Genomic DNA, 57,671 nt, shown 5'->3' on the forward strand with positions numbered 1-57,671 from the left:
AGTCGCAGGCAGGATTTTTGCGAGCACGCGGTCGCAAGTAGCGGATTTCGTGAAGATCGACGGGAGACATTTAGGGACACCCCCTAATATAAATGATGTAAATGCATGCTTGACGTTGTAGAATCACATGAATAGGGTCCGCCTAAAAAACCTGTAGGCTTAATGAAACAATTATGCGTGATCCAAGATTGACCGACATAACTCGATCAAATCCAGAACAAATACATCGGTATGAGTACCGACGGGTGATTGTTTTTTTATTTGTGGCGGCAGTAGCACACTTAATTGCATTACCTTTTATTGGTAAACGCTATTTTGTAATAACATCGATCGATAAAATTAAAAAAGCCCCAGTTAAAGTTGTTTCACTTAATGCTAAAGCCAAAAAAGCATTACGCAAAACTCGCAGGGCAATGGCTGCCAGCAGCAAAGCACAAACTAAGACTAATGTGCCCAAGATTGACGAGAAAACCCCTAAGCCTAAGGATATTGCCGGTCAAATAGTTGATATCCCACCTACTGCTGATGACCATGTACCTGAAAATGCACGCTTTTTATCTGAGCATAATACTCATGTTGAGCGCGAAACACGCAGTCGTTATCAGTCACAACATTACAAAAATGCAATGAATGAGCCAACAACCACGAAACGTGGACAAGCTCAGGGGCCTGAAACAATAAAAGATGCCAAAGCTATTGAAATTAATCTTAACGCGCAAAACACTAATAAAACAAACACAACCAATGACACTCCTGCGCCTGCAGTGGAGATCCCCAAAATTACCCCTCGCGATCGTTTAGCCCTCAAACTTAACTCAGAATTTGGCAAAATCCACAATCGTGATTCAATTTCTGCATCTGAGGGTAATAGTGACAGACTCAAACTCTCGCTAGATCAAGGAAGTAATCAAAAAAATTCTAATAATTCAGAAGTTGCCCTTCAAAAGGGAAAAAAATCTATCGAATTAGTTCCACAAATAGGAGTGTTGGCTAGCCTTTCGGGGGCTCCCGCAAATGATCACCTTGAAGGTGTAGATTTGGGCGAAGGTACTTTTTTAAACTCGCGTGCCTTTAAATATGCTTCATTTTTTAATCGAATTAAACGCGATGTCAGCAACAATTGGCGACCTATGCAAGAGTATCAGCGCCGTGATCCCACTGGTAACATATATGGCTTTCGTTCTCGTGAAACAGTTTTAAATATTACGTTAAAAGCAGATGGTACGCTGAAAGATACAAAGATTTTACAATCTAGCGGTCTTGATTTTCTTGATCGTGAAGCAATTTATGCATTCAAACGCGCTGGGCCATTTCCAAATCCACCTAAGGGTTTAATTCAAAATAATGACGAGATTTCTTTTCCATTTGGTTTTTATATAGATTTTAGCGGTCGTTCACGATCCCCATTTTAAATATATTTCCTTGATATCATTATACAAAATAAAAAATAGCTTAGCAAATATAAATATATTGATAATATTATTGCTGTTTAGCTAATTCGGGCACATAAACCCTTACCAGAATCGCATAAATTAAGAGTATTATGGAACATAAGGCTATAGTTATAGGTACGCCTATATGCGTGGCTAAAGCACCAACCACTAAACCACCAATGGGCATCATACCAAAAAAACTTAACGTATAAATACTCAAAACCCGACCACGTAGTTCATCAGCAACATTCATTTGAATTACTGTATTAGTCATATTCATAAAAATCATTACTGACCAACCGGTTAGCAATAGAAATATTAAAGAGATACTAAGAATATGCGCTGCAGAAAATACCAATTGTGCTATCGGCAGGATAAAAATTACCATGCTTAGATGGCGACCCCGATGCACTTGTCTGCCATATGCAGCAATCATTAATGCGCCTATTAAAGACCCTAAACCACGAGCGGTTAACAACCAGCCATTTGTGCGAGCATCGCCATGTAAGACTTCAGTAGCCCAGGCGGGCATTAAAGTAATTATGGCAAAACCAAAAAAACTTATCGCCATAATGCCTAAAATTAGCGTACGTATCACACGATGCCGCCATACGAATAATAGACCAAGAATAATTTCGCGGCGGGCCGAAGCTGTAGATATAATTTTTATTTTTGATGATAAACGCATGATTGCCAAAGCTACTAACACCGCCACAAACGACAGGCCATTAATGAAAAAGCACCAAGCCGGCCCGAACCAAACGTAAAGCATCCCTGCAATACTTGGCCCTACAGTAGTCCCTATATTAAATATAGTGGAGTTTAATGCAATAGCATTACCAAGATCAACGCGGGGCACAAGTTCTGCAACAAAAGCATGTCGCGCTGGGGCATCAAAAGAATTTGCAATACCAAGGCAAAAAGCTAATACTAAAATATGCCAAGGTTGTACAATTTCGCAGTAAGTTAATGCTGCTAAGATAAAAGCAAGCAACATCATAATTGATTGCGTGGTAAGCAAAAGCAGGCGTTGTGGTATGCGGTCGGCTACTACCCCACCATAAAGATTGAAAAACCAAGCTGGTACGCCGGCAACAAAGGCGACGTAACCAAGATATGCCGGAGAACGTGTAAGTTGATAAATTAAAAAGCCTTGGGCGGTAATTTGCATAAAGGTGCCAAGTATAGAAATTACTTGGCCGATAAACCAATAGCGGTAGTTTTTGTGGTAAAGAGCGGCAAAGGTTGTGCGTAGACTTTGGATGAGTGGCTTAGTCAAAACTCCAAAAGCACACATATACTTTGTTTTCATGATTTTACTTTTATTTGCATAATTTAAACCTTATATCATAAAGATTGCATTTTGTTTATAGGGCTAGTGATTTATGGGCTAGTGATTTAGATCACAAAAAAATAAAATCCTCAGGTATTATAAGATAATACGAGGTGACACATTTTACTCGAGGCGGTGTTTCATAAGTAGTACACATATGGGACCCACGCTTTGATCTGTGGAGGCTAATGCTTGGGCATTGATATAAAAAGCTTCTATGAGCGTTATGGCCCCATGGTATTAAGACGCTGCCGCCGATTGCTCGGTGACGACGAGAAAGCGTGGGATGCCATGCAAGATGTATTTGTACAACTGCTGCGCTCGCAAAATCGACTACATGATACCGCACCTTCGAGCTTGTTATTTCGGATGGCGACTAATATTTGTCTTAATCGTTTACGTTCACAATCTCGCTGTCGCGAAAATCAAAACGATGACATCATTGATGCAATTGCCCAAGCATCAACTGAATCTCAGTCACAAGCACGACTTATGCTTACAAGAATATTTAATTCACAACGTGATGATACTAACACCGCAACCATGGCAATAATGCATTGGGTTGATGGTATGACTTATGAAGAAGTTGCTGGTGAAACCGGTTTATCGGTATCTGGGGTACGCAAACGCTTACGAGTGCTGCGCGAAAAATTGCTAAGTAAAAATATTGAGGTGACGCCATGAATAACACGCATATACGTGATTGGGAGATTGAACGTTATCTGCTGGGTGAATTAAATAATGAGCGTCAAGAATATATACATAATTTGTTAGCTACAGATTGCGAGCTACAAAAACGTCTTGCAGATATAGAAGCTGATAATGTCGCTGTGCTAGCTAAACACCCTGGCACTACTTTTGCCGCTGCTATTAACAATCGCCTGCAACAAAAATCTGAATATTTGCCCAAAACCAAACGTTCAAATTTATCGAAATTGTTATTTTTAGCGCCGGCGCTTGCTGGTGCTGCTGTTATACTTTTTGTTTGGCAACCAATGAATACTGATGAAGTAATAATTCATAATAATACGGTAACTAAGGTTGACCCGGGTAATCGCGTTAAAGGTGCACCACATTTAATTATTCACCGTCAAGAAAATAACGAGCAATTTGAATTGATTAATGGTGATACCGCTAAAGCTGGGGATTTATTGCAACTTGCTTACGTTCCGAGCGATAGTACTTATGGTATGATCATATCTATGGATGGTTCTGGCAATGTAACTTTGCATTTCCCAGAAAATTCTACTGGTAATACCGCTTTAACCAAAGGTGGAGCAGCCTTACCGCACTCTTATGAACTTGATGATGCCCCTCTTTTTGAAAGATTTATTTTTATTACTGCTAAACATCCGATACCTGTTGGAGCAATACTAGCACGTGCTCATGCTTTAGCCCGCAACCCCCAAAAAGCAAGTTCTGCTTCGTTAGAGCTTACTAAAGAATTCAACGAAACATCCTTGCTAATTAGGAAGCTGCCATGAAAACTTTTGCAGCTATCCTAATAAATATAGTCATTGTTCTTTTAGTTAGCCCGAATATTAATGCTAACGAACTTCCTCAGGGATTACGACGCTTTGCTCTGATAGTTGGGGTTAATGATGGCGGCCCCGAAAGATCTTTACTGCGTTATGCTGCTAGCGATGCGAAAACGATAGCACGCGTTCTTAATGAACTTGGTGGCATTACTGAAAAAGATACTACTATCTTGTTAGATATAGATAATGAAACGCTGATAAATACTCTTGAGCAATATGTTTCATATATTAAATCTGCACAACTCCCATCTCAACGTATCGAATTAGTTTTTTATTATTCAGGTCATTCCGATGACCAGGGTTTATTACTGAAAGGCAAACGTGTCGGCTATCGCGAACTTAGACAAGCGCTTAATAAAATACCTGCTGATGTAAGAGTAGCAATAGTAGATTCATGTTCTTCAGGTGCGTTAACTAGGCGTAAAGGTGGTGTTCATCGACCTCCGTTTTTAATAGATGGAACTACTAGCGTCCGTGGTCATGCTATTTTAACTTCAAGCTCAGAACATGAAGCTGCCCAAGAATCTGACCGTATACGTGCCTCATACTTCACTCATTATCTTATTTCTGGTTTACGCGGTGCTGCCGACACTACTGCCGACGGTCGCGTAACTCTCAACGAAGCTTATCAATTCGCCTTTGCTGAAACATTGCATCAAACTGAAAAAACCCAAGCCGGCGCTCAACACCCTGCATACGATATTCAACTGCAAGGCTCGGGTGATTTGGTAATGACCGACTTGCGCACAACAAATGCCAGTCTTAGTATGGCTGCTGAGTTACATGGAAGATTTTATATTCATGATAACAGTCAGCATTTAGCTGCGGAACTTTATAAACCAATCGGCAGAGTGGTTGAACTTGGTCTTGAACCTGGAAAATATTCTGTACGTCTTACTCAACGTGATGCCCTCTATGAAGCAGAGGTCGAATTGCAAGATGGCAAACATTTGCTTTTAAAAAATAATGATCTAAAAAAAGTATCATATGAATTAACCGCCATGCGCGGAAAGAACAACGACATTAACGATTTTGCAGCACCAGAATTTGCCATGCCCGCAGAAAAAAACAAAAATGTAAGTATCGATTCTTTCCCGCGTGTTAATACAAGTTTTTCTTTGATACCAACGATTAGCACCACAGAAACCATGGTGACTAAAAGATTATCTTTGAGTTTGGCAATGAGCGAAAGTGCCTACATTGACGGTGCCGATATTGGCGCCGGTTTTAATCATGTTTTATATGACCTACGCGGTCTGCAAGCTGGATTAGTTAATAAAGTAGATGGTGCGGCAGTAGGCGCACAAGTATCTTATGGTGTTAACTTAGTTAATAAACAAATGTTCGGCCTACAGGGAGCTGCAGCCTTTAATAGCAGCAATGGTGGCTCCTTTGCTCAAATCGCTGGTGGTGGCAATAGTACAACTGCCGCCAGCCGAGGATTACAAACTGCTGGTGTTTTTAATATCGCCAACTCAAGTTTTAAAGGCGCACAAATCAGTGGTGGCTTTAATGTTGTCAAAGAAGACTTTACGGGAGCGCAGATCACCGGTATTTTAAATCAATCTAGTGCTTATATGACTGGCGTGCAAATTGGGTTAATTAATTTAGGGGGTACAAAACTTACTGGTAGCCAAATTGGGTTAATTAATATTAGTGATGACCTTAGTGGCGGTCAAATTGGTTTAGTTAATATTGGCGATAAGGTTAATGGCACGCAGATTGGCTTGGTAAATGTATCGGATAATGCTGATGCGCCAATTGGTTTTATTAATTATGTAAAAGATGTTCCATTGCACTTTGAATTTTGGGGTTCTTCTGATGAACCAACGATGTTTGCGTTACGCTATGGTGGCAAATATATTTATGCCATGTTTGTTACTGGCATCATGCGGCGCAATTTACCACGTATGACCAATGAAGATTGGTCAATAGGTTTTGGTATTGGCGGACATATCCCAATTCAACAAGCCTTTATTGATATTGATATTATGGGTACAAGCCCTGCAAGCAAATTTGGCCATCCTGATGATCATACAACTTTGGGGCATCTGCGTTTAACTGTAGGTTGGCAAATTATGCCGCGTTTAGCGTTATTTGCCGGTCCAATGGCAAATGTATCTATTATAGCAGATGATAAAAGTTTAAATTTGCCAGTTAGAGATCGTTTTCGCTCGTTAGAGAAAGTATGGCATTCTGGCGATACTACGGTGCGTTTATGGCCTGGATTTGTAATTGGGGTGAGAATTTAATATAATTTAATCCTTGGTGAGATTTTAATAAAGAAACACACCTTGGCTATCGATATGAACTTGCATGTATTTATTTAATCGCTGGTAATCTAAAATATCAACGCAACGAACTAGTTCTGATTCTTCAAGCAAATCTTCAAATTCAGCAAGTAAATTTAACGGAACTTTATTGGTAGCTTTAATCGCCAGATCGATATCTGAATTTTCTCGCCCTTGGTTTTTGGCCAATGAACCAAATAATATTAATTTTGCACCTGGAAGTTTTGCAGCAATACTCTTCCAAGCATCGTTAACAATATTTAGTTCTTTACTGCTTAGACCAATATTACTCATTTTAAATTTAGCTCAAAATCGTCTTGTAACTTAATGATAAGTTTTTTCACAAAATACGGGAAACGCACAGCTTCTTGATAAACTTCATCAGCGGTATCTTCATTATAAGTATGTGATGTAAGATTACGACTTGCTAAGAATCTCATCCAGGTGGCAACATCATCGATATACCCAGCTTTATGAGCTGCACGAAATGCCTGTTTTGCACTGCCGGTATCCACTCCACCTAGTTTTAATGCTCTTTGCATAATTTTCCAAGCTAACTCAAACGTATATTCAAATCGCTGAATAACCCCATCACGAATATAGGGCGACAATGGCTGATTGAGAATATCTTCTAAACTAGTCAGTGCTTTTTTTAGCGCTGTTAAATCAAGGTCGTTCATAGTTATTTTGATAGCCTAGAACAAAACATACTACAAGATATCATACATAAATTAAAATAATGAAAGCTGTTGAGCTGCCCGACACCCATCAAACAATAAATATGGCGCAGCAATTTTATAAGAAGCACCAACTGCTGCTAATGCTTGAGTATCACGTAGTTTTGTGGTCGCACGTAACTTAAGTAAGCGGGTTACAGATTTTGGACCAATACCAGGGACACGCAACAATTCGTGACGTTGTGCAGTATTTATTTCTAGCGGAAAAAGCTCAGGGTGTTGTTTGGCCCATAAGGTTTTAGGATCGGTAGTAAGTGAAAGTGCACCACTATCATTAAAAGGTATTTCATCAACCTTAAACCCATAACAACGCAGCATAAAATCTACTTGGTATAATCTATGTTCACGCATAAATGGCACAGGTTGCGCAATAATATTATCGACACCGGCTAGTGGCTGTAAGGCTGAATAATAAACGCGAGATAATTTTAAATCGTCATAAAGATTTGCAACACGCAAGGCAATATCTTGATCGCTTTCACCCGCCGCACCAACAACTAACTGAGTTGTTTGACCAGACCGCGCAAAGCGACCGGCTTTCTCAGCTTTTGCTACTTGTTGCATTATTGCCAGGATTTGGGCGTGATGTTTACCTGGAGCAATTTTTTTTAATTGCGCTTCGTTAGGTGTTTCAAGATTTACTGAAACGCGTGTCGCATAACGCATGGCATATTCAACCTGAGCACTATCACAACCTGGGATAAGCTTAAGATGCATATAACCCCGATACTTATAACGACTACGTAAAATTTCGGCGGTGGCAAGTAAATTATCCATAGTTGCAACCGCACCTTTATGAATTGCCGATGATAGAAACAAACCAAATACTTGGCGAGCTTGGTAAAGCTGCATGAATATTTGTGCCAACTCATCTGGAGCTAGTTTTTCTTGGTACCCCCTGCCCCCGAGACGTTCACTGCAATAGTTACAGGCGCACTCGCATCCTTTAGCTTGCAACACTTTTAACATTGCGGTGCGTTCACCATTAGGCAAGGCTGCTGGATAAATCCATAAACCATCACTACCACGTTTACGTGAGTTAGAAGGACCGCAAGCACATGATAAGTCGTAACGTGCTGCCTCGGTAAGCGAGGCTAAGCGCTGCTCAACTGATGGTAGCACACGGATTGATGGAGGCATGTTGTGACTATACTGTACGGTTGTTCAGGTTGCAAGAGTGCTTTTTAAAAATAACTACGCACTAACCCCTGCCATTATAAAGGCTTCTTGTAGTTCATTATAATCTTGGGTCACTGGAAACTGCGGAAATTCACCAGTTATATTTGCGGGCGGGCGAAAAAAAATGCCAGCATCGGCGCTAAGCATCATCGAAGTATCATTATATGAATCACCAGCAGCAATCACATAGAAATTTAGCTCTTTAAAAGCTCTAACTGCAGCACGTTTTTGATCGGCAAGACGCAAATTGTAACCAGATATTTTATTGTTAGCATCAATTTCAAGGCTGTGGCAAAAAAGCGTTGGATAACTCAGCTGCTTCATTAATGGCGCGGCAAATTGAGCAAAAGTGTCAGACAAAATAACTACCTGACAGCGCTCTCGTAGCCAATTAAGAAATTTTAACGCGCCATCTAAAGGCTTCATGGTGGCAATAACATTTTGAATGTCACGCAACTTGAGGTCATGCTTAGCTAAAATGTTAAGGCGATATTGCATTAACACATTATAATCAGGTTCATCGCGCGTGGTGCGACGAAGTTCGGCAATGCCTGTGCATTCAGCTACATTTATCCAAATCTCGGGAACTAAAACACCTTCTAAGTCTAAGCAGGCTATTACTTGACGGTTCATAATAAAATACTCCTAACGACAAATACTTAGATGATAATCAATTAATATGATTGTTTAATAAATTAACGTACAGCAAGAATAACATATACTTATTCTAGCAAAACTCGCTAGTATGATAATTGCTAATTGTCATATAACCAAACCACAAAAACTATTAAAATTATATGCATTTAGGGACACCCCTTATATTAAGATTGGTAAGTTAACAATGATACTAACATCATTAACTATATGCTATTTTTCGCTTGGCTTAACAAATTTACCTAGTACGTCAAATTCAACATTAATAGATAATCAAGCCGATCCATTTACAGTTTCGCTTTTAATTGATGCACCGTTAATAGGTGGTAGCGCCGCTTTGTTTGCTAGTACTTTATTACTAAATAATTATGGCAATAAAAAGAAAAAGACCGATAGAACAAAAATACTTTTGCCATTTGATAAAATTGCGCTCAATCGTAATAATAAAAGTCATGATATTGCTTCGACTTATTTACAAAACGCTATGATCATAAGTGCTCCGCTTGCTATTGGCATGTGGCAATGGGACTTAAAATTTAAAAGTTTAGTTCCAGCGTTTATAATAACTGAATCGCTAATTGTAAGCTCTGCCATCTGCCATTTTACTAAATCAATGGTGAGACGCCCACGCCCTTATTCATACACGCGTAGTTTTGCTTCTGGTGAAGCAAGTCGCTCATTTTATTCTGCTCACACTACAGTGGCTTTTGCTGCAGTTACATCAACGACAAGTGTGCTTTACCATTTGCAATCACCATATACCTGGCCGGTGCTTTATGCTGGTATCCCGTTAGCAGCTACGGTTGGTATTTTGCGAGTTAGTAGTGGCAAACATTTTCCGAGTGATGTAATAGTTGGGGCGCTTGCCGGGGCATCAATAGGCATATTAGTCCCTTATCTACATCGAAGTAATCGTTCGCTATCATTAATATTTTCACCATCGGGACTAGCTGTCGCTGGTAATTTCTGACAATTGTTGAGCCATGCATAACAACACTGGATTTCTAATTGCTTTAGAAGGTATTGATGGCTCTGGCACCACTACGCAAGCGCGGCTACTAGGCGAATATTTAAAGTTAAGACGAAAAGTTGTTTGTACTGTTGAACCATCAAAAGGTCCAATAGGTATACTTATTCGTCAAGCATTAGTTGATAATAAAAAACTTAGCGATGAATCGCTGGCTTTGTTATTTGCTGCTGATCGCCTAGATCATATTGAACGCGAAATAGAACCGGCGCTAAAAGAGGGAAACATTGTCATCACTGATCGCTATTTACTTTCTTCGCTAGCATACCAGTCGAGTTACTTGCCTATAGACTGGGTATTATCAATAAACTCTCGCGCACGAAAACCCGACGCTTCAATTTTATTGCGTGTAAGTGCCGAAACAGCAGCAAGACGTCGCGAAACACGTGGCGGTCATAAAGAACGCTTTGATGATATTGAGCGCCAAGGTCAAATCGCGCAAGCTTATGAACAAACTTTAAAGCTTGCAAACGTTGGCTTAACGTATGCTATCAATGCTGAGAATGATGTTGAAACTGTGCACAACGAATTAAAACAATTGCTAGATAAAATTTTGCCATAAATTATCAATTTGCAGGTTGGACTTTTTTACTTCGACATATAAAACCACACATAAAACTACATATGGCAAATATGTCAGAGAACAACATTATATTAATAACACATAAAATAACTATATTATAAATAGCTTTGCGACTAATATGTCATAGTGTATTAATCATTTTTTAGGTTGATAAGAATTATCATTACAACTTTGCTGTAATTATTAAGACTTTGTTTTGAATATTATTGGCATATGATATGCTAATATATTACAGCGCAAAGAAATCAACCAAAAAAATCGTTTACCTTTTTGCTAGTGCAGGAGAGGCGAGCATGAATCAGAAATTATTGAGTATATGCATCATTTCCACATTAACTTTTACTGCATGTAAAAAAGATGATGTCAAAGTTGACGATGTCAATACTCGCAGTTCAGCTATAGTTAAAAATACGATAACCACTACTACCAGTGCGCTTAACGCGCTTCAAAACGAGCAAACTATTAAAAGTCTTGAACAAGCTTTTGAACAATTAAATGAAATCTTTGGTGGTTCAACATCAAATATTCAATCACCTCTTTCTTCTAGTTTAAAAACTTTGCAAGCTAAGGCTACATTAGCATCAAAACGTCTTAAAAATATAAAATCAAGCTCTTCGGCTTTAGATGAAGTAAGCTCTGTAGATACCGAAGAAGACATTGCTGCTGATATTAATGATTTTTTACAACAATACATATTTACTGATGATAATCTTGAATCAAGTGATGAAAATAGCGCTACTTTGTTAATCAAAGGCACTAGCATATGTGAGACTGAAGATAGTGAATGTATCTCATCATTTACTGAAGCGCAAATTCGCATTAAAGCTACATTAACTGATAATGATGGAGTTAATTTTGATTTAATGATTGGTTCGTCACGTACTAATCCTATTAGCATAGAAGCCACACCAAAAAGCATTGCCGTACAGCTTGATTTAGCTGCTTTTAAAAATGCCTATCAACAAATAGCGGCTATTACTGGTGATGATGTCTCTGATATGCCTGAAGTTTTGCAAGGCATATTGCGAGCTAAATTAGTGATTAATGGTGAACAAGATATTTCACTTACTGGCTCAATTATTAAGGCTTTGCAATTAAAAACTAATGAAACAGAAGGTGCAACAGGTTTAAGTCTCGCTGCTGCAGATCCATTAATTGCTATGGATCTACAAGGTCTCACTAGTACTATGGAAATAGCTCTCAATGCCGGCAGTGGTAGTTTTTACGCTCCATATTCTTCACTTGATGAAGAATCGACTATTACTGATTCTTTTAGTATCAATTTTGCTGGTGCAAGTTTTAATGTTTCACTGCAACCTGAGACTGATTTAGTTATTACCAATGTTAGCATTGGCAAAGGACCATTAACCCTAACCCTTGGGGCAAAGACTCTATTGTCGCTATTGCTAAATCCGTCTTCTGATTATACTTTTGATGTTGCAATTAAAGCTACTGAAGCAAACGATGCTGTATTAACTTTTACCCCTGAATTAAATGTGATTTTGGACTATGATTTTGTTAATACTCCTTTTGAAGACCCCTATGCAGAAGTAGCAATGGCTGAAACCTATGAAATTGATATTTCAGGTAATGGCAGCGCCACCATACAATCAGTCCCAGAGGACGCCACTGGGTTTGATGGGGGGATAAAAGTAGTTAGTGGTACTTTAAATTTATCGGCAGCATCAGATCAAAGTTCAGTTCAAGTTTCGCAAGGTCAATGTCTTGTATCAGTTGACTCTGAGCCAGAGGCTGGCGCACCATTAACCGCCTATGTTCAAGCAGCAAGCTGCTTTTAAGATATTAAATATAGTTTAACTCTATTTAATTTACACACTTATGGATGAGGGATCTCAGCCACTAACATCTAAGAACCCTCGTCCCTTCGGCTTTGTTCATGGTTGTCGTGATAATGATCGAAGGGTGGTTGTCTCTATGCGTTTTTTTACAAACCTGAATTATCAATAAAGATATAGGTTGGATTTTGTGTATTAATGCTATTAGTTTTGACTAATTCAACAAAATCAGTAGAAGGATATATTGGAGGATTACTGCCTGCTTCAGGTGTTTCAGAACGTAAACGCATCTGTACTTCAATAGCACAAACATTAGCAAAATCATTTGCTGTTGGTGAGGTAATGGCGTCTGCGCGCGTAAATAAATTATCGTTATTGGTATCATCGCATTGCCCATCCCCATTTGCATCTAAATAAAATAAAAATCGTAATGCTGCTATGCTGCCAGCATTAGCACCAATTGATAGATCTGCAGCTGCAAGCACCCTAGTGTCGGCATTGCGTGCAAGTGGTACCTTATTTTGCCCGGCTTGTTCCCAAAAAATGTATGGGTGGGCTACGTCATCAGTGCAATTTACTCCAAAACGTGACACGCGGGCCCTTAATATAACAGGGACATGTGGTACCGAAGTACTTAAAGTAGGCTGGGTTAAATCAATACGTGGAGCTAGACTCGAATAGTTGGTATTACTAATATTGATAGCGGTATTTGCGACAGTACGAGTTGTAGCAACTTGTAACATTCCATAACCATTAGATATAGCACCACTTGAGAAATTTGAATTTTGATAAAAAAACAACCATTCGTTTTGCGCAATAATAATATCGCTAACACTCGCCGGATCTGGATTTGCTGAAGTTAAGGTAAGAGAATTAGCAGCAGTGCTACTTACTATCCATTCACGTAAATAATCTAATGATGCTATCTCAAGCTCAGGTGTGCCAGAGCATTCTGAACCATTAAGGGTAAAACTTCTAATAGCAAATACACGAGGCAATCCTAAACCTGCATGGTTTATCTCTTGACTAATTATACTTAATGCCGCACGACCACCCCGCTGAATATCGGTGCGGTCAAAAGTTCTTCTGCTGGTACGCGTATGACTAATAAGAAATAAAATAATGCCAGAGATAAAAAACATAGTCACCGCTAAACTGATCATCATTTCGATCAATGTCATACCACGAGTATTCGTATTATTTCGCCAAATTTGTTGTTTAAGATGCTTGTTCATGTCTATAAACTCTTGCCGCCTACGACTCGCACGGTACGTACAGTGTTTTTAAAAGATAGATCAGTCCAAGAAACCGTTACCGTAATAAGTTTAAATTCTATACCCGCAGCAGTAGTATCAACATCTTGATCGGCTACAAACCACGAGCGTGCAAACCATCCATCGGCGCTGCCATAATCACCTGTTGCTGCACCAGTTGGAGTATAGGCAGTTCCACCATAGCCTATATTTTTTCCGCCTGGTTCTATATGGTTACCAGCAGTTAAATCAGCATTAGTAAATTGCTTGCCCAGAAGCTCATTTAATTTGCTTTGCGCCAACACGGTTGCTTGGGTCATGCGACCAGCAGTAGCTACACCTTGTGAACCGGAGACTAATAAACGTAACAAACCAAGCGCCCCAAAGGTAAAAACAAACATCGCAACAACAACTTCGATTAAAGTAAAACCTCGTTCATGCTTTACTCTAAGTAGATGTCGCATAATCTTCCCACCTCAATTGCGTCTGAAGATACGAGCATCGCCACTAGCACCAACAAAAACCAGGGCGTCGATACGTGCTGATGTTCCTGATGCATCGTAAATTAACACTGCACCACTGGTGCCATTTAAAACAGTGCCATCTTCGATAAAGTTAATATTTCCAGTATTACCGCCGCCACAAAAACTACACCAACTACTACTTGCAATACCGTTGTAAGGTACGGGGAAATTTGCACCATAACCTGCAGTTGGGCCAAAGCCCACTTCTGTTGCAGATAGTGTTTTGGTTTTTATTAGCGTTTCATAATTTCCGTCACGATCACTATCTTTACGTATATGCCATTGCTGATTAGCGCGATCGACCACAATTTGGTGCGGCAACGTAGTGCTGCGTGCGAAACCTTGCGCCTCGATAAAACCACCATAAAACTCACGCATCGCCGCACCTACTTGAGAACTACGATAATATCCAATTAGATTTGGGGTTGCGATTATAGCAACTATACCAATAATGGCGGCTACCACCATTACTTCAATAAGGGTGAAGCCTATTTCACCTCGACTTTTGTTTCTGCTTTCATTTCGACTTTCATTTCTGTCATTTCGACTGCAGGAAGAAATCTTATATTGAAGTGGTATAAGATCCCTCGTCACTAAAGCTCTTCGGGATGACATTAGTCGCATTACTCCTCGGGATAACATAAAACGCCAATGCGTATTTTTATTTTTAGTGTAACGCATTATGTAACTCACGACTAACATCAAGACGTAAGATTTCAACTACTAGACTTTGACTACCACTATTTACTTGCAGGGTAGTCAAACCAGAATCACTACTACCGGAAATTAAAGTAGTGGTAGCACCGTGGCTTGTTATTACGCTAGTAGTAGCAGGCGCGGCTGGAACACCTTGCCCTAATGAAGCTGATGCATCTGCAACTGTGATCGCATTATCATGATTCCAATCAACGGGTTTACCGGTTAACCAATCAAAAGCATAAAGTTTACCATCGCCTTTGCTTTGCGCGGCAGAACAAACATCGCTGCTACCACCGCCACCACAAACCGCAGTGGGAGCAAATACGGAGTATTCTGCGAATGGTGAAATAGTACCCATGGTTTCAAAGCGTGAAATATTAAATGGGGCCACCACTTTTTCGCCTGCGGGCAACTTGTAATACCACCCTCGTGAACTAGAAGTTGCCCAAGTGTTATTAGCAATATTAATTTCGGTTAAATCACTTTCGGTACATGGTCGAGTTACGCTGCTAGTGCTACAACTTTCTAAAACCATTGAATAGAGACGTTGTTGGTCACTACAAATATAACCATTAATAGTAGTACTTAATAACGGATTAGGTATAAGGTAGTCACGATCACCAGTACCAATAATAATTCGTTCTTTTCCTTGATAACGAGTTAGCGTAGGCGCAAAAAAGAACGGCCACCGCTGGTACTCACTGTTAGCAAGTGTAGTATCACCATTTGATGTAATTAGCGGATTGGTAGTTTTAAAAATTACTTGGGGGGTAAAATTAAACACGCCACTTGATAGCGCTGATGCTGGTGTTGGTATATGCCAGATCTGCCCGCCGTGATCGGCTGCAACTATGCCTGCCATCATCGGCACCCCACCCTCAGTATTGCGCGCATAAAATACTGGGGTTGCGGGGAATGAATACTTCATTGTTGCTGTAGCCGAGCTAACCGCATAAGTAACTTTCCATAATACTGCCCCAGTATAGGCATCGAGCATAAATAGTGCGTTACCTTTTATATCGAGTGGATCATACCCGCCTGAAAGTAGCACTACCCATCGATCAACTGCTTTAGTGGCAGGATTATTATCGTGATCCCAAGCTAGTGGACCTATTGAAGCTGGCGAAGGATAAACATCAAGCCAACTATTGGCCATTAATGCATCTTCACTGCTACTAGGCGCGGGGAATTGCCATAAAAATACAGGATTAGTGGCATCAGTAACATCAAGTGCAACATAGCGTTGACCACCATCGCGATGACCATAAATGGCTACCGTTTTCCATTTAGTTTTGTTACTAGCAATATTTTTATCAGCGGTTGGGTCAATCCAAATATCACGCACCATTACTGAGCCATCAACCATAAATTTATGGTTAGCTAAACCACATGAATGGGTTGCTGGGTTACACATGTCTTTAAGACGGGGAAGCATCTCAGGGCTCACAAAAGCCCATAATTCTTTACCTAATTCTGGATGAGAAGATGTATCTTCAATGTATGCCCCCCCTATCCCGGCATTGGCATCCCAAACTCCAGTTAAAAATGCATGCAGCATACCGTCATTAGCACCTACTAACATAACACGCGATCGTGAAGTATAAGTTGATTGAAAACCTTGATAAGATGCGGTCGCTGCCCAAGCCCCGACATCAGTACTGCCACCAGGACGCTGCAAAGTAGCTGGTATTGAGTGAAAAATATCGCCAAGCTTCCACCAGCCATCAATTGGTTGACCACCATGTTGAATATTGTTGAGATTGCGCTCTTCACTAGTATTGGTATCACCGTCGATATCATATACATCTAACCCACGGAAAAAATTAACCAGCTTTTGCCCATCACTAACTGTCGCCGTGCCTAACTCGGCAAGAAAGCGCGACCCGGTAGTTACATTAGCCTCGGTAAAATCTATTTGCGTGTATGCAGGTGGTAATGAAGTATCAGGCACCGCTGTTTTAATCACTCGATTGGCTGCAGTTACATAACAAGATGAGACATCAAGGTCGCCTTGATCTGAAGGAACCACCCCAAGAGTACCTGCAACATCACCTGCTAAACAAAGCGATGAATCCCATAATGGTTTTGAGCTTAAATAGCCATCGCTATCATAAATCGGTGCGATGGCACCATTTGCATCAAGAATGCAGGTGCTATCACCAGATGGACAAGTGCAAGCATTACCAAGTAATGCAGAATTTGCGACATCACAAAATGTAAAACCGTAAATATGACCTTCCCACAACGAGAATTCGTCACTGGGGCGAAAAACGGCATTGGCAACCGAAGCTTGACCAGATTGATTAGTAGCAGGGACAGACGGTGCGGTAAAACCTACGGTGCGATGTAAAATATCTGAAATAATTTCAGTAAGCGCATCACGTAACTCTGCTACACTCGTTGCCGGCAAACATTTTCCTGAGCCCCCCGTGGCTACATCATCTAATAATCCGTAACATTTAGTTGGGTCAGTTTCATCAGTTATACCGTAACTCACTGCATAGGTTTTAACATCTTGAAGCCCCGAAATATCTGAACGCATGTCTAATTGGGTTAAGGCATAAGCTACATCATCAACTAATGAACCACCATACTGGTACAATCCTCCAACCATACCTTGATTTTTATAATAACCGTCACTCATACCAGTGACTTCGCCATTAACAAAAGGCACTCTACTGCCTGCAGTAGCGTCCCACATGGGAAAACCGTCAGTAATTAATACCACAAAATTCTTAGCTTGTGTGCAAACTGATGAACCATAGTCGCATATCGGGGTGTTTACACCGGTAGTTGTAGTAAAATATTTGCCAACATTATCAAGGGCCATAGCAAGTGGGGTACCCCAATCCAGCGTATAGCCATTATAAAGATAGTTTATCAAATTGCTGTCAGACGGATTAAAACATTGGGTTGCAGGATCACCATCAAAGCAAGCAGTGCCTGTAGTTTGCGAACAAGGGGGTTTCACCGCATATTGAATAGAACCGCTACTACCTGTAGCAGGATAATAAATATTGCCACTGTCATTAAAATCAGAAATACCAATACGAACGTCGCCGCTCATATTATTTATGGTATCGGTAAAAGCTTTAACTAAGGCCACTACCTTAGTTGGATAGAAGTTTAAAAAATCACCTAAGACGTAAGGGTAATCTTTGTTAAGGCCACCGGTAGTAGCACCACTGCCGCCGCTATATGGTATACAATATTTATAAGAATATTTATAATAATAGCAGCCAGAAATCGAGCAACCGGAGCCGCCTGAACACATTGAACATATGTGACTTTTACATATACCGCTAGTACATTCATAGCCATGACTACAGTACCCACCTAAATCTGGCGCTGTCGGTGTGGTCGGTGTTGACGAACACATATTTAACGGATCGCCACTAGCGTTATCTGCTGGCTCCCAAAAATAACCATGCGTACGCATGCTATAAATACAGCGTGATTTTTGATAACAGTTATCAGTAACACTACTACTGCTACAAATAGTGCTAATAACATCGTCAAATTTATCTTGTTCGGTAGTACCGCTACCGGTGGCTTGTACCGTATACTCAAAAGCGACACTATTGTGAGTGTATATGTTCCAAGGTGGAAACATATCATCGGTAGGGCCACTTTTGCGTTCGTCAAAAATCGGATACCTAGTGCCACGATAAGTTGTACCGTCACTGTTATATAAACTGCGATATGGATCAGCAACGCTGTCACCGGTAACATCCGGGCCGCTTAAGCCTTCTAGTACTGAATTTACACTGATCATAGAACTATTAGGCCCGCTAATCAGCGTCATATTTTGATTTTTGCTGCATTGTCGTGTACCTGATAAATCTTCACAAATCAGATCGTACATCGAATTTGAACTATCAAACAAGAAAACAATGTTAGGCGGAGCAGTAGAACTTGTACCAGCACCTGCTTCAAGCAAGTGTAAATCATCAGCAAGCGCAAACTCTACGCCACTAACAAAAAATACGATCGAGGCAATTACAATAACTCGCCAACTAAAAACTTTAAACAATGCAAAAACAAATGCTCGCATCATCGACTCCACCAGCGAAATCTTCTTATTTACGGCGTAGCAATGCCATAACGTAGTACCAGTTGGACTTCACGTTCGCCAAAATTAGGCCCCCTACAAGTCGCAGTAGTCGTTATAAAATGAATACCGCTACTTAAATTTGCACCACCACCGCCACCGCCGTAATCAAGCTTATTAGTAATATTCACACCTTCAAATGCAGAAGAAAAATCGCCTGAAGTGGCCGCAAGTTCAGTAAACGGTACAGTGGCTGCAACATTATCATAATGCCCAGCTTGATAATGCAAAGTATTACCACCACCAATATCAATATCGGCAGCGATTGATTGAGCGCTATTATCAGGAAGTATTGAACGTATATGCTCAAGCGCCGCGCGTGCACAAGAAGCTGTTACTTCACGCGAGCGAAAGCCGACACTGCTATTTAATTCACTACCAGTAATCGCCACTGCAGCTAAACCGCCGACTAAAACTATAAGCAAAAGAAAAGTTACTACGATAAGAGCGGCACCGCGCTCGGTCGAAGAAGAATTTTTTTGCATACAAAATCGCTGCTTAAGCTGCAATTTTCCAATAACCTTTGGTGATGCGGGAAGGTCATCTTGTGGTTCAAAGAGCTCACCATGCTCGGGTGCGCATAGGGACGAGGGATCTTTTTCTATTGGAAAATGAGATTTCTCCCTACGGTCGAAATGACAGGAGGGAGAATCGAAATGACATGCGGTTTTCGTTTTAGCCGATGCTGGTAAAAATGACTTCATCTTGGGCTCCGCGCTACAGTTCTTAGCAATGTGACTATCTGGCTATCTGGCTATCTGGCTATCTGATTATACTGCAAATTTTACGCCATTATTGATCGGCCACCAATCATTATGTTTTCAGGCTATTATTTTATTATATTCGCAACCTGTACTAAATACTTTTTGCGTTATGACGCAAATTTTTGCAGGGTGCGCAGGTATGATCACATCATCTAAGGTATGTCTGATTTATTAGACACTCTTTTTTTAATAAGCTCACTTAAAATTCTTAAGTTTTTAAGTTTCTGTTCTTTAAATCTTCATTTTTTTAACTTGGTATTTAAAGAATTTAAGAATAGGGAACGGGGAATGAAAGGCGATGATATAGCTGAAACATTTAGGGACACCCCCAAGCTTTATACATCTTCACGCAATGAATCTAACTCATTTATATCAAGCGTTTGTTTGGTGCGAAACACGCCAATAATAATAGCTAGCCCCACTGCTGCTTCGGCTGCTGCTATTGCAATTACAAAGAGAGCTAGTACATGACCACCAACGTCGCCATACTGTTTTGCGTAGGTGAGAAATAACAAATTGGCTGCATTTAGCATGAGTTCAACACACATAAGCACTACTATCGCATTACGACGCATAATCGCACCAATCATACCAATAGCAAACAAACCCCCAGCGAGTGCAATAAAATGAGTTGAACTGATAGTGGTAATTGTGCTCACACTAATCTCCGTAGCCCTAATACTACTGCCCCCAAAACTGCGGTTAATAATAACAAAGATATAGCTTCAAAATCGAATAAGTATCGAGTTAACATTAGCTGAGCAATATTATAAACCGAGCCGTTAATAGTACTTTTTGTAATGGCTTCATTATTTTGCAAATTTTGAATTATCACATAGAAAAAATATGTTGCCGATACAGCACCAAATAATTTTGTAAGAGAAAAATATGTTGGTCTAAAATTATCAGCCACTTGCAGATTTAAAAGCATTATAACAAATATAATAAGCACTACAATAGCCCCAGCATATACCAAAATTTGCATAGCCGCGACTAAACCTGCGTCAACAATAATATATACAAGTGCTAAAGAGACTAAAGAAATAATAAGAAACATAGTTGCACGTAATGGATTACGTGTAAGAATCATTAGTAAAGCAGCAACAAGCGTAGTAGCTGCGGCGAAATAAAATAAGAATGCTATCATTAATTTTAATCCTCCCAAGTAGTATTGCCGCTTGGGGCAATTTCAGCATCAGGAAACCAGCAGGTTTTTCCTATATGTTCATAAAACTCATCTTTAAATTTATCAAAATAGCTTCGCGCAGGTATGGCGATAGCGTCAGCAAGCGGGCAAATAGTAGTAGAGGTCATAAAAGTAACTGTATCAGACAGCGTCGCTAAATCAGTATGACTACCCTTACCTATTTCGAGACGGCGTAGCATTTTTGCAATCCAGCCGGTTCCTTCACGACAAGGAGTGCATTGCCCACAAGACTCATGTGCATAAAATTCTGCTAGGTTTAATAAAACTCTAACCATACAAGTAGTATCATCAAGCACAATCATACCCGCGCTACCTAAAAGTGATCCTACTTTTTTGATACCGTCGAAATCTAATGGTGCTTGTGTCTCAAGCGGCCAATGTTCAACGCTTTTTTGGGGGGGCGCAAAAGACGTAACCTTTTGTTGCGGTGCATTATCAGCTAATGCTTGACATGGTCGTGGCACTAAAACTGGTGTCGAACTACCACCAGGAATTACCGCTTTAAGTTGTCGACCTTTCCATACACCACCGGCTAGCTCGATTAATTCATTTATAGGATAACCACTTGGAACTTCATAAACACCTGGTCTTTTTATATGCCCTGAGACACTTGCTAATTTAGGACCACCATTATGTGGCAAACCTTGGGTTAAAAACCAATCAACGCCACGCGCGAAAATCAAAGGTACACAAGCAAGCGTTTCTACATTATTTATAATTGTCGGGCCACCAAAAGCACCTACTATCGCCGGAAATGGTGGTTTTAATCGTGGACGACCAATTTTGCCTTCGAGTGATTCAAGCAAAGATGTTTCTTCACCGCAGATATAAGCACCCGCACCACGATGAACATGGCAATTGAGTTTAAATCTTGTGCCCATAACCGCATCGCCAAAAATTTTAGCGTTATAGGCTTCTTTAATAGCTGCCAAAATTCGGGTATACGGTTTGGTAAATTCACCACGAATATAAATGTAAATATCATTGGCCCCTATTGCATATGCCGCAATAGCAGCACCTTCAAGCAAAGCATGGGGATCACGGGATAGAATATAGCGATCTTTAAATGTGCCAGGCTCAGACTCATCAGCATTAACTATTAGGTATTTAGCTTTATCAGTTTGCTTTGGCACAAAATCCCATTTAACGCCAGTTGGAAAACCCGCGCCACCGCGTCCGCGCAAATTGGCTTGCTTAACGGTTGTTATTATTTCATTGGGATCGAGTTGTAAAACACTGCGTAACGCTTGATAGCCACCATCACGTTGATAACAAGCAAGCTCATAGCCATTGGCGATAAAAAATCGTTTAGAGAGTGTAGGCTCAAAAGCAGCGGGAGAATATTGATGGTCACTCACAACAACCCTCCCAATACCGCTTCAAGCTTAGCGCAGGTTAAATTTTCAACTAAAACACCATCAACCCATAAACAAGGCCCGGTAGCGCAAGACGCCAAACATTCTTCATGTAAAAGTGTTACTCGACCGTCAGCAGAGGTCTCACCTACCTTTATACCAAGAATAGTTTGGGCCCGGGATATAATCTCTTTAGCACCACGTAATTCACAAGAAAGCGTACGACATATTTTTACCACATGCCGACCAACTGACTGCTCGTAGAGCATTGAATAAAAAGAAACGACCTCACTAATACGAGTTGGTGGCACATCTAAAATCTCAGCCACCTCAAGTTGCGCCTCTTTTGATAAATGCCCTATCTCTTGTTGTACTAAATGTAAGGCTGGCAAGGTAGCCGCAAGTGGGGTGGGATATTCACCCATCAATTCTTTAATTCGCGTGACTGTTGATTGTGATAGTACTTTTACCATGATTATAAATTACATTCTATAACACTAAAATTAATGCCAGTCACAATAGCAAAAGGTGTAAATATGAAATTTACTAATTTTACAATATATTTCTATTTTCTTATTTCGCGATCAATTCGGTCAAACATATGCTTTGCTGCGTCAGTACTAACTGATGTAGCAAATTTGTCTATAGTTATTTTTTCAAGCTTATTCACAATTTGATTAACGGCATTACTAGCTTGCTCACTATTAAGCCCCTGTGCCTTAAGTAGGTTTGGCATTATATTGCGAAAAATAATCACCATTTGATGTAAGGTCACATCTTGGGGAGTGCAACCACCTTTTTTTAACGCAAGACGTATCGACCCCCTTGCTTGCGGTGCTGAAAGACTAGTTTTCTCAACAAGTATTGATGCCGTCTGTTCAAAAACACTGTTAGGCATCATTGTGCTTGATCCTCTGCGTATCGTTCTCGTAAAAATCGTGGGGGAAAAAATGTAATCCACATGAACGAAATGCTTAATAGCAGCAATATTGGAAGAGTAATAGAATTTAACCAATATGGGGTTGCAACTAAATATCGCGACCACAATACAAACCAATGCATAAGTAACATTATGCTGGCAGCAAACCAGAGAAGATATCTAATACTTAAAAACGGAGATGCTAGACCAATAAGTGCACGACGTTTAAATAGGCGATGGTAATACCACATTTCTATTGCTGCCCACAAAAAACTCATAGTAATCAAAATATCGCAGACAAAAACGACAAACGAAACGTCAGTGCTAAATAAAGATACTGCAAAACCAAAGATAGTAATCTCTACAATCCATGTAATTACTAAAGATGCAGCAACAGCAATATTAATCGCTTTGGCCCACAAACGCCCAGGGCGAAACAGTCGCCAGTTTGCAATAAAGAGTGATATTATTAACATTGGATAAGAGATTTCTAATCCCCAATGAAAAAACCTATTAAGTATGGGTGTATTAACGGCAACAGTTAAAGTGTTAAATACGTTAACAATTGCGCCTAGAAACCAAGCGAGCCCCCAGAAAAACTCGGGTGTTCCGCGAGTTTGGCGCGACAGTAGTAATAAGCGTACACTAAAAACTAAACATAAAATGGCAGCAATACTAAGACATACCGACTTAATAATTAGCATCGATTGACTCTTTGTGAACTTATACTGCTAATTTTAATGCCGTGATTAAACCTACTGATAATATTAACGTAACAACGACATGGGCGCTATAAGTTTTTCACTTTTGGTTGCTATAGTGATGTGGTAACGTCAAAATCCACAATCAACGGTAAATGATCTGACAACTCTCTCCATGGTGAGCCAACTAATCTTAGTGCCTGCTTGGTTGCAATATTGCGAACGTATACACGATCGAGATTAAAAACCGGTCGGCGTGAATGCCAGGTACGCACCGCTTGCGGTGGTAAGTGGCCAAGGGCATTGATGAAACCCAATTGATTAACAATTATTTTTTCGAGCTTACGATTCCAGTCATTAAAATCACCGGCCATAATAACCGCATCACTGGTTTGCACGCGATTAGCTAATATTGCCGTAATACTTTTAAGCTGAAATATACGTTGCGCTTGATTAAGACCAAGATGAACGTTGAGCACATGTACTTTTCGACGAGCCACCTCAAGACAAACGTATAAAACGCCACGTCTTTCGATCTTGTTAGTTGATACATCATAGTTACATGCATGAGTAACTGGATGGCACGTAAAAGTAGCATTACCATGATGACCATCTCGGCGATGCTTATTGGGTTCGTAATACGAATTTAGACTTAGCATTTTGCCAAGTTCAACGCTTTGAGAAATCATAGGGTAATAAAAATGAGAAACCTCCTGACATAACAGTAGGTCAGGTGCATAATCACGCAAGGCATTGCCCAAGCTTTTAAAATAATTACCCGCGAATACTGAAGCACCTTTGCCTTTACGAATATTATAGGTGATGAAACGAATATGATGAGACAACTTATATACTTCCTTTAGTCATACCAATTATCATTTGGTCGATGTTAAAAAACTTATCTATTATACCTTAAATTGGCAAACTTTTCAGCAACTAAAAATGTTTCGTTAATCCGCTTAGTTAGAGCATTATTAAAACGTGAAGCAGAACAAACACAACTATTAGCTCTACGCTCACAGCTTGATCCGCATTTTCTTTTTAATACCCTCAATGCAATTGCTGAATGGTGCAGAGAAGATGGCATTGTTGCTGAACGAGCTGTGCTACAATTAGCGGCGATCCTTAGAATAATATTAGAAGGAGTAAAAACTACTACCTGGCCACTTGCACAAGAAATTGATCTAATAGAAACACTATTTTCACTACATCGTTTACGTGACCCTCAATTATTTGAATTGAATATCAATATCACTGATGTATGTTATAAAATTTTAATTCCCCCATTAATATTGCTGCCGCTAGCTGAAAATGCCGTTAAGCATGGTCCACATTCTGGACATATTGGTAAAATTTATTTAATTGCCAACTGTGATGAAAGTGAATTGGTATTAACAATCATAAACCCGGGGACCTATCTTGGCCCGCGTCTAGGTAGTGTTGGATTGCCCCATTTAAAACGTCGTCTTGATATTATCTATGGCGGTAAGGCTTTATTTAATATTGCAGCACAAGATTCACAAACACATGCAGTTTTGCATTTGCCTATTAACGGACCCATAAATGGGGAGCTATCATGAGCCTGAAATTGCGAGTGCTAATAGCTGATGATGAACTCATGGCTCGCAAGCGTTTATTACGCCTATATTCTGTATTTTTATAATCCAGAAGCAATAACTACTTCTTGCACAGCTTCAGCATGCAAACGCGGTATAGTCTCATCACCGCCAGCGGCCATACGACTTGTGCGTGCCAATACTTTAGATTGTTTTAAGTCTATCAATTCTTAACTTACTGTTTTTATTTAGATAAAAAATCTATTTAATTAATCGTTTGACAGCAAGTAAGGCTCTACATTATGGCCTTTTTTCGTAACCGGTGCCTACCATACGAAAGTGTGAGGCATAATAGGGAACCTGGTGAAAATCCAGGACTGCCCCGCAGCGGTAAGTGAAAACGAAGTCCACACATAGCACTGGCTAATTATGCTGGGAAGCTGTGGGCAATAGGAAGACGACAACAACTAATTGTGTGTCGTTAAGCTCACAAGCCCGAAGACCTGCCGGTACCTGATCTCAGAGAGAAAACTGAGACTGTCTATTAACCTTACGGCCTCGCGGGAGGCAAAAGGAGTAGCAATGTCAAACATTGCATCACTTGCGCATGAAATTTCATCAACTGTTGTTATTACTAATAACCCTTCGAATATTACTCCTCTGTTTTCAACTATTATCAAACGTGACGGAACACGTGAGCCTTTTGCTGCTGCACGCATTGCAAAAGCTATAGAACTTGCTGGCAAAGCTACCCATGAATATGATGCGCAAGAAGCACAACGACTTGCTCGCCGTGTGTTAGTTATTGCGGCTGCTACAACTCAAAATGAGCCGACGGTTGAGGGGATTCAAGATTTAGTTGAAGACGTGCTCATGGCCTCACCTTTTCGTAAAGCTGCACGTGCATATATTCTATATCGCGAACAACATCGGATATTACGTGAAATACATAGCAAACAAAACACTAAACTGGTTGACTCATATCTTGATAAATCTGATTGGCAAATATCTGAAAATGCCAACATGGCTTTTAGCTTACAGGGACTAAATAACCATATTGCTAGTGAAGTTATTCGTAAGTATTGGCTTGAACAACTATACCCACCGGTTGTACGCAATGCTCATGAATCGGGTGACTTTCATATTCATGATTTAAATTTATTGGCTGTCTATTGTGTTGGTTGGGACTTAAGCGATTTATTGCTGCAAGGTTTTTGTGGCGCAGATGGTAAAGTCGAAAGTAAACCAGCACGTCATTTTCGCACCGCGCTCGGACAAATAGCTAACTTTTTTTATACCCTTCAGGGGGAAGCAGCTGGCGCGCAAGCCTTTTCAAGTGTAGACACCTTGTTGGCTCCCTTTATCGCATACGATAAGCTTTCTTATAAAAATGTAAAGCAAGCGATACAAGAATGGGTTTTTAACCTAAACGTTGCCACTCGCGTTGGTTTTCAAACACCTTTTACTAACATAACCCTTGATTTCAATGTACCGACAAAACTTCACGATCAACCAGTAATTATCGGTGGCAAATTACAAAAAGCAACATATGGTAACTTTCAAAATGAAGTCGATATGTTCAACCGTGCTTTTCTTGAAGTCATGATCGAAGGTGATGCTAAAGGGCGTGTTTTTACTTTTCCAATTCCTACTTATAACATTACTAAAGATTTTAATTATGATGATCCTCGTCTTTCGCTTTTATGGGAAGCAACTGCACGTTATGGCATCCCCTATTTTGCCAATTTTGTAAATTCGCAAATGTCTCCTGATGATGCGCGCAGTATGTGTTGTCGTTTGCGGCTTGATACTCGTGAGCTGCAACATCGCGGTGGCGGATTGTTTGGTGCTAATCCGCTTACTGGTTCTATTGGGGTAGTTACGCTTAATCTACCACGCCTGGGACACTTTGCTCATGATGAAGATGATTTTAAAATTCGTTTAAGTGCGCTTATGGATATTGCTCGTGATAGCCTTATACTAAAACGTAAAATTTTAGAACGTTTTACCGAAGCTGGGCTATATCCATATGCCCGCCATTATCTGCAAAGTATAAAAACACGTTTTAACTCATTTTGGCATAATCACTTTGCAACGATTGGTATTATCGGTCTTGAAGAAGCTACGCAAAACCTGCTCGGTGAAAGTTTATTGTCAGAAAGTGGGCGCGCTTTCGGTTTACGTATGCTTGATTTTCTGCGCGCGAAATTAATTTCTTTTCAAGAAGAGACCAATACACCATTTAATTTAGAGGCTACTCCAGCAGAGGGCGCAAGTTATCGTTTGACCAATCTTGACCGCAAGCATTATCCTGATATGCAGATTTTTACTCAAGATAATGATATCGTTTATGCAAATTCATCGCAACCACCTATTGATGCTTTCAATGACCCCTTTGAACTGCTTGAACAACAAGATGAATTTCAAGTACAATATACTGGTGGTACTGTGCTGCATTTTTATCTTGGCGAACGTGTTGAGGATTCTGCCACAGTTAAAAACTTTGTCCGTAAAGTTTGCGCAAACTTTCATTTGCCTTATTTTACTTTAACCCCAACTTTTTCTATTTGTCCTGAACATGCTTATCTTGCAGGCGAGCATCAAGTATGTCCGCATTGCGGCGCACCAACTGAAGTATATTCGCGTGTCGTTGGTTACCTAAGACCTGTACAACAGTGGAATCCTGGCAAACAAAAAGAGTTCTCGCGGCGCGGCCTATTTGATCAAAATCTTAGGTAATTTTTATGATCGCCGGTCTCCAACCTTGTTCTTTTATTGATTATCCCGAGTATCTTAGCGCTGTAGTTTTCTTGCGCGGTTGCAATCTGCGATGCCCATATTGTCATAACCCATCACTTATTTCTCCAAATGGAGAATGTTATTTAAGCGATGATGAGTTTTTTAGTTTTTTGAAAAAAAGACAAGGTTTGCTAGATGCTGTAGTTATTTCAGGCGGTGAACCTACACTATATGCAGATTTAAATAAGCTAATCACTAAAATTCAAAGTATGGGGTTTTTGGTTAAACTAGATACTAATGGTACACAGCCAAAGGTAATTGCTGATTTATTAAATGCAAAGTTGCTTAACTATATAGCTCTTGACCTTAAAGACCATCCAAATAGTTATGCGTCATGGCTCGGGGCATATAGCAAGCCTGAAGATTTATTAGAAAGTATTTCAATTATTAAAGATAGCGATGTTGCACATGAATTTCGTACCACTGTTGTATTACCATATCACGATAAAGTGCGATTAAATCGTATGGCAAAATACGCTTTGGGCTGCAAGCAATGGATTTTGCAGGCGTATAAAAACACTACCACATCAAGACGATTTGTTTCACCACCAGTAAATTATCTAAAACAAATTGCTGCGACTATTTGTCGTGATTATGGTATTTCTTGTTTTTACCGAAACGGAAACTAAAAATACTAACTATTTATACTATTAAAATTTCATTTTATATACACTATAATTAGTTTCTCTTAAATTTTCTCAGGCTCACAAATCACTAAATAAGTGCGTAGCAAAGGTAAATTCCAGGCCAAAAACACACTAATATGCACAAGTAGCCATGCAATTTTAAACGAAAACCCTGGGATTAATAAAAGTACTGCTACACCGCCAGCATTAAGCAAAGCTGTAGTAATGCTTACGAAAACATAACGACCGGTTTGAGGTTTAATAATAATTTTAACATTAGCCGACCAGATACGACTTAAAAAGAAATGAATAATGGTACCAGTGATTGTTGCGATAAATGTCGCAACTGATGGCATAAGTATCTCAGCATCAACTAATGATACGGCTGCAAAAAAATCAACAATAGTAGCAGCTGCAGCTATTATTGCGCCACGTGCTAATACCCCACGACCAAGACGTAACCAACCTTTATGCCATTCGCTTTCATCTAAAGCACCAAGCAAATGGCTAAACCGCTGCAAGGCAGTAATTTGTGTTGAAACTGCAAGTAGCACTAAACCAGCAATCGCAATACGATGTAGCGGTCGAGGCTCACCAGGATCAATTATCGCTTCAAGAATAGGACTAATCGCAACGGCTACACCAAGATATAAAATACGTTCAGCACGTTGCATAAAACCAACTTCTTTAATGGAAACACCAATAGCTTCACCACGTGCGCGAATATAAGGAACAAGAGCTGAACCAACTAAAGCGATTTGAGTCGCTAAAAGAACCCAACTATCTCGATAATACCAAGCGAGACCTACTAAGACTGCAGCGTCACAATAGCGATCGAGAATAGAATCAAGTGCTGCCCCTTTTTTAGTTACTTCATTGCGAGCACGAGCTAGGCGACCATCAAAAAAATCACACATACCAGCAAATAGATATAGCCATCCACCAAGTGCAAAACGGCCAATTGATAAAGACACACCAGAGGCGGTTGCTAATAATACCGATAAAGTGGTGATTGCATTTGCTGGTACACCCATACGTATAAGTACGCGCCAGATGGGTTGCATTATCCAAGTGAAATAAAGGCGAATGTACATAGAGGCAAGAAAAGACGAACCACGGGATTCCATCTCTGAATCACGATACTGCCCAACAAATAAAGTTCTAATACTATAAATAATTAAACCGCCAACAAAATATAAAGCAATTAAAATAGCCGGAGCCAAAGCAGACCAAATACGCCCTGCTGCGCTCATATGGCCATAAATCCAATTTGAAAGCATATCCATGGTAAGCCCCATACTTGGCAATTATTTTAAGTGCAGCTATCTCATGACTGCTGCTTTTTGCAAGATTAAAGCTAAAAGATTATGGTTATTGATCAATTGGCTGTTTTATACGTTTCATAACCTCACCAGATTGATTTAGATCTAATCCGCGTGCCTGCATTAGGTTAGTAACAGCTTGATCAAATATTTTACGAGAAATCTGCGTTTTTGCTCGTAAGGCTAATATATTTTCATCGCCACGTTGAATGCGTTGCCAAGCTCGCTGCATTGGCGAAAATTTAGCCGTAAAAATATTGGTAGTTTCGCTTTGTAGGTTTGTTATTTTAGGTTTTGCAGTATCACTTTGCACATCAATTTCTAAACTGACAATTGAAACAGCTACAGCCTTGGCGAGTTCTGCACGAGTAACTGCATCAATCATGGCAAAGGCGGCCTGTAATCGTGAATTTCCTGGGACTTCGATAGCGCCAAAAACCGTAATATTGTTGTCATCGATAATAATCGTCGCAAGATTATGGTTAAATAATGATTGATCACCACCGGTTGCAAGAATACTTGTAGATTCGTCATTACCACTATTAGTGCGTACCTGTGCAGAATTACTACAAGCCAAAATGGCTGCTGCAGTAATAAAAATATAAAATTTAGGATAAATCATGAATGCACTGTATCACTTTTTATTGTGAAATCCAGCTCTCACAAAATAATTAACTGCAGTTTATCTATGCAACGATTGCATAAATCTCTTCGTTTGGCATTGTAACTAAGGCATTGTGACTAAACTAAATAAGAGGTAACTTTAGATTGCTGATTAAAGCCTAATCTGCAACTTTAATTATCAGGTTTACTTATTTGTGGATGGCATTGCTTGATAAAAAGACACATAAGTTGTTTGCATATGTTTAATGATTTACAAGGTAAATCATGCTGCATGGGTGTTTGTATAGCAAGTTCACCGATACAATTTTTGATTCTTTTGCGTAAGTTATCGCGCATCTTTGCAGTAACTGCATGCTCTATAATTTCTTCGGTATGGAGAAAGACCAATTGCGTTCGTACTGTAGTAGAAATATCACACGCCATACTAACAGCTAAAGCATAGATTTCTAATTGCAAGTAATCCAGTTCGAGCTCAGCCGGTGACGGCTTGCTATGCTTGAAATCTAATATAATTATTGCATTATTTTCTTCATAAACGACATCAAACTGACCTCTTAAAGATAACTTATATGGCGATGCTGCTATATTGGCAATAAAAGGTAGTTCGTGGCGATGTTTATCTGTTGGTAACTTGATTAGTTTTTTCCCTAATGGTGAGTTAAAAAATCGAACACAATCTTCAAACACTTCATGAATATTTGGATCATCAATATCATAGCCTATAGCGCTAATACCTTCGTAAACCCATGCTTGTATATCTTTTGATGGCTTTGTTGCATCCAAACGCGCCATTACTGCATGAGCAATAGTCCCTTGAGTAATTGCTTTTGCTTGTTGTGAGTTTAATGTACTCTTCATCGAGTTATTTATTACAGTGTCTGATTCTTTTTGCTTAGACATCGCCATCATTACAGCTTCATTAAAACGTAGCTGTGTACGTAAAAAACCTCGACGTTGACACTGTAAAAATACTGCTAACTCAGTAACCGATAATGAAAATTCACTGCCTTCGGCGATGGCAATTGTCGATTGTATTTGTGGTGATATGTTGTTTGTTTCTGATAGGGTAGAAATTAACGATTCATTAGATTCAATATTATTCACCTTTATTACCTGTAAAACACCAGCCGCAACTGCCTCAATATGCCATGGTTGCAGACGCCGCAGTAGTCCCTTATTAGTTTTTAAGTTTTCACTTTCTGGGGCAAAAAATACTAGTTCACTTTTTGCACGCGTAACCGCAACATAAAGTAAACGATCTTGCTCAGCTTCTGCTGCACTTTTCGCATTAGCAACTGATGCGTGCCACTTATCACATTTCAGCAATTCACCATTAATACGCGGACGCATAATTAAACCATGTTCACGTGAATAACGAAGTGAGTTAAAATCTCCGGGTTTGCCATGAGCTAAATCAACTAATAAAACCGCAGGGAACTCAAGCCCTTTAGCTTGATGAATAGTACCGATAACCACGGCATTATTAGAGTTATGAATACTAGTTAATGGTTCGCGCACCCCCCGTTCAATACGAATACTTAGCTCGCGTGCAAACCGCCAAGTGTTGTAGGCATTATTTTGAGCATATTCTATCGCCAACGATTGCAGATGTTTGACATTCGCAACTTTTTGTTCACCACCAGGCAAAGTAGCTAAAATCGCTTCAATTTGTAGTAACTCATTACACCAATGTAAAAAAGCATCGGCGTTAAGCAATTTTGCACCTTGCCATAAACGAGGCATAACAAAAGAAACTAATGTAATAGCAGCAATATCATTATCACTTAAACATGATGCTTTAGCCTGATTAACACTAAGTTTAACAAAATTATCTTCTGCCTGCGGCCCAAATAAATATAACAATCCATCATCAGATAAACCGAACAATGGTGAACGTAAGGCTATCGCTGCGGCAAGTCTATCATCAGGATCACAGCACCAACGTAGCAATGCAGCAATATCAATTATTTCTCGCTCTGCATAAAGACCCCCACTGCCCATGGTTGCTGGAATACCACGTTTTAGTAGGGCATCACAGTAATGCACCGCTTTAGTCATTGCTGCCATCAATATGGCAAAATCAGATGGTAAGCGCCCAGCTTGAAGACGTTTTGCTACATAATCGGCAACAGCTTCAGCTTCTAATAAAGTATTGGTGGTATTATTCTCTGCTGCCGGAGTTTCAATCCATAAAGCCGTTTGCTTGTTATCGTTTATAGTATCTGCAGCTTGTATTGCTTCATATTCATGGCCGAACAGCTTTTGTCCTAAATGGTTTATCGAGGCGCATAATGCTGTAGTTGTACGATAACTTGTATGTAAAGTATTTTTGCTACCACCAAGTTTTTCAATATCAGCAGTAAAACTATCGAAACTTTCAATATCAGCACCACGAAAAGTATAGATAGCTTGTTTTCGATCACCAACAACAAACAACGTCGCCGGAGGTTGACTACCAGCAGCAGGTCCACTTAATCCCGCAAGGAGATGCACAAATCGACGCTGTAGACGGTTAGTATCTTGGGCTTCATCGACCAAAACCGCACGAAAGCGTTGCAGTACACGTGCGTGAAGCGATGCATCATTCTCAAGCAAATGAACTGCACGTTCAATAATATCGGCAAAATCAAACAATACATGTTCTTGTTTTAAACGCTGATAATTTTGCCATGCCGCATCGACTAATTTGGTGAAATTTGACGCTAAAGCTGCGCAAGCAAATTCTGCATTTATTAAATTGTTTGCTTGTTTACTTATAAAATCTTTTTCTTCGCTACTAATTAGTTGACCGAGTTTGCCACGACGGTCTAAATGTGTTGCCGCCTTTGTCCAATTATCAATCCAACTAATAGTATCTACATTGTTTTCTGTAGGCACCAATTTTAAAAAATTTTCGACCTTCGCACTTACTGTATCTGATAATTCAGAACGTGCTAACAGCAAACGTGTGCGTATATTTGTTAATTGTTCGGTAATTCGTTGACTAATAATATCGGGGTCATATGACGTGACTAGTTTGCTACCTATTATTTCGCAACCATCCTCGCGTGCTTGTGATAAAGCAGACCATAAAGATACCGGAAATTCGCTATCAAGTTTAAAAGCGGCTGCAAGCTGCTTCACTGCATTAGCTACGTTAGTATCATTTGCAAACCAAGCTTCTTCACAAGCTTGTTGAAATAATAGTCGGTCTTCTCCTTCTTGCCCGAGCACCAATAATCGCTTAAAAACACCAACATTTGCCCCTGAAAAAGACAATAACTGTAAAGCAAGTCCATGAAAATTATTTATCGGCGCGCGACTAATATCGCTAAGAAGATCGTTTGCTTCTAAAGATCGCAGACGTACACGGATGCGATTTAACAGCTCACGCGCAGCTTTACGCGTAAAGGTAATTGCCACAACCGAACTTGGCTTTAACTTATGCCTCAAAAGAATGCGAATATAACTTTCTACCAATGCATAGGTCTTACCGGTGCCAGCACTCGCACGTACAATTTCAGCGCTACTCATAATATTTCACTTTCATCATTAGACACGACACTAAAACGACATAGTGCACGGTAATCACATCTTTCACATAGAGTAGCTGGTTTGGGATCAGGTGAGATATCACCACCAAGTACCCTTTCAAGCCTAGCAAAAAAACTCATACGCAAATTTTGTAAAAAAAGTTGTGGAGTGCTTGCTTCTACAGCGATATGTCGCTTGCGATCTCGCAAAACTATCCAATGCGCAGCAAGCTTTTGTGCATTATCACTAAAATCTCGCCATGCGACTGCTAAATACAAAGGCAATTGAAAATGACGACCATCGGTACGCTTGGCAAATGAACGTTTATAATCAATAGCTTCTATTGTATTGTCGACATGATCTATACGATCTATACTTCCACGAATTTTTACTTCATAGGAACCATCTTCGCTATTAAGTACTAATGGTGGGGCTGCTTTTTCTAATGATACTCTCTCATTATTTCGCTTTATAAAAGAGCGATCGTCAAAACGATATTCAAGCTTTAAAGGTTCACGGTCATCATTACCATTAAGATCATCGGCCAATATCCGTAATGCTGTATTATTTGCATCTTGTAGCGCTGCTGGTGCTAATAGTGGATGGATAATCGTATCAATCAATATGCTTTCGGCTGCCGCTTCTAATAATTCTTTAGCTCTTGTTAGTGCTTTTTGTGGGTTATTACGCGCCTCTTTTAAACCACCTTGATTCACTATATCACGATATACAATATCAAGAGCAGCATGCATGAGACTGCCCTGGTCACGTGCATCAGCACCAAGTGCCGGAACATCATCATGTGCTAAGTGTAAAACTGCATTGGCAAAATAACGAAAAGCACACATACCCAAATAATCGAAATGCGACGCAGAATGAATATTGTCTTTAATATGAGAGGCAAGTCGCTTTTTTGAACCCTCTGATAAACTTCTTAAAACAAATGGACTATTTTCGATAATAGTTGCATAGTTAATACGCCGTTCGATATCTAATTGTTTGTTATATTTAGTAGCTCTAATTTGCGTTTGCTTTGCAAAAAACTTTTGTGGATTATTTACACCTATGGCACGTAGTATTTCTTGAACAATTTCACTACGACCCGTAGCATCAGCTGATTCGGGGGCTTCTGGCTGCATGCAAGTAACTATAATTTCATTACTAGCGCTGGCGATTATTTCTAACCACAGCCAATAATCGCGAGCATGTGCTGGCAGGGCTTCTCGACCTGAAATTGAACCATACTGTAATAAGCGTAAACCGACATGCGCGTTAATTTCGCTACGTAATTCATCAGTAAGCACTGCATCAGCTAAAGTTGCCTTTGGAAAAACATCCGTATCAACACCAGCAAATATAACTCGCTTATAATTGGTAGCGACCAATTCACTTGGTGGAACAATGCTAATTGCTGTGGGGCCTGCCGGTGAAGGCATTCTTTGTTTGCGCAATTCTAATTCAAATATTTGCGTTATCTCACGTCGTGTAATCTTAGTTTGATCATTGAGCTGTCTTACAGCTTGGGCGATAGTATCAATAAGAGAAATAATTTGCTGTACTGCTTCTTGTTCATTGGCAAACGCTGCAAGCAAAGACAGCTCTAAAAGCAGCTCATTGTTTTGACATTCGATTGTTTGTCTTTTTGCAAATAAAAAATCTGCGATTTTTACAATCGCTTTAATTTGTGTTTGTAAATTATCTTCATCTGCTATCTGTGATACATTAGCAATTAAATCTTCTATAGATTCTACTAATGCAACTGTTAATTCATGGTCATGTTCTTCTGATTGAGACGGTGATATTTTACCAATTAAAGAATTTCGATAACCACCAATACGATTAGAGCGAACACCACTGCGACGCAATTTGCGCACAACTTGTGTCGTTGACCAACTAGCTTTATTAGTTTTAACCCATCGTTCTAAATAAAACCATAGATCTATTAGAGATTCTCTTTGGACTTCTTGCTCTGCTAATTTTAACGCCGTTAGTATTGCTTCACCTGCACGCGTTGAAATTAATGCAATACCTTGTGGCAATTTTGTAGCAATATCGAAAGAAGCAAGTTCACGCATAATAGCAGTTGCATGCGTTTCATAATCTGCAACAACTATCACAATACTATTTGGTGTTACTCCTGCTTCTAGCCACTTTTTAACTATCTCTGCAGTTGCACGTGCATGTTCACTAACATCATTAACTTCAATTAGTTGAACAGGAGCTTTTGGCGCCATCTTTTTAGTAAACTGCACTTGACGAAAGTGAGCTAGTGGCCCGCTACCTATAAGATTGTCGTATTTTATTTCTATTTTGCTTGCGTTGCTGGCCTCAATGCGATGCAAACTAGCTTCAGGCCAAGCAAAACTAGTTCGTCGTTCATTATCGTACGGCAGCTGCACGTCAACCACTAAACCCCTTTTTGAAAAAGCAGCAAGCAAATCAAGTCGCGAACCAAATAATTCTGTACCGTTAGCAACATGTACTGACTTTAAATTTGTAATATATGGATGCCCGCGAAGTACTGCTAGTATAGCTTCACGTTCTTTATCGGCATCATCAAACCAATTATACTCATCAAATGCTTGTTCATATTTAGTTAAAACTGCAATTATTGCTGCAAGCTCTGGCGATATCTTTTTTTGGTTATAGTTAGCAAAATGGCCAGTAGTAATACCGGCGGCTCGTATTTCATTAAGCGCATGTGAAAAAGCATCTATGGCATATGGGTCATTAGCTCTACCTTGCCATGGGCCATCAGATTCTAAGAAAAGCCGTCTTAAAAGCAATGAGCATACTATTGGTGCTGCATAACGACGCCCAATTACTGTACCAAGCCGTGCAAATAAGTCAGCAAATACTACTACAGAATCACTTGTAATAACTGCATTATCCTTTGCAAGCTCTGCAATCTTTTGCGCCTGCGCTAATCTTGAAGGCATAATAAATAATTGGCGCGGGCGTTGAAGTAGCAGCAACATATTAAATAAAGCTATAGCATTTTTTTTCCCCCCATCTAAAGTGTCAAACACCAAAAAAATGGCTTTATAGATATGTGCGACCGTTAGCCGTTAAACCGTTAACCAAGCTATTCCTTATTCCCTGTTCTTTAAATACTTAAGTTTAAACTCACCTTACTTAAAGATATAAGTCGGTCAGTACATAAAAATGTAGATTTAAATAACTTAAGAACTGGAAATTGGAATTTTAGGTGAGCTTATTCGAAAAGAGTGTCTAATTTTAAACTAGCGCTTGCCCTTCATTGTTGCATCTATCTTTTTACCGACGCTACCAGCAAGCTTTTTGGCTAATTCACGTACTACGCGACGTTCAGCTTCCATAGCACTACGATGGCCTTCTTTGCGATATTCCTTAAAGCTGCCGATGCTTTTACCACTCTTTACATTTTTCACAGTAAGCATTACCACCCCACGAACAAAATGAAGTTTTGCAGCACTACCTGTGCCTTTGCCACCGTCTTCCATTCTTATGTTGGCTGAGATTAATACATTTGCGTCAGCACCATCACCATCAGTAATTTGGTAGCCTTGCGAAGTTAATGAATCAACCAAAGCATTGCGGAAATCCTCGGCATTTGGGCCATCAGCGACAACACTTATTAATAGCTGTTCTTGCGTTTGCTCTAAAGCTGCGGCGACATCGTATGGCGCATATTGGCTTGAAATACCAACGCCGTCATAGTCTATCAAACGTAATTCGTTATTTAACGCCTCGCGTTGACGCAGGGCATCTAAAGCACGAGATAAATGTTTAAGGCGAGCTTGAGCATCAGCATCACTAGCACGACTAATTGAACGTTCGACGGTTCCGTCTAAATCACCAATTTGTTTTTTAAGAATACTCGCACTCTTGGCACGTTCGAGACACGAAAGAGCAAAAATTGTACTTTGTGGATCTTGCCAAACTTCGGGGATCCGCACACCTGAGAATAACTTTTCAGTAGAAACCTTAGTCAAAGTTGCACTTGCTTGCACTTCGAGTGAAGGCGCGCCAGTGCGTGAATAGGCGCCCATAAAATCAGAACTAGCAGACTCAACATGTGCAACAAAAACTTTTGCTAAAGCAGCATAAGCAGCATTTTCTGCAGCACCTCGTTTTGAGGCATAGCCAACGGCGCAAAGAAACTCGCGGTATGGAAAACGAGAATCTTCACCATCAATCCAATCCGGTTTACCACCTTTTTTCTGTTGGGTACTTGAAGTAGCATTGCTGGGTGCTTTACTGGCGCTACCATCACCACCACTTTTTGCAATCGGTTTTTGTGGCTCTGCCTTTTTACTGTGACGATCAAAAATATCATCAAGGGTGACCGGCTTAACGTGACTCTTAACGATTCCCTGAGCCTTAGCCTTTTTTACTGCGGCAGCTACTTGATCAATATCAAGCACTGCTAAAGAATACATCGTTCCGTCACTATCGATATAACGATCCCGAACCTCGACACCTTCAAGCGACATTGCCGAAAATGTTTTCACCGCTTGCTCAACATTCTGCGCACCGTCAGAATTCATGTAGTCTTTCATTAGCGAAGCAGAAAAAGTTTCAAAAACTTTAGCAACTTCAGATCTGGCACGATTATCGGCAGTCGATCGTAGAAGGGCTGGGTTTTTTATACCACTAGCAGAGCCCACTCCATAAAAGGCGCGACTACCGCTATTATTAAAAGCACTACTGCCACGGTTTACCCATTTAGGCAGATCGCTGGCAAAAACCGTACTGCTAGTTGCAATAATTGCTAAAACTGTAAAAAACGTGCTTTTTAACACGATGCGCATGAAAGTCCTCCAATAGCGCTAAGGTGGCGATAATCGCCCCCCATATGCTTTGCTACAAAAAAAAAGTTAATTTTTTATAAGACGTCGCAACTCTTTGATGCATTCTGTATTTAACGAAAAATGTATTATACGGCGTAATCGGGGGTCGCTGCCAGAATAAAAATGATTCCCGGTTCATAGCAGCTAGAAAGCTAAGCTTATGGTACAACAAATACCGTTTGCGCTACCCCCTCGTTTTGTGCTTCGTCATTAACTCTTACCGTCAGTGTATGTATTCCCTTTGGTAACTCCCCTAATGACAAAGTGAAACTTTCACGCAATCCATCAAGTATGCCATCATCAACTTGTAATGGTTTTGAGTCTTTAGCATCAAGAGAAAAAACGGCAGCCGCAATAGGACTAACCGTGTCTGCAAATCCACCTTTTATAGTAACTTTACGCCGTTTTACTTGTGCGATTAATGGCTCAACTTGCGGTGGAGTATTATCAATTAAAACATCGCGGCTATCGCGAGTATCTAAGCGCTCACTGCCGGGTGGGTTTGATAAAGCGTCAGTAGCTTCAACACGAAATTGATAATGCCCATCAGGAAGCTGCGATGAATGCAATGAATAAAATGGAACATCCAAATCTTTTTTTAAAGTACGCCAAATACCATAACCATCGCGGCGATATTGAATTGTATAACGTAATTCATCACCATTGGGATCTTCAGCGGACCACCGTATCGTAATAATTCCTGGCTCTTCAATTTGTCGTGCGCGAATTGGAGTTGCAGAATTCTCTGGGTCATCACGTTTATCATTAGTGTGCTTATCCATTAAACTGACGGTTTTGCTTTTAGGCGCTTCTTGCGGCAAAGAATAAAATGCAATTCCCTTATCAAGAGCAATTACTTCACGTACAAAAGGAGCTAAATTTTGCCTTAAATAAGCTAAACGCACGCGATGCACGGTTGGTGTGAATTTGCTAGTGCTATTAAGAGTTAAGCGTAACTGCACAAAACGACCCTTAGGTATAGTGGGTACAACATTGAAAGGTGCTGCAATTTCACTTGACCAGTCAGACCAACTATTATCAGTTTCAGAGGTTTGACCACTACGTGCAGCGATAGATATTTTAGTGCCACGCGGCCACTCACCAAAAACTTGCACAATACCAAAACTCGAATTTACTCCAGCATCAAAAGCCAAAGTATAAAATTCACCCTTTGGTGCATAACCATTAGCAAGCTCAGTTATACGACCACCAGCCGCAGCTATTGCTGCTATTGCTCCGCTTTTCGTTGATGCCAAATGGGTAATACGTCGTGATGGCGATTGATACAGCATTGCGATAACGCGTTTTTTATGATCGACACTATAAATACGTCCCCTTGGTTCTTCTCGTCCGGTAGCACCCGTAGCAACAAGAATTTGTTTTTTATCATTGATCGCTAAAGCAAATATCGCTTCATCACTAGAGCCAGCTAAAGTCTCAACCGCACCGTCCATGGCAATACGCACCAATTGTGAACGCACGTTTGCCGATTTACCTTTATTGTTTTTTCCTGAGGCAAGATCAGCATGTGAATCTGCCAACTCTTGCGCACCGGTTACCCCAGCTGCAAAAGCATAATCATCATAAATGAGAATACTAGTAACTTCTGGATGACCAGTGTCGTATAAGGCACGAAATATATCACTACCTTTTTCAGCACGATAAACCACGCCTCGTTCACCACCACCAACAAATAAACCTAAACGACTATCATAAGCCAAGGCACGCAAATGTGATTGCTCTGGCTTAAATATTACTTCACCTTTGTTGCGTTTAATGATGCGTTCAACTGTACCGGGCTCGCCCGTAGCTGCGTATAGTGCGCCACCTGGACCTTTTACTAATGACCAAATATAGGTGGCATCCGATTTGTAATATAGTTCACTCTTACCATCTTTAGTGATTTTATAAATTCTTGCCGGGGAACCCGTAGCTACAAATAAACCTTCATCTGTTGAAAGCAGCGCCGATACCATAGTCTCAGTAGCTTTAAAAAGCTTGCGACTTTTGCCAGCTTTGTTGATTGCTAGTACTTGTGCATCATCTGCAAGAGCTACAATGATTTCATCGCCAAATACTGCTGCCGCACTATAAACTGCCTCAACATCGCTGTATAATTCTTTAGTAGGTGGTGGCAGGGCAACAGCGCCATCTTCAGTAACTGTTGTTGATTGTGGATTGCCATCAAGAAAATGACCAAAACCTTCAAGGTCATAAAAGCGCGTATTTTCTGCGTATACGTTATAGCTAATGCTACTAATAATTATCAGCAAAAAAATCGATGGTATAAACCTAAGACCAACATGCCGTAACGACATAATTAACCTCTCTTAAGTAACAATTACTTATAACTAATATATCAAAGATTTTTATTGATTTTCATTTTCGATCTTGAATCTCAATTTTTACTTGCGCTATTCCTGAAACTGTACCTAAGCGCGCACGTTTATCTTCCCAAGCAAGACCACGATCTCTGCGATTTATCTTCTGCGCACCTGACATTGTTGCAACAATTGATGGCGGTAAAAATGGCAACATATCAACACGTGAATGCAATCCTGCGCCAGCACGCGTAACTAATAAGTACAAATTACCATCTGCACGACGCTGTGAAAGCCCTTTAATAATGTCTGACAAATTTTCGGGTTTTGCATCGCCAGCAAGTTTGGTTAACACTCTGTTAACTTCTGTGGCACCAGCAGCGATTATTTCAATCTCTTCGTTAGCCCAGTTATTAGGTATAGTTATTTCAAAGAGCTCCTGACTTATACCACTACCTTTTTTATACAAACGCACAATAACCTTAAGTTGGTCTCCTGGCCTAATAAACGAACGATCTAAATGAATTGATTCAACTGATTCTTCAACTGGATCGGTAACAAATTCAGCCTGAACATTAAGGCTAATTTTTGGTGGCTTATTAAATGGTGAATTCCATATCAAATCAAAAGCTTGGGCAACATCAATTGCTGGATAAACCATAAGATTCATGTCATGTTCTGATGAATAAATATCATTAATTGCTAAAGATTCGTGCCCGGCTATAGCAATATTAGCATTAAGTTTTAAAATGCCACGTCTGCTGGCTTCAATACGACCAGCAAAACAATTTGCTAAGGCCATTGCCATTAAGCGTGGTGATAAACCTTGATCGCGAGCAACCTCAAAAGAAAATGGTTTATTACCCCCAGGCGTTATAATTTGCCCATTTACTTTTATCATATCTGCCTGGCGACCTAAGTAACCACCAATACCGGTTAAGCGATCTTGAGTTACTTCACCAATTACGGCACCAGTTGTAGACATTTTAAATGAGCGCATAGTCGAAGCCATGGTGTTGATGATCTCAGCATTAGCCATTGGCAATGAAACAGCCCCGGCACCAAAAAATGGATGGCCAAAAGCCAATACTTGCTTACCCTCAACACTAGTAACCGTACCAGTCGCAGCTATTTCAACATCGCCACGAACTAATACAGCAGCAACTGCAGAACCAGGCTTTAGCTGATAAGGTTTTGCTAAGCGGCTAGAACTACCGGCCGCCATCGGCATAAAACCATTAGCCTCTAACCAGGGCGAAAAATGACGCAATAATTCTGGCGTAAAACCACTTATTGATAATGGCGTCGCAATTGGCGCCATACTGCTATTTATATTATTAACTTCACTGTTTTTATTAGGAGTATCACCATGCCGTAATGCTCGCCAGTCGGTCATACTCTCATTATGGCTTATACGCCATGGACGCGACTCTTGCGGTAGCTGCATTATTTTATGCATGCTGGCAATCGGCGTAATGCCCGCGATAGGTTCTTTGGCAAACTGCGCAAAAGCATAAGCTAATGCCCCAACTAAGCGACCATTGATCAAGCATGGGCTGCCACTCATGCCTGAAACGACACCAGTAAATTCTGCCTTTTCACCGTTTAACCGAATAACCACAACATCTTGGCCGGGACCTAAAAAGTTGGGCATTAACCCGCGCACCGTAAAAGGCATGGGTTCAACTTTATGACCTTGAAAAACCGTTAAACATTCACCAGTTGCCCCTGGTTGAATGTCACTTACCGCTATGGTCGGCGGTAGTGCGAGCAGCAATGAAAAAAATACAGATATCATCAAGATAATTTTACTCGCTTACGCATAAACAGCCAGCTTTATGCAAAAGGTAAATGCATATTGGCTACCACCTCATAAATTCGCAAATGGTGGCCAATAACAACGTTTGTTTATTATTTTGCACATTATGACAATTTGCGGCAAGTAATCCCCGCACGTTTGCCTGAAGCTGCTTTATTGATAAAAGTTTTCTCAGGAACTCCCCAAGCCCAACTTGCATAATTACCTGCAACATTTAAACCACCATCATTATTTTCAAAATTTGGTTTTTGTGTGACTTTTATAAGTGGTTCTTAATGAATATTTTTATGATCGTCGAGGTAAGTAAAATTTAAAAAGCACGATAATTTAGAATTTTAACTAGTTATCAGGGGGTGTCCCTAAATGTTGGACTTAAGAAATTCATGAAAGCCTCGTAAACGATGGCTGCGCGCTTAAGCAAAATCATGCAAAAGGCTTGCTTGTGGCAAGTTGCAGGCAGGATTTCTGCGAGCAAGCGGTCGTAAGTAGCGGATTTCGTGAAGATCGACGGGAGACATTTAGGGACACCCCCTATATTATCCTTAATGATTTTTTCGATATTCGCTAATAGTTGCGCGCGCCTTTGGCGCGTCTTTATGTCCTGGATCAAGTTTAACAAAACGCTCAAAAGCTGCAACCGCCTTTTTCTCGTCGCCAGATATATTATACGCCATACCTAAAAGCCAATATGAGCGCGCCTCATCAGGAGCTGCGGCTATAGCTTTTTTTAATTCTTTAATGGCTGCCTCTGTTTGTTGTTTAAATAAATATTTGCGTGCAAGTGTGTAGTGCTGATCGGCAACTGGATTAATATTTTTTACTTTTGCTACACGTAACTCAGGTTTAGCTGATGTCGTATTTGTTGTTGCGGCAGGTTTAGTTGCGCTTGTTGTTGTATTGCTAGCTATCGAAGTATTGTTTGTGGCTAATGAATTTGATGGCTTTTCAAAATTTTTAGAGTCAGCTTGTAGCTTAGATGTTTTACTTTTGCCATTTTCTTTGGTCTTAGCATTTGCAAGTACTGCTGTTTTATTTGCTGCTGCAAAATGTTCTAAAACTCCACGCGACGTAGTCTTTGCTTTTGTTATTTCCTCATGTGGTGTCTTTGGCGTTGCAGCTTTACTTATCACCTTAGCGATTTCATGATGTTCAGTTTTTTCTCGCTTGGCTCGCCGTTCATGCTTTAATCGCTGCTTTTCGCGTTCAGGCAAAGCTACCGGAACTGGTTCTAAATCTAAGTCTAATATTGATTGAGATAATGTTGTTTCAGGTCTTGGTTTTCGTACTAACTCGGTGACGGTAATTTTATTGATAGGTATAAAAGCACCAAACCGAGAGGTAAAATAAAGATATAACGCAGTAGATATAACTAATAGTATTAAACCTAAAAATATCCAACGACCATAGTGTTTTTGGCGTAAGATTATTTCGGTATTTTCTGTCTGATTTTGCATGCGCAATTTTGCGGCAGCAGCTAATTGAGACTGCTGGCGTTTGCGTTTTGAAGCTGTTGCTATAGCAAGCGCATCGCTATTATTATTGCGCATACTAGCAACTACCGGTGGCACCCAAACTGCCGCTGGTTCTGCCTTAGCTGTTGCCAAGGTATTATTTGCCAACGTCACTTGACCAATTGAAGGTGCCTCGTCATTGGCATTATGGTGCTTAATACGTATCGCAGGTTCAGCGGGTTTGCTCGTTGAATTACTATTTAATGTTGCTGCTTCTGGTGATCCAATATTGTGAACATTGCCATTAGCATCAATTGAGAATTTCTGATTACAGCTATCACAAATAGTATAGTCATTTTCACCTGCAGCTGAGCTTAAGCTGGTAAATAATGTTTTACGACAATTTGGACAGGTTACTAACATCGCACTCAGATGATTGCTTTTTTAAATTTACTAAAATTGGCCTCTATTATTTTGTCTAATATTAGGACGTCTATCAATGAAATATACATAGTAATACTTTCACAAATCAGTCAATTTGTACATTGCGTAACCGTGCTGCGCTTTCTTCTGGTAAGGCAGGATTAATAAACATACCTGTCCCCAGTTCAAAACCAGCCAATCTGGTCAAACGGACCACTATAGAAATATACCAGTGACCATACTTAACATTAGCTTCTAAAGGCGATAATGAGCGAATTACATAATTATAATGGGGATTTCCCAGTGCAATATTAAGACGACGCAAGGTGCGGCGCAATATGCTAGCAAGAGAAGTCGTCTCTGCAACCGAAATGTCACCAAAATATGCACTATGGCGATGTGGAATGATCCAAATATGATATGGCGATAGAGCCGCATACGGAATTAAAACGACAAAATCTGAGGTCGCTTCAATAATGCGCGTACCTGAAGCAAGTTCTTGGCGAACACAGTGACAATACATGCATTCACCCAATTGCCCATACTGCCTAAGGGCTTCTTCAATGCGCACGCGAACCTGTCCAGGAATTACCGGAGTACCTACAATCTGTGAGTGCGGATGATCTATGGTCGAACCGGCTGTTTGTCCATGATTTTTAAAGGCTATTACATGGCTAATACGCGGGTCGGCATAAAAAGCACGCATACGATCAAGATACACACCTAAAATATCGCGGACATGCTCAACCGGCAATGATGCTACCATATCATTGTGATATGGACTTTCGATTATTACCTCATGCTGTCCAATGCCCGGCATAGAGCGTTCATAACTACAGCCGTTGCGATGCAAATCACCTTCTGCGGCTAAAGCAGGAAATAAATTTTTAACCGCACGAACTGACCAGCTTTTATTGTTACTAATGCGTATCGTTTCGGTGGGAGTAGCGGCATCATTTCCTAAACAAAAAGGACACGATTCTTCGTATTTTGACCCCATAGTGACCGTGGGGATTTGCATTTCTAGGTTATCTCGTTTGCCTCGCTTAGGCGCAATTATCACCCAGTCTCCAGTTATTAGGTTATAACGTAATTGTGGTTTTTCATCATCCATTTCATACCTCAATAATATTTATGCTTCTGGCACAATATTAATTCCCAAATCATTTTAATTTTAGCAAAAACCGGCGATTTGTAACACTCTTCTTGTTGTCTTTCCCCCCTAATTTGGGGCTATAACTTAAATGACAATATGGGCGTAGATGCCACAAGTGCCATTCTTGCAGCAATTGTCTCGATTACCGTGGCAATCGCAGTACTCGTACGTCGACCGCAACGTATATTATACCAATATTTTGCCACATTTACCCTCTCATTATTCTTTTGGCATGCTGCTGCCATTGCCTCAAGATTATCGCAATCTGATCTTTTTAACCTTAAATTGATAGCAGCTCTACTATTGCCACCCACTGCAGGCCTGTTCTTTCGAGAACTACTGCGTGAACCTCGCCGTAGCAACTCACGCCTACAACGCCTTATTTTCTTTTGTTCTGGCTTGTTAGCACTCATCGGCTTGTCACCACTAGCTGATGAACAACAACATTTGGGTATTGCTTTAATATATCGAACCTTCGCGACCACCTATGTCATTGGAATTTTAGCATTTATCCTCAATGGTCTATACAAACGCACCAAAACAGCAAGGGCTGACGAAAAAAAACGCCTACGTTTTTTATTTTATGGTGGCTTATTAACTTTAGTATTAGCCTGCGTTGGTCTATTTCAAGGCAGCGATGTCTTAACTGCTTTAGGCCATATTGCGGCAACTTTTTATGTCTATTTTCTTTATCAATCAATTTTAGCACGACGATTGGTAGACCTAGTTGAGTTATTGGGTAAGGCCGCAGTACTTGCAGTATTGACCTTGGTTTTAGCCAGTGTATATGCGCTGCTAGTACTTTGGGTAGGTACTCATCAACAAGGTTTATGGCTATTTAATACTTTAGTAGCGAGTTTTGTTATTCTTATTCTCTTTGATCAAGTTCGCGCTTGGGTCGAAGAAGGCACCGCCAAATTATTTTTTCGCCAACGCTACGAACTACGAATGTTATTGCGGCGTTTGATTCGGTCACTAAGAATTATAACTGAGTTGCCTGAAATGCGCTCTTTAGTACTCGATACTTTGCATGCTTCGGGTCGTGCCAGCCAATTAGCTTTATATATGCAAGTAGAAGGTGACGCCGCATATATGCTTTATGGTCACCGTGGCAAAATACCACCAGAATCTTTAAGTATGAGTCAACACCCAACTTTATTAAGTGAATTGCGCCGCGATAAAAAACCGGTGCTCATTGAAAATCTATTATCGCGTCAGCAAGATCTGCCAACTTTTTTTACCGCTGATGACCCAAGTTTGCAGCGCGAAATTGAGCGTACCAATGAAGCTATTGCGTTAATGCGCCAGCTACGCGCCAATGCCGTAATCCCCATGCTTATTGATGATCGCATTTTGGGCCTTTTATGTCTTGGTACTGAGCATATTTCCGAAGCCTACTCAACCGATGAATTAACTGCATTGCTTTCAGTTGCCGAAGCCTGCGCCATCATTATTGAGAATTCACAAGAATATGAAAAACGCCGTGAACGTGACCGACTTGTTGCTATTGGTGAAATGGCCGCTGGTATGGCTCATGAAATCCGTAACCCCTTAGGGGCAATAAAAGGTGCGGCACAGTGCCTTGAACCAACTGGCATATCAGTTGAAGCTCAAGATTTTATTAGTGTCATCATTGAAGAAGTCGACCGCTTAAATCGAGTAGTAAGCGCTTTTCTTGAATATGCACGTCCCTATCGAGGTAATCCCATTTCAGCAAATATAAACGAAATTATCAATGCTACGATAAAATTGTTAAATCGTGATGCGCTTCCTATCAACGCCAATATTGATCTTAAACTTGCTGAAGATTTACCTCCAGTACTGATCGACCCCGAACAACTTAAACAAGTGTTAATCAACTTAATACAAAATGCCATCCAAGCTACGACTACAAATGGGACGGTTACGATTAGCACTCTCATTAGTCTTGCTAGAGTCACTAACTTTAAATCTGGCTCTTTGCGTTTTACTGATCGCTCCCAGGTGTTAATTCGTGTACGCGATAACGGCCCTGGTATTAAACCAGACGATTTGCCACGTGTTTTTGTGCCATTTTTTACAACAAAATCTTCAGGCACTGGTCTTGGTTTAGCAATATGTCAACGTATTATCGAAAATGGCGGTGGTCGCATCGAAGTCCACTCTACTCTTGGCAAAGGCGCAACTTTCACCATACGTTTGCCAGCAGCCAATTCAAATCTTAGCTAACCATTGTTTACGTTCAGTTGCAGAAAAATGCTCTATCGCATACCTTAAAGCTGTGCGTGGCATTTGGGTTAAATTTTGTTGTAAAAAGTCGCGCAATAATTCTTTGTCGATGCGTTTACCTACTTCGCGCAGCATCCAGCCTACGGCTTTATGAATTAAATCATGTTTGTCATTAAGTAAAAGTTTTGCCAATTTAAAAGTATCACTAGCGTCTTGTGCACGTATAAAAGCAAAAGTTGCAACGATAGCAATACGCCTTTCCCAGTACAACTGTGATTTAATTAGTTTATACAAAATTTGACGGTTTTTAGTTAACAACCAATCGCCTAAAATTGCCGGGGCGCTTAAATCCACCAAATCCCATGCGTTAATATATTTAGTATTTTTTAGATAAACTTTAACCACTCGTTCTTTTTGTGATTGATTACCAGTTTGGTAATGCTGCATCATAATCAATAATGCCGTAAATCTCTCTTCATGAAAGCGTGATTGCAATAAAAAAATAACCTGCGTTAAAGCAAGCTTTGCAAAGCTTTTTGCAATTTGACGCATCTTGGGTACGGTTATCCCCAAAAATATGTCGTCTTGAATATAGTCGTTTTTACCTGTTTTAAAAAATTTGCGAATTACTTCAGCTTTAGCAGGATCAGCTATAGCACGTAAAGCTTTTTGTAGATTAACTATATTGATTGTATCATTTGGCACATTTGGCATAAGTTGTTACTTACCTTCTAAATGTATTGATTGGGTCGGGAAGGCAAAACTACTACCTGACTTTTCTACAATTTGCATAAAATCTAATAAAATTTCTTGACGAATAAGGCGAAACTCATCCCAATCGTCTGTATTAAACCAAGCCATTGCCACCATAAAATTCCTAATGGACCTATTTGTAATAAATATGAGTGCAAATGTGAATTAAGCCAATTGGGTGCGGCTTCATATGCTTTTTCGATCATAATCAAAAACTAGTTGATATACTAGCCTGAACCCCGCTAGGAGTACCATCAGGTAAGACTACAGGTGCGGCTACTATATCTATTCCCCATAAAATCGCGCCAATTCCAAATAAACCAGCACTAATGTATAAGCAATTATTAGTATATTCAGTATATCTATCTGCGTCTCTATTTTTAGCAATCGCTTGTTTCTGTGTCGTGCTACCACTAATTTTATCTTTAGCGGCCTTCTTTTTAATATAGAATACCCCACCTGTAGCTAAAGCTACTAGTGAACCCGCGGCAAAAGCAACGCTAGTCCAACGCATCTTACTCCATGGCGGTGGCCCTTTTTCTTTAATTTTTATACTTCCTGCCGGTAGAGGTGTTAAAGCCAATGTTATTTCGTCAGCAGAGGGGGTAATGGTTGTGGTTTGCTCTGGTTTGACCAAAACCTCATGTTTCACTGCATCAATATGCACAATATGTCGTCCAGGAGATGCTTGAAAAGGGCCTCGACCTTTACCGACTAAAGTACCATCTATCTGAATATCAACATCAGAATTTTCGGTATTAATCTCGACAAATCCGGGGGTATCAATACCAAGAATGGCATAAATATTCTCGTTTATTACTTTTTGCGCAGTTTTTGTATCAGGCACTTCTACGCGAACTTTTCGTAAGGCTGATGCACCTTCACTAGGGAATGCAATAAACATCAAACTTGCACCCGAGCCTGATTCACGCACTTGCCCAACTAAAATTTCAGCAGCACCGATTTTCTTTCCCAAACCAGAAATACAATAAATGTCTTCTTTACAAGCCAATAATGCCGTCTGCGGAGAAGTGTTAAGTTCTTGTTGCAATGTATCACCGACAAGAATTTTTACCACTGCGACAGAAGATGCAATACTATTAATCGATTCGCTTATCGCACGAAATACGGCGTTATTTGGTGAACCCTCTTTTAATAGCGGAAAAATCGCCACTTTCGTAAGTGCTTGGTCGCTTTCTGTCGTATTTTCATTTTGGGCATTTGTGGGTGTTTCTTGGGCAAAAATCGTAGTGCTATTGCAAACAAAAACAATTGCCAGCAATACGAAAGCTCTGCACTCACATATCAATCGCTTAAGGCGTATTAATATAATGTCTCTCATTAACGCACCGTGATTGGCCCGATGGCCATCGTTTTAATTATTAACGTTTTACCCGAACTTGGTAATCGCCACTTAACTGCTACATCTGTAATACATTTTTTTAGGTTTGGCGAGCGTGCTATTGCTGCGCCACCTAATCGAATATTGCTTACTGCTCCATCTGGTAAAACCATCGCTACAAACTCTATCGAATAATCGCCAGCAGTAATATCTCCTCGCCTTTTAGCTTCAAGGAAGCAAGGTTTAAATTCACGGCCTCGTTTTTTTAAGATCGCAGTAATATCATTGACTGGTTTTGCTGCTGGCCCTAAATGCACAACATCACTGTCATTATCAAAAAGGTCTCCTAAACGTGTTGATTGCGTCGAAACATTATTAGCATCGTTAGTATTTGAAGAAGAATCGTCGGCTTTGCTCTTTGTGCTATTTGCTGCTGCTGTCATATTACGTCTTGCACCTTGACGACGAGCATATGTCCGCGGCTTAAAAACCGAACGTCTACTAGCTGCTCGCTGCGAAACTTCTGTAGCCACAGGATATTCTAAAGGTAAATCCAAGTGATCAAATGATTCGTCTGCTGCTATTGCGTCAAGACTATCATCTGATAATTCTTCATTTTCATCTTTATTAGCTAAGGCAGCAGAACCAGATATTTCTTTTCTTTTTTGGTTACCATGATCTGCTCTATTAACTTTGTTCGTATCTTTTTTAGCTGCAATAGCTGCATTATTAGACGATGCTTTTTTCAAAAACGCTTCAAAGAATTGAGGACGCCCTTGCGACCACCAATACCACGATAAAGCAAACGCTAATGCAAATGCCACACCTGCAACAAAAGCAAAAGTTGCCCTCATACGTCGTTTTAGTTGAGCTGGTGGTTGCCAAACTGCCGGAAGTAATGATGCAGGTAACTGCTTTGATAAAAGAGCTAGTTCATTAACATTAGATGTAGATGCTTTCGCTGGTGAATTTTGGGCAATTTCTGCAGCATTGGCTAAAATTTTCTGTCTTTCTTTTGCAAGATCGACACCTAGTTGTTCTAATAATTCTTCTTGTTGTGTTAATAACGATGCACGACTCTTAATAGTATCATTGTATGTACTATCTTCAATCGTAGCTGCGCCATGTTCTTCAAGCTGACGATTAGTAAGTTTGCTGCTTTCAAGCACTTCTTTTTCACGGGTGATAAGTCTGCGAACCAAAGCTTCAACATCTTTACGGCTCTGCTCAACCGCATTCGCCCGCTTTTCTAATTCTTTTGCTCGTTCATCAAGGCGACGATGACTTTGTTCAACATTATTAGAATTAATTTCAAGCTCGCTAGCTTTGCGTTTTAGATCTTGTTGTTGCTGATCTATAATACGCAAACGTTCTTCAATATCTATAGCGCGCTCATCAAGAGATGAGGCGCGTAATTGCAATTCTTTTTCTCTTTTTTTAAAGGATACTTCTTTATCGTCTAATTCGGATTTTCGCTTATAAATCTCAGTAGCATGGCCATCTAATTTAGCTGAACGTTTATATAGCTCGCTTTCTTTTTGAGCAATTTCATCGATACGTTTTTCTATTTCGGTAACTTTAAGATCAAGCTCTTGACCCTGTAATTCAACCGTTTGTAATTTTTCTGCAATCTCATTTTCACGTTTTTCTATTTCAGTTTCACGGTCATCTAAATAAAACTGTTGTTCATCAAGTTCTAACTTTAATGATTCAGTTTCAGTTCTAAGGTTTTCAAAATCAAGAACGCGTTTATCAAGATCAGCTGCACGTTGCTCAATTTCGCGACGATGCATTAAAACATCTTGCTGCGCAACAAAAAGTTCAGCCTCATGATTTTCAATCTCATCTAAACGAAATGACAAATCACGATGCTGTTCTTCATTTGAATTAACTTTATCCTGTATCTCATAATCTTTACGTTCAAGTTCTTTACGCTGAGAATCGAGTTCTGCTAATTTAGTAGAAAGATTAGATTCTTGCTCAATAACTTCTTGTCTTTTTCTATCAAGTTCAACTTGCTGGTTTTGAATTTCGGTCAGCTTAGCGTCGAGTTCTATCTCTTTTGCCTCAACTTCTTTGCGCCGGTTATCAAACTCAGCTTGCTTTTTATCAAATACTGCTTGCTTAGCGTCTACTTCTGCCCTTTTTGTATCTAAATCTGCAAGTTTTGTATCAATTTCTGCTAATTTAGTTTCAATTTCTTCCTGTTTGGCATCAGCCTGGGAATCTTGATTATTCATCTGCGACCGCATAGTTTCGAATTCCTTCAATCCGTCGTCTATGATTTGAAGCGCTGAACGCGGTTGCCTTTCAATATTATTATCTGAACCAGAAATATTATCAACTAAAGGTTCAGCAACTTCTGTTTCTAAATCTAACTGGTAACTATTATCTATAGGTGTATCTATTTCTTCTATCTCTTCTACTTTTTTGATTTCTTCTATTTCCTCAAAACGCGGTTGTTCAATTAAAACTTCGTGTTTTACCCGATGTTGTAATGTATCAAGTTCATTAAACTCTTTTGCTACCTGCAAATCTTGTTCTATTTCATCTTTTATACACGAACCTTGTGAATTAGTTTTCATTTGATCAATTGCTTCATTCAAAGAAGCTATATCTAAATTATACTCAGTATCATTTGATTTTGTTTCTGAATTCATCAGAACCTTCAGAGTTAGGTTGAAATACGTTGGTGCCAATACTAACCATATTAAATAATTCCTTAAAATTTTGAACTCATAATAACCGCGCTTTTGCAAAAGGTAAACTCGACAGTGATATGTAGTTATACGATAAACCAATATTATCTGCATAATATGTAAAACATTTATAATTGTATAATTACTGTATATAACCAAGCGATCGAAGATTATTTTCAGTATTTGTGTCAAGACGTTCTGCCATAGGTGTTGCTTTACTACGATGATATCTAGCACGATGGGTTTTAAGTAATTTTATTAAACCACGCCATGGCTGACGTTTAGCATTATTACTGCTGTAAATATTATTAATTTCAAAAGGATCACGGTCTAAATCGAAAAACATTATTTTATCTCTATCAAAAGAAACAGATGGCAAAAGCGAGCGTTTACGTACCGTTGCGTAAAATTCTTTAGCATCGGCTGGTTCTTCGTAAATTATTTTGTATTCATAGTTACGAATCATACGGCGATGAATACCAAAATTATGAAATTCACAAATTACAAAACGCTGCGCATCAATAAGCCGCGGACGTGCTAAATGAGCAAAAATATCTGCTCCGGGTAACTGAGAGGGAACTTTTCCATCAAAATAGCGCACTATACTTGGCATTAAGTCGATCGTTTGAAATAACCCATTATGATAAACCCCACGTGTACTCATTATAGGTGAACGAATAATTAGCGGCGCCCGCACTATTTCATCATATAAATGATGGGCATGTAAAAATACGCCATGCTCACCAAATGCTTCACCATGGTCTGCAGTAACCATAATTGTAGCTTGGTCATATATACCCAGCTCTTTTAGCGTGGCGATAAAACGTCCAATAGCTGTATCAGCATAACGCAATGCACCATCATAAGTGGCTTTCATACGTTCGATTTGGGCTTTGGTATATTTAAATCTTTCCCAATGAGGGCTACGAATTAGCGGTGCGGCATCCTTGCCAACATACATATTTTCGTACGGTGGTGGCGCATGGTAAGGATCATGCGGATCAATAAAAAATAACATTAAAAAAAATGGTTGTTCCCTGTGTTTGCGTACAAACGGTATTGCTAATTCAACTACTTGATCTGCCGAAGGTAAACCGCGCCAGTGTTTTACTGTATCAGCATAAAAATCAAATCCACGACTCAAACCAAAGGCACTACCGGCATTACCATTACCCACCACCGCACCAGTAGGCACTTTTACATCACGTAGAAGCTCAGCCATGGTTACATATTCATCAGCAAGACGATCGCGATCGCGTTCAACGCCATGTTCTGAAGGAGGCAGGCCCGTAAGCATACTAGCCGTAGAGGGACGCGTCCAGTTACCGTTAACATGGTAATTTGTAAGAATAATCCCATCATCAGCTAATGCTTTAAGGTTTGGTGTAGTGTCACGATCATAGCCATAAGGTGATAAATGATCGGGCCGCATGGCATCGACCACAATTAAAATTACCGGGCCACCATTACGTTTTATCTGTATACGTTCGGCGTATGGACGAGAAAGCCCGGTAAAATAATCATGGGCATTATCAATGGGGGTACTTAAAACTAATAATGATAAACAAACAGCAAACATATTAATATTGATGGTCGCTTGTACAAACGCTTCTGTCAACTAAACTGCGCATGAGAACAATTACAACTCTATGCAAAAAAGCACATTGACCTCAGGCAATTGCCTGTTACGATGTGGTTCTATGTGGTCACGATTAATTTTAATTACTGCTTTCACGTCTGCCACCTTGCCTGCCTATGCCTGGCAAGAACAATTCGGTCCCTTTGGTCCATCCTATGTGGGTCGTTTAGACTTTGTTTTTGTTGGTGCTTCACTTACCGACAATCAAGGTTTGCAAAACGGGGTGAATTGTTTAAAAAGCTCGGCCACGGCTACCGTGCGTAAAAGTGCTTTGCCGCAAAATCCCAAACTGATTGCTGCCATATTATATATCGGAGGCTCACTAATTGATGAAATCGATACACAAGGTCAACCAATACCAGATTATGATAATGATGATGCTAATATTTTTCAACAGGGCGTAACTTTTCCAACAGACGGCATAATCTTTCACTCAGATTATATTGCCAGCACATTTCCTGATTTTGTCGCCATTGATGCCTTAGCTGCTACTCCACGTTCGGTGCGCTTTTTACCACCTGGTGCGGCTAACGCGGTAACTGTAACTAACGACGGCATTCGTGGACCATATAGCAGCGTTTTGTTTAAATATGGGGGCCCCGAACAAGGCAATCTGGCTTTCTTTTTAACTCCTATCGATGTCACTAAAGTAATTCTCGATAATGGAGGCGTTCTTGAAGGTGATTATGAAGTTAGTGGTTTGTTAGCAGATGTTTGTCACGGCAAAGAAGTAATTTGTTCTGATGAGCCTAATGCAAAAACTTGTGCGACTAATCCCGGCTCTACTATAGATACCAATGGCGCTGCCTCGTTTGCTTTATTTTTGATGGTTGAAGATCTTAGCTTGCCACAACGTTCTATCACCGTTTTTGAAGGACTAAGCGATATTCTTAATTATCCTAATGGGTTGCTGCATGAAACCCTTAACCTTAACAGCCCAATATCGAGCCCTGCTTCAGGAACCCTCGCTTTTTATGGTTTAGAAGGCGACCTTTTAGTGCCATTAACACCTACAGCGTTCGGACCTGGATGCGCTGGTAGCACCACCATAATTGATGAATATATACAAGTTAATGGTCATGGCGATGCCACGCCAGAAGCAGGTGGGATTTGCCTTTATGACGATGACAACCCCTATAACAACATCTTTAATGCAACGATAAATCAAGAACCTAGTAATGGCGATGAACTGCGTTGCACACCTGATGAACCAAGCAACCCAGATATTCGTTGTTGCAAAGGCGATAGTCTTTGCGGCGTGGTAGGAGTTGATATTGATCGCTTCAATATATCTGACGCCCTTACTCCTGGCGTCACCAAAGTTGATACCTGGTTACACTCAAGTAGTGACGAATTTTATTTAGCCGCGATGATATTAGGTATTGATGTATTTGCGCCGACCCTAAAAACCGATACGCAAATTCGGGTACTTAATGCTGACGTTAATAATAATGTACGCATTGGCACTCAAGTTATTTACTCAATTGCCATTAGCAATACTGGTAATGTTGCGGCGACGAACGTTCGGGTAAGTATGGATGCTCCAAGTGGGGTAACTGATTTTACCGTGCAAATAATACCTGCTGGCGCGCAAAATTTGTCGTCAGCCACTGCTGGCAGCGCCCACACTGGCCGCATTGATGTTAATGGGTTTAGTGTTAATCCCGGCAAAGTGGCGGAAATCCGCTTTGCCGTAACTACCACCTGCCATGCTAATACCTATCTTAATGCTACCGCCCAAATTAGTGCTAATGAGATTACCGCATTTGATGTTGACGCTCCTTTGCTTGCTTTGCGTGGGCCCGGTGATGATGATAGCGATTGCCGCAACATCGATATTGATGGACCGTTTGCCTTACACGAAGACCCAACTAAAGTCCTTAGAGGTGGTGGTGGTTGTAATTCATTGACTGCTAATAACTTCTCAACCCCAGCATTAACCAGCATTTTAGTTTTATTATTCATGTTCGCTATTATACGTCGCTTTAATCAACGAACGTTGCTTTCTATTATGTCATCCCGACGAATGTTAGTGAGGAGGGATCTTACCCACCTTCAAACCAAGATTTCTCCCTACGGTCGAAATGACAAAAGTAAAATTCGAAATAATAAAAAAAATTGCGCGTCTTTAATTACCATTACTGCCTTACTTATTTTTATATTATCATTTATTACTGCTTGCGGTAGTCGTCATAAAACACCATCTAATGACACGACTATTGATGTTATCACACCTGAGGATCCGCTGCCTGGCACGGCATGTAATTTGCCCTTAATGGTTGAAGTTATTCGTGTTGATGATTCACGTTTTTGTATTGATCGCTTCGAAGCTAGTATTGACGATGGCAACTTAGGTCAAACCCATCAGGGTTACAATGATGACACGATAATGACTAACGATGGTTCGACTCTTGCTAAAGCAACTATCGGTATTGGCATAGCACCGCGAGCTAATGTTAGTTGGTATCAAGCGATGGCCGCCTG

43 protein-coding genes and 1 riboswitch (1 of these 44 running past the window's edge) are annotated in these 57,671 nt (G+C 40.1%); of the genes, 12 read left to right on the forward strand and 31 right to left on the reverse strand.

The features are described from left to right. Positions 1–173: 173 nt before the first annotated feature. Positions 174–1,412 carry a TonB family protein gene (locus JW841_13400; protein MBN1961935.1) on the forward strand — a complete coding sequence of 413 codons (1,239 nt, stop codon included), beginning with the start codon at positions 174–176 and terminating at the stop codon, positions 1,410–1,412. 67 nt (positions 1,413–1,479) lie between these two features. Here the strand turns inward: JW841_13400 and JW841_13405 are convergent, their stop codons facing one another. After that, entirely contained in the window at positions 1,480–2,730 is a 1,251-nt protein-coding gene (locus JW841_13405; GenBank protein MBN1961936.1) for an MFS transporter, read from the reverse strand. Positions 2,731–2,958: 228 nt separating this feature from the next. Here JW841_13405 and JW841_13410 point away from each other — a divergent pair, with 228 nt between their 5' ends. Genes JW841_13410 through JW841_13420 form a run of 3 tightly spaced genes read left to right on the forward strand, consistent with a single transcriptional unit; the run spans position 2,959 to position 6,556 of the window. Beyond that, entirely contained in the window at positions 2,959–3,450 is a 492-nt protein-coding gene (locus JW841_13410; protein MBN1961937.1) for a sigma-70 family RNA polymerase sigma factor, read from the forward strand. Further along, positions 3,447–4,250 (forward strand): hypothetical protein, encoded by an 804-nt coding sequence (locus JW841_13415; protein MBN1961938.1) that lies wholly within the window; start codon positions 3,447–3,449, stop codon positions 4,248–4,250. Before JW841_13410 ends, JW841_13415 begins: the two co-directional genes overlap by 4 nt. Beyond that, positions 4,247–6,556 carry a caspase family protein gene (locus JW841_13420; GenBank protein MBN1961939.1) on the forward strand — a complete coding sequence of 770 codons (2,310 nt, stop codon included), beginning with the start codon at positions 4,247–4,249 and terminating at the stop codon, positions 6,554–6,556. The genes JW841_13415 and JW841_13420 overlap by 4 nt, the downstream gene beginning before the upstream one ends. Before the next feature lie 24 nt (positions 6,557–6,580). Here JW841_13420 and JW841_13425 read toward each other — a convergent pair whose 3' ends face one another. Genes JW841_13425 through thrH form a run of 4 tightly spaced genes read right to left on the reverse strand, consistent with a single transcriptional unit; the run spans position 6,581 to position 9,144 of the window. Then, positions 6,581–6,889 (reverse strand): nucleotidyltransferase domain-containing protein, encoded by a 309-nt coding sequence (locus JW841_13425; protein MBN1961940.1) that lies wholly within the window; start codon positions 6,887–6,889, stop codon positions 6,581–6,583. Next, a complete protein-coding gene (locus JW841_13430) occupies positions 6,886–7,275 on the reverse strand; it encodes a nucleotidyltransferase substrate binding protein (GenBank protein ID MBN1961941.1) in 390 nt (129 codons plus the stop codon). Before JW841_13430 ends, JW841_13425 begins: the two co-directional genes overlap by 4 nt. Positions 7,276–7,326: 51 nt before the next feature. Continuing rightward, positions 7,327–8,472: a radical SAM protein gene (locus tag JW841_13435; protein MBN1961942.1), complete on the reverse strand. Its 1,146-nt coding sequence runs from the start codon at positions 8,470–8,472 to the stop codon at positions 7,327–7,329. Between the two features lie 54 nt (positions 8,473–8,526). Beyond that, positions 8,527–9,144, reverse strand: a complete 618-nt coding sequence (thrH, locus tag JW841_13440) for a bifunctional phosphoserine phosphatase/homoserine phosphotransferase ThrH (GenBank protein ID MBN1961943.1) — start codon at positions 9,142–9,144, stop codon at positions 8,527–8,529. A 208-nt stretch (positions 9,145–9,352) separates the two neighbouring features. On the opposite strand from thrH, the gene JW841_13445 reads away from it, so the two are divergent. The 3 genes from JW841_13445 to JW841_13455 all read left to right on the forward strand — a co-directional run bounded on the left by JW841_13445 (position 9,353) and on the right by JW841_13455 (position 12,574). Next, positions 9,353–10,135: a phosphatase PAP2 family protein gene (locus JW841_13445; GenBank protein ID MBN1961944.1), complete on the forward strand. Its 783-nt coding sequence runs from the start codon at positions 9,353–9,355 to the stop codon at positions 10,133–10,135. Positions 10,136–10,148: 13 nt separating this feature from the next. Further along, on the forward strand, positions 10,149–10,754 hold the full coding sequence (tmk, locus tag JW841_13450) for a dTMP kinase (GenBank protein MBN1961945.1): 606 nt from the start codon (positions 10,149–10,151) through the stop codon (positions 10,752–10,754). A 314-nt stretch (positions 10,755–11,068) separates the two neighbouring features. Next, entirely contained in the window at positions 11,069–12,574 is a 1,506-nt protein-coding gene (locus JW841_13455) for a hypothetical protein (GenBank protein MBN1961946.1), read from the forward strand. Between the two features lie 146 nt (positions 12,575–12,720). On the opposite strand, the gene JW841_13460 is transcribed toward JW841_13455, so the two are convergent. From JW841_13460 to JW841_13515, 12 genes are all read right to left on the reverse strand, one after another. Further along, the gene (locus JW841_13460; protein MBN1961947.1) at positions 12,721–13,806 is read right to left on the reverse strand and encodes a prepilin-type N-terminal cleavage/methylation domain-containing protein; all 1,086 of its coding nucleotides are present in this window, start codon (positions 13,804–13,806) and stop codon (positions 12,721–12,723) included. A gap of 2 nt (positions 13,807–13,808) precedes the next feature. Further along, complete coding sequence (locus JW841_13465; GenBank protein ID MBN1961948.1) at positions 13,809–14,288, reverse strand: prepilin-type N-terminal cleavage/methylation domain-containing protein; 480 nt, start codon at positions 14,286–14,288, stop codon at positions 13,809–13,811. A gap of 12 nt (positions 14,289–14,300) precedes the next feature. After that, on the reverse strand, positions 14,301–14,963 hold the full coding sequence (locus JW841_13470; GenBank protein MBN1961949.1) for a prepilin-type N-terminal cleavage/methylation domain-containing protein: 663 nt from the start codon (positions 14,961–14,963) through the stop codon (positions 14,301–14,303). Between the two features lie 52 nt (positions 14,964–15,015). Continuing rightward, positions 15,016–19,104, reverse strand: coding sequence for a hypothetical protein (locus JW841_13475; GenBank protein MBN1961950.1), 4,089 nt, complete (start codon positions 19,102–19,104; stop codon positions 15,016–15,018). A 26-nt stretch (positions 19,105–19,130) separates the two neighbouring features. Further along, positions 19,131–19,862, reverse strand: a complete 732-nt coding sequence (locus tag JW841_13480) for a hypothetical protein (protein MBN1961951.1) — start codon at positions 19,860–19,862, stop codon at positions 19,131–19,133. Between the two features lie 395 nt (positions 19,863–20,257). Continuing rightward, complete coding sequence (gene nuoK / locus JW841_13485) at positions 20,258–20,563, reverse strand: NADH-quinone oxidoreductase subunit NuoK (GenBank protein ID MBN1961952.1); 306 nt, start codon at positions 20,561–20,563, stop codon at positions 20,258–20,260. A gap of 14 nt (positions 20,564–20,577) precedes the next feature. Then, complete coding sequence (locus JW841_13490; GenBank protein ID MBN1961953.1) at positions 20,578–21,069, reverse strand: NADH-quinone oxidoreductase subunit J; 492 nt, start codon at positions 21,067–21,069, stop codon at positions 20,578–20,580. 5 nt (positions 21,070–21,074) lie between these two features. Then, a complete protein-coding gene (locus JW841_13495) occupies positions 21,075–22,487 on the reverse strand; it encodes an SLBB domain-containing protein (GenBank protein ID MBN1961954.1) in 1,413 nt (470 codons plus the stop codon). Further along, entirely contained in the window at positions 22,484–22,957 is a 474-nt protein-coding gene (locus JW841_13500; protein ID MBN1961955.1) for an NAD(P)H-dependent oxidoreductase subunit E, read from the reverse strand. Before JW841_13500 ends, JW841_13495 begins: the two co-directional genes overlap by 4 nt. Positions 22,958–23,049: 92 nt before the next feature. Beyond that, positions 23,050–23,385, reverse strand: coding sequence for a hypothetical protein (locus tag JW841_13505; protein MBN1961956.1), 336 nt, complete (start codon positions 23,383–23,385; stop codon positions 23,050–23,052). Further along, positions 23,382–24,107 (reverse strand): hypothetical protein, encoded by a 726-nt coding sequence (locus tag JW841_13510; GenBank protein MBN1961957.1) that lies wholly within the window; start codon positions 24,105–24,107, stop codon positions 23,382–23,384. Before JW841_13510 ends, JW841_13505 begins: the two co-directional genes overlap by 4 nt. Before the next feature lie 110 nt (positions 24,108–24,217). Beyond that, a complete protein-coding gene (locus JW841_13515; GenBank protein MBN1961958.1) occupies positions 24,218–24,949 on the reverse strand; it encodes an endonuclease/exonuclease/phosphatase family protein in 732 nt (243 codons plus the stop codon). Positions 24,950–25,021: 72 nt separating this feature from the next. On the opposite strand from JW841_13515, the gene JW841_13520 reads away from it, so the two are divergent. The 3 genes from JW841_13520 to JW841_13530 all read left to right on the forward strand — a co-directional run bounded on the left by JW841_13520 (position 25,022) and on the right by JW841_13530 (position 29,088). After that, positions 25,022–25,684, forward strand: a complete 663-nt coding sequence (locus JW841_13520; protein ID MBN1961959.1) for a histidine kinase — start codon at positions 25,022–25,024, stop codon at positions 25,682–25,684. Between the two features lie 279 nt (positions 25,685–25,963). Continuing rightward, positions 25,964–26,186: riboswitch (cobalamin riboswitch) on the forward strand. Between the two features lie 134 nt (positions 26,187–26,320). Further along, positions 26,321–28,399, forward strand: a complete 2,079-nt coding sequence (locus tag JW841_13525) for a ribonucleoside triphosphate reductase (protein MBN1961960.1) — start codon at positions 26,321–26,323, stop codon at positions 28,397–28,399. 5 nt (positions 28,400–28,404) lie between these two features. After that, positions 28,405–29,088: an anaerobic ribonucleoside-triphosphate reductase activating protein gene (locus tag JW841_13530; protein ID MBN1961961.1), complete on the forward strand. Its 684-nt coding sequence runs from the start codon at positions 28,405–28,407 to the stop codon at positions 29,086–29,088. A 59-nt stretch (positions 29,089–29,147) separates the two neighbouring features. On the opposite strand, the gene JW841_13535 is transcribed toward JW841_13530, so the two are convergent. The 9 genes from JW841_13535 to JW841_13575 all read right to left on the reverse strand — a co-directional run bounded on the left by JW841_13535 (position 29,148) and on the right by JW841_13575 (position 46,504). After that, on the reverse strand, positions 29,148–30,371 hold the full coding sequence (locus JW841_13535; protein MBN1961962.1) for a CDP-alcohol phosphatidyltransferase family protein: 1,224 nt from the start codon (positions 30,369–30,371) through the stop codon (positions 29,148–29,150). Positions 30,372–30,456: 85 nt separating this feature from the next. Further along, a complete protein-coding gene (locus JW841_13540; protein ID MBN1961963.1) occupies positions 30,457–31,029 on the reverse strand; it encodes a hypothetical protein in 573 nt (190 codons plus the stop codon). 173 nt (positions 31,030–31,202) lie between these two features. After that, positions 31,203–34,544: a UvrD-helicase domain-containing protein gene (locus JW841_13545; GenBank protein MBN1961964.1), complete on the reverse strand. Its 3,342-nt coding sequence runs from the start codon at positions 34,542–34,544 to the stop codon at positions 31,203–31,205. Continuing rightward, complete coding sequence (locus JW841_13550; GenBank protein ID MBN1961965.1) at positions 34,541–37,483, reverse strand: PD-(D/E)XK nuclease family protein; 2,943 nt, start codon at positions 37,481–37,483, stop codon at positions 34,541–34,543. The genes JW841_13545 and JW841_13550 overlap by 4 nt, the downstream gene beginning before the upstream one ends. A 303-nt stretch (positions 37,484–37,786) precedes the next feature. Then, positions 37,787–39,337, reverse strand: a complete 1,551-nt coding sequence (locus JW841_13555; GenBank protein MBN1961966.1) for an LPP20 family lipoprotein — start codon at positions 39,335–39,337, stop codon at positions 37,787–37,789. A gap of 197 nt (positions 39,338–39,534) precedes the next feature. After that, the gene (locus JW841_13560) at positions 39,535–41,694 is read right to left on the reverse strand and encodes a fibronectin type III domain-containing protein (protein MBN1961967.1); all 2,160 of its coding nucleotides are present in this window, start codon (positions 41,692–41,694) and stop codon (positions 39,535–39,537) included. Between the two features lie 61 nt (positions 41,695–41,755). Beyond that, positions 41,756–43,495: a hypothetical protein gene (locus tag JW841_13565; GenBank protein MBN1961968.1), complete on the reverse strand. Its 1,740-nt coding sequence runs from the start codon at positions 43,493–43,495 to the stop codon at positions 41,756–41,758. Between the two features lie 563 nt (positions 43,496–44,058). Beyond that, positions 44,059–45,390, reverse strand: coding sequence for a tetratricopeptide repeat protein (locus JW841_13570; protein ID MBN1961969.1), 1,332 nt, complete (start codon positions 45,388–45,390; stop codon positions 44,059–44,061). Between the two features lie 106 nt (positions 45,391–45,496). Continuing rightward, complete coding sequence (locus tag JW841_13575; protein ID MBN1961970.1) at positions 45,497–46,504, reverse strand: DUF4931 domain-containing protein; 1,008 nt, start codon at positions 46,502–46,504, stop codon at positions 45,497–45,499. 138 nt (positions 46,505–46,642) lie between these two features. Here JW841_13575 and JW841_13580 point away from each other — a divergent pair, with 138 nt between their 5' ends. Further along, the gene (locus JW841_13580) at positions 46,643–48,754 is read left to right on the forward strand and encodes a GAF domain-containing protein (GenBank protein ID MBN1961971.1); all 2,112 of its coding nucleotides are present in this window, start codon (positions 46,643–46,645) and stop codon (positions 48,752–48,754) included. Here the strand turns inward: JW841_13580 and JW841_13585 are convergent. From JW841_13585 to JW841_13605, 5 genes are all read right to left on the reverse strand, one after another. Beyond that, complete coding sequence (locus tag JW841_13585) at positions 48,740–49,468, reverse strand: DNA alkylation repair protein (GenBank protein ID MBN1961972.1); 729 nt, start codon at positions 49,466–49,468, stop codon at positions 48,740–48,742. The genes JW841_13580 and JW841_13585 overlap by 15 nt on opposite strands. 6 nt (positions 49,469–49,474) lie before the next feature. Beyond that, positions 49,475–49,615 (reverse strand): hypothetical protein, encoded by a 141-nt coding sequence (locus JW841_13590; protein ID MBN1961973.1) that lies wholly within the window; start codon positions 49,613–49,615, stop codon positions 49,475–49,477. A gap of 100 nt (positions 49,616–49,715) precedes the next feature. Next, positions 49,716–50,849 (reverse strand): hypothetical protein, encoded by a 1,134-nt coding sequence (locus JW841_13595; protein MBN1961974.1) that lies wholly within the window; start codon positions 50,847–50,849, stop codon positions 49,716–49,718. Next, a complete protein-coding gene (locus JW841_13600; protein MBN1961975.1) occupies positions 50,849–53,509 on the reverse strand; it encodes a hypothetical protein in 2,661 nt (886 codons plus the stop codon). Before JW841_13600 ends, JW841_13595 begins: the two co-directional genes overlap by 1 nt. A gap of 181 nt (positions 53,510–53,690) precedes the next feature. Further along, complete coding sequence (locus tag JW841_13605) at positions 53,691–55,166, reverse strand: sulfatase (protein ID MBN1961976.1); 1,476 nt, start codon at positions 55,164–55,166, stop codon at positions 53,691–53,693. A gap of 82 nt (positions 55,167–55,248) precedes the next feature. Here JW841_13605 and JW841_13610 point away from each other — a divergent pair, with 82 nt between their 5' ends. Continuing rightward, a protein-coding gene (locus JW841_13610; protein ID MBN1961977.1) for an SUMF1/EgtB/PvdO family nonheme iron enzyme crosses the window boundary here: on the forward strand, positions 55,249–57,671 show its 5' portion. It continues 394 nt past the right edge of the window; 2,423 of the gene's 2,817 nt are visible here — the first part of the coding sequence; it begins with the start codon at positions 55,249–55,251; its stop codon lies off the right edge, out of view.

It is taken from the genome of Deltaproteobacteria bacterium, assembly GCA_016931625.1.
Classification (GTDB): Bacteria; Myxococcota; XYA12-FULL-58-9; order XYA12-FULL-58-9; family JAFGEK01; genus JAFGEK01.

Bases quoted from the DNA above. Each gene is read 5' to 3' on its own strand.
- JW841_13400 (MBN1961935.1), top strand. From the start codon at position 174: ATGCGTGATCCAAGATTGACCGACATAACTCGATCAAATCCAGAACAA.
- JW841_13405 (MBN1961936.1), bottom strand. From the start codon at position 2,730: ATGTGTGCTTTTGGAGTTTTGACTAAGCCACTCATCCAAAGTCTACGC.
- JW841_13415 (MBN1961938.1), top strand. From the start codon at position 3,447: ATGAATAACACGCATATACGTGATTGGGAGATTGAACGTTATCTGCTG.
- JW841_13420 (MBN1961939.1), top strand. From the start codon at position 4,247: ATGAAAACTTTTGCAGCTATCCTAATAAATATAGTCATTGTTCTTTTA.
- JW841_13425 (MBN1961940.1), bottom strand. From the start codon at position 6,889: ATGAGTAATATTGGTCTAAGCAGTAAAGAACTAAATATTGTTAACGAT.
- JW841_13430 (MBN1961941.1), bottom strand. From the start codon at position 7,275: ATGAACGACCTTGATTTAACAGCGCTAAAAAAAGCACTGACTAGTTTA.
- JW841_13435 (MBN1961942.1), bottom strand. From the start codon at position 8,472: ATGCCTCCATCAATCCGTGTGCTACCATCAGTTGAGCAGCGCTTAGCC.
- thrH (MBN1961943.1), bottom strand. From the start codon at position 9,144: ATGAACCGTCAAGTAATAGCCTGCTTAGACTTAGAAGGTGTTTTAGTT.
- JW841_13445 (MBN1961944.1), top strand. From the start codon at position 9,353: ATGATACTAACATCATTAACTATATGCTATTTTTCGCTTGGCTTAACA.
- tmk (MBN1961945.1), top strand. From the start codon at position 10,149: ATGCATAACAACACTGGATTTCTAATTGCTTTAGAAGGTATTGATGGC.
- JW841_13455 (MBN1961946.1), top strand. From the start codon at position 11,069: ATGAATCAGAAATTATTGAGTATATGCATCATTTCCACATTAACTTTT.
- JW841_13460 (MBN1961947.1), bottom strand. From the start codon at position 13,806: ATGAACAAGCATCTTAAACAACAAATTTGGCGAAATAATACGAATACT.
- JW841_13465 (MBN1961948.1), bottom strand. From the start codon at position 14,288: ATGCGACATCTACTTAGAGTAAAGCATGAACGAGGTTTTACTTTAATC.
- JW841_13470 (MBN1961949.1), bottom strand. From the start codon at position 14,963: ATGTCATCCCGAAGAGCTTTAGTGACGAGGGATCTTATACCACTTCAA.
- JW841_13475 (MBN1961950.1), bottom strand. From the start codon at position 19,104: ATGATGCGAGCATTTGTTTTTGCATTGTTTAAAGTTTTTAGTTGGCGA.
- JW841_13480 (MBN1961951.1), bottom strand. From the start codon at position 19,862: ATGAAGTCATTTTTACCAGCATCGGCTAAAACGAAAACCGCATGTCAT.
- JW841_13490 (MBN1961953.1), bottom strand. From the start codon at position 21,069: ATGATAGCATTCTTATTTTATTTCGCCGCAGCTACTACGCTTGTTGCT.
- JW841_13500 (MBN1961955.1), bottom strand. From the start codon at position 22,957: ATGGTAAAAGTACTATCACAATCAACAGTCACGCGAATTAAAGAATTG.
- JW841_13505 (MBN1961956.1), bottom strand. From the start codon at position 23,385: ATGATGCCTAACAGTGTTTTTGAACAGACGGCATCAATACTTGTTGAG.
- JW841_13510 (MBN1961957.1), bottom strand. From the start codon at position 24,107: ATGCTAATTATTAAGTCGGTATGTCTTAGTATTGCTGCCATTTTATGT.
- JW841_13530 (MBN1961961.1), top strand. From the start codon at position 28,405: ATGATCGCCGGTCTCCAACCTTGTTCTTTTATTGATTATCCCGAGTAT.
- JW841_13535 (MBN1961962.1), bottom strand. From the start codon at position 30,371: ATGGATATGCTTTCAAATTGGATTTATGGCCATATGAGCGCAGCAGGG.
- JW841_13540 (MBN1961963.1), bottom strand. From the start codon at position 31,029: ATGATTTATCCTAAATTTTATATTTTTATTACTGCAGCAGCCATTTTG.
- JW841_13545 (MBN1961964.1), bottom strand. From the start codon at position 34,544: ATGAGTAGCGCTGAAATTGTACGTGCGAGTGCTGGCACCGGTAAGACC.
- JW841_13550 (MBN1961965.1), bottom strand. From the start codon at position 37,483: ATGCCTTCAAGATTAGCGCAGGCGCAAAAGATTGCAGAGCTTGCAAAG.
- JW841_13555 (MBN1961966.1), bottom strand. From the start codon at position 39,337: ATGCGCATCGTGTTAAAAAGCACGTTTTTTACAGTTTTAGCAATTATT.
- JW841_13560 (MBN1961967.1), bottom strand. From the start codon at position 41,694: ATGTCGTTACGGCATGTTGGTCTTAGGTTTATACCATCGATTTTTTTG.
- JW841_13565 (MBN1961968.1), bottom strand. From the start codon at position 43,495: ATGATATCTGTATTTTTTTCATTGCTGCTCGCACTACCGCCGACCATA.
- JW841_13570 (MBN1961969.1), bottom strand. From the start codon at position 45,390: ATGTTAGTAACCTGTCCAAATTGTCGTAAAACATTATTTACCAGCTTA.
- JW841_13575 (MBN1961970.1), bottom strand. From the start codon at position 46,504: ATGGATGATGAAAAACCACAATTACGTTATAACCTAATAACTGGAGAC.
- JW841_13580 (MBN1961971.1), top strand. From the start codon at position 46,643: ATGGGCGTAGATGCCACAAGTGCCATTCTTGCAGCAATTGTCTCGATT.
- JW841_13585 (MBN1961972.1), bottom strand. From the start codon at position 49,468: ATGCCAAATGTGCCAAATGATACAATCAATATAGTTAATCTACAAAAA.
- JW841_13590 (MBN1961973.1), bottom strand. From the start codon at position 49,615: ATGGCTTGGTTTAATACAGACGATTGGGATGAGTTTCGCCTTATTCGT.
- JW841_13595 (MBN1961974.1), bottom strand. From the start codon at position 50,849: ATGAGAGACATTATATTAATACGCCTTAAGCGATTGATATGTGAGTGC.
- JW841_13600 (MBN1961975.1), bottom strand. From the start codon at position 53,509: ATGAATTCAGAAACAAAATCAAATGATACTGAGTATAATTTAGATATA.